Source organism: Thermoactinomyces daqus (assembly GCF_000763315.1).
Classification (GTDB): domain Bacteria; phylum Bacillota; class Bacilli; order Thermoactinomycetales; family Thermoactinomycetaceae; genus Thermoactinomyces_A; species Thermoactinomyces_A daqus.
Map to the genome: position 1 here is coordinate 1 of NZ_JPST01000001.1, position 55,869 is coordinate 55,869.

Here is a 55,869-nt window from a genome sequence, read left to right on the forward strand (position 1 = left end):
ATTCCTTTTCCGAAGAAAAGGGGGGGGTTTGTCATCAATCTCAAAGACTCCCACAAGGAGTCTACGATCGTAATCTTTATTTGATTTCAGGAATCATGGAAGAATTTTTGCATATAAATCCGCAAGTTTTCGTTCAAGATCATGAATAATCTGCTGACCTTGCTCACGTGTGATCAATCCGGCACGAACAGCAAAGTCGATTTCCCGGGATAAACCAAACATCTGTGTATCTAAAACTTCCTCATATAAAGGACATTTCGGCAAAGTTAAATTATCCAATTGAACCGAAATCAATTGAGCAATTTTTTCTGCATCTTCATTTAAGAGTTGCACCGCGCGCAGATTTAAATCGGTCTGTGTCGGTGTGGTCAACGCAAACCCCCCCATCGACCGTTCTACTCGGGATTGCGGAAAACGGCCCTAATACCTGTACACTAATACTAATCATAGTGTATCACGATCCTCCTGCTTTTGCAAAACACTTGCATCCTGTCACGGCTGCGTCCCCCCGTCCCGGCAACGCTGTTCTCTCCGTCACCGTCTCTTCTTCTGTTTTTTGCAACGCCAAACTTCGCTATAATGAATAGGGCATGATCAAATATTTTATGAAACAGGTGATCGCTATGAGTTCCGTTATTCTCATAACCGGAAAAGTTCAGTTCAAGATCAATCTCGATCCGACGATCTGGATCATCGATGACCGCCGTTTTTCTTTAAGCGATCGCATCCCCGGAACGGAGGGGCTGGCCATGGAACTCGCGCCTTTTCTGAATAACGCCGGGCCCGCTCCAGACGCAACCCACGTGATTCTTCACCGTTCGGTGGGAGAAAAAGTGATCCTGACAATGGAACAAGCGCAAACTTCCTTTTTGTGTTTTGCCAAGGAAAATAAACCGATTCGCGAAGGCGGCCCGGCCCTTTTGTATCTGGCAGACGGCAGCAACAAAGAGAACCCAGTTTCCCATCTGACCGAACTGGAAGTAACCAGTATGTGAGAAAGAGAAAAAGCAGGCAACCGGCTCGCTCCAGCTTGTTGACAAAGTCCCTTCTTGGTACTTCCTCTGCTCCCGGCCCCCTTCGCCGCAAAGGTCGCACAAAAAAGCACCAATCCCCTTCCGCCTGAACTTGTCGACAGCCTCAGCGGGCAACCAGCTTGCTATTTTTTATATTCCTTTCATATCAAAAAACGATTGGATCATATAGGCAGGTCAGACTTGCCTTTCACCAAGATGCCGTCCGCCATAAAAGGCGAATATCACTTTCCCTTTGGCAACAGATAAAAAGTCGCTGTCGCATAGCAGATTCGCTTCCCTTTCTCGTTGGTAATTTCACAATTGAGAACAGCCAGCGTCCGGCCAAGGTGGAGCAGTTCCGCGCGTGAAATGAGCATTTTGCCCGTCCCCGGTTTTAAATAATTGATCTTCAGTTCAGCTGTTACTGCTCCCGAACCTTCGGGAAGCAGACGGTTGATGCAGGAGCCCATCGTGGAATCAGCGAGCGTCGCCGCGATCCCTCCGTGCACAATGCCGCGGCGATTCAACATAAACGGGGTAATCGGCACGCGAAATTCGTATACTTTCTCTTCGATAAACCGGCCGGACAAACCGAGAAAGCCGGAGAGATAGGCGCTGTTCCGTTCCCGTTTCTGCCGGATCGCCTGTAAGGCCAATGCCAGCACCTCTTTTTCTTCTTCCGTCCCGTTTTCCAACACTTCCCGCAGCTCATCCGCCAACGTCATCCCTGATCCCCCTCTTTCTTTACAATGAAGGCGACAACAAATAGTGATATAAGAGCAAATAGGTATTTTTCAAAGCTTCGAGGTGTGTGCGTTCATAGGCGTGAGAACCGTCGACGCCCGGCCCGATCAAGGCATGCATCATGTCATAGCCAGCCCGAACCGCCGCACTGGCATCGGAAGCATAAAAGGGGTACAAATCAACCTGATGGTAGATTCCTTCTCTTTCGGCTATTTCGATCAGTTTGGTCGTAAGTCCGTAATGATAGGGACCACTTCCGTCTTTGGCACAGATGGAAACGCAGTACTCATCCGTCGTTTGTCCTTCACCGATCGCGCCCATATCCACTGCCAAATATTCACGGACCTGCGGCGGAATGCTGGAGTTTGCACCAAATCCGACTTCTTCAAAATTGCTGAAGAAGAAATGGGTTGTGTGCGGCAACCGGACGGATGACTCATGCAAGTAAAGCAACAGTTCAAGCAGAATGGCCGCACTCGCTTTGTCATCCAAATGACGCGCTTTGATAAATCCCGCCTCTGTCGTCACCACCTGCGGATCAAAAGATACAAAATCGCCGACGCGAATTCCCAGTGCCTTTACATCCTGCGCCGATTTCACCCGCTCATCCAACCGGACTTCCATGTGCTCATCCGATCTTTTTTGCTCTTCCGCATCAGCATAAACGTGGACCGATGTATGGGAAGCAAGGATCGTCCCCGAAAACATCCGGCCTTTCCTCGTTTCCACCCGGCAATAAGCCCCGTCGACGGAAAACCAGCCGAATCCCCCGATTTTACTTAACCGCAAGCGGCCGTTCTCCTTGATTTCCTTCACCATGGCTCCCAACGTATCCACATGGACGGTAACCAGTCGATGAACCTGGTCGTTTTCTCCCGGAACCGTGACGATTAATCCGCCTTTGGCTGTAAGCATCGCATTTAGACCGGATTGCTTCAACCGGGAATGAATGTAATCGACCGCTTTTTCCGCCCTGCCTGTCGGACTGTGGATTTCCAATAATTGAATCAGGGTTTGAAGCACAGTCTCCTCAGGAAATGAAATCATCACCAAAACCTCGCTTCCCTTTTAATGTCGAAAGAAGACGGCTTCCTTCTATATTGTCTGAGAAGGAAGCCGTAGAACATCCATCACTCCGCCAGCACAAATCCGGCCGGGATTTGCATCCGCATCATTTGATTAAATCAGGAGCGGTTCTCATTTCTGTTCCACTCTGGCGACGACGGTTTCTCCTGCCTGAAGAGAACCGGTTGCACAGAGTTCCAGTGACCATGCCGCCGATTCCGGAAAAATAACGGGCGTGATCAGAGGTTTCCCGCTGTTTTTAATCTTCTCCATATCAAAATCGAGCAATTTCTGGCCGGCCGAAACCCGATCTCCTTCCGATACATATGCCGTAAATCCGTCTCCCTCTAATTCCACCGTATCGATGCCGACATGAATCAGGATTTCCAAGCCGTTTTTCGTCTTGATTCCAATCGCGTGTTTGGTCGGAAACAGATTGGTGATTTCACCGTCTGCCGGAGCATATACTTCGCCCTTTTCCGGTTCGATCGCAAATCCGTCGCCCATCATCTTCTGCGAAAAAACCTGATCGGGCACCTCTTCGAGCGGAACGTAACGCCCTGTTAGCGGGGCGGCAATTTCAACCGACTTTTTGCGTCTCCAGAACAAACCCGATTCCTCCTTAAAAAGATTCGCTTGCCTTTAAATTTTCCGGGTTGAGCGGAATTAAGTCATCGACCACAAACAGCCCGTCTTTGCGGATCAGTTCCCCGTCAAAATAGATTTCGCCTCCGCCGTAATCCGCGCGCTGGATCAAGACGAGATCCCAGTGGATGGACGACCGGTTGCCGTTGTCTGCCTCCTCGTAGGCCTGACCCGGAGTGAAATGGAAACTTCCGTTAATTTTTTCATCAAACAGGGTATCTTTCATCGGATGGTTGATGTGCGGGTTGACGCCCAGGCTGAATTCACCGATGTAGCGCGCACCCTCGTCAGCATCCAAAATCTGATTCAGCCGTTCGGTATTATTCGCGGTGGCATTGATGATTTTTCCGTTCTTCAATTCAAAGCGGATGTTTTCAAAGGTGACCCCTTGATAGACCGATGGCGTATTAAAGGTGATCACGCCATTGACCGAATCCCTCACCGGTGCGGTATAAACTTCACCATCAGGGATATTGCACTCCCCGGCGCATTTGATAACCGGAATATCCTTGATCGAGAAGGTGAGATCCGTACCCGGTCCGACAATGCGAACCTGATCTGTCCGCTCCATCCGTTTCACCAAAGGCTCCATCGCTTTGGCCATCCGTTCATAATCGACATTGCAGACGCGGAAGTAGAAGTCTTCAAATGCTTCCGTACTCATGTTGGCCAGCTGTGCCATGGCGGAGTTGGGGTAACGAAGCACAACCCACTTCGTATGTTTCACCCGTTGTTCGCTATGTACGGGATGATTGAACATCCGGGCATAGAGGTTCATTTTGTCTTCCGGCACGTCAGACAGCTCGCTCACATTGTCGCTTCCGCGCACCCCGATATAGCAATCCATCGATTTCATCTGGTTCAGGGCATGTTTCGCCATGGTTTCCATGTGTTCTTCCGATGTTCCCAGCAAGAGTGCACGGGTGACAACATGGTCATTCAGCTGCACATACGGGTACCCTCCCGCCTCATATACCGCTGCGATCAAAGCCCGGACCAGCTCTCTTTCCTTTCCAAAAATATCAATTAAAACACGTTCTCCCGGTTGAACCCGGCAAGAATGTTCAACCAATATTTTAGCTAATTTGGAAATACGAGGATCACGCATTGGAAAACATCTCCTTCTAATATGTATTCCCTTTGCAAAAAACAACGAACGTTTAAACGACGCTACTATTTTATCACGAGATGACTATAATTTAAAATGCTTCCATTTTAATCAATAGATAGAGTGGCACTCATTATCCAATTAATGCCACAGAAAGGCATTTATGACGAATCGCCACCTTTCCCAAAATTCTTTCTAGTCCGTAAATTCACAAGTTATGCACACCGCATACCCTCTTTTCAGATTGAATCCGCAGGTGTACAATAGCACGAGAAAGCTTTACTGCAGTCGTGTGAACGATTTTATTTTAACATTTACGGAAAGGATCGGGAAATATATCATGTTTGCTTTTGAACGTGTTGAAGGAGATAAAAAAACCAGCTATGAGCTGATCTTGAAACAATTGAAGCATCTGATCGAGGGTGAAAAAGACTGGATGGCCAATCTGGCCAATTGCGCTTCCCATCTGTATCACACTCTGAGCGATGTGAACTGGGCAGGCTTTTATCTGTTGAAAGGGAATGAACTTGTTCTCGGCCCCTTTAACGGAAAACCCGCCTGCGTCCGCATTCCGGTCGGACGGGGTGTTTGCGGCACGGCAGTAAAAGAAGAGAAAACGCAGCTGGTCGAAGATGTATTTGCATTTCCGGGCCATATCGCCTGCGATGCGGCCTCCCGCTCGGAGATTGTCATCCCGCTGAAGGCAGACGGAGTCCTGATCGGCGTTCTCGATATCGACAGTCCGGTAACGGCCCGTTTTACCCCGGAAGATCAAACGTATTTGGAGCAATATGCCCGCATCCTGGTCGAAGGAACCGACTGGTCCCCGCTGACCAGAGCTTGATCAGGTCGGAAGAGAAAATCTTGCAAACCCGAAAAAAAACCCTCTGGCCAAAAACCAGAGGGAAACATGCCTATTGCTGAATTCCCCGAAAATCGGCATAGATCCGGTAAGCACGGCGGATTTCTTCTTTCATCCACTCCGGAAATTCCGCTTCGTTCAAGCGATGGAGCTCAACCCAGAAATAGTGATCATGCTCCGAGCTTAACTTTAACTCGCCCAAAGGCTTGTCACAGGCAAATTTCACGATAATCAGGTGTTTATCTTCCTGAATTTCATCATAGATGTAGGCCGGTGCCACCACTTTCACTTGCAGCCCGGTCTCTTCCATCACCTCTCGCGCCAGCGCATCCATCAACGGTTCACTGGGCTCAAGCCCGCCTCCCGGAAAATCCCAGCCGTGCGTATCATTGGCCAGCCTTTCTTCCAGAGATTTGCGCAGGATGAGCACTCGGTCCTGATGATCAAAAATGATCGCTTTCGCAACAATTTTATATGGTTTGTTCATCGGATTTTCCACCTACTGTAATCGAAAAAAGGTTGAAGAAGCTGTGGCAATCAACTTTTTCCGTTCATCGGTCACTTTCGTCTCCAACAGGATAATCGTTTTCCCTTTTTTGATGACAGCTGTCTCTGCGGTCAGCCATCCGCTTTCTCCGGGTGCCAGAAAATTCACGTTAAGATCCAGCGTCACAGCTTTGGTTCCTTCATCCATATGGAAAATGGTGGAACCCATAGCCGTGTCGATAAATGTGGCTGTAATGCCGCCATGCAGGATTTTGTAGCGATTTTTCAGTTCATCGGTAATCAGCATCCGATGCACGTAAACGCCTTTTTCCTGGTCATAGCCGACCGCTTGAAAGTTCATTAGCTCTTCGACAAAAGCAAGAGGGCTGACCCGGGTTCGTTTCAGGGCTTGGACGAGTTTGTGAATGGTCCGAACTTCATTGGGATTCAGGTCTTGCAATTCTTGGTACAATGTTTCCAGTGTCATATGTACTTTTCCCCTTCTTCCATTCTCCATCTATCTTATCGAATCGGGAATAAAATGGCAACTCGCTTCCATTTCGTCCAAAAGCCGAACGCCCGGCGGTTTCGCCTTTTATCCGTCGATAAATCTCTCTTTGCCTTGTTGCAGGTGAGGTGTAACGTTGTAGGCTTTCACCGTCCAACCCGCATTTTCCCGGGAAACGAGCCGGGTGATGCTGGTATTTTGCAATATTCCTTTCCCGTAACCATATTCTCCTTCCGTCAGGAACGAGATGGCCAGATTGAGGCACAAGCCGTGGGCCACGATCAAAATCCGCTTCCCCCGGTGCTTGTCAACCAGTTCATTGAATTTCCGAACGAAGCGTGCCTGCACTTCTTCGATCGGTTCAATTCCAAACATTCCCCCGTGCATGCGGTACTTCTCCCAATCGGGATATTTTCTTTTCACTTCTTCCAGCAGCATCCCTTCCCATTCTCCGACTCTTTGCTCACGAAACTCAGACAGGCATGTCACCGGAAGCCCCCATTGACCGGCAATCCGCTCGGCAGTCCGGCGCGCCCTGACCAAGTCGCTGGCATAAACCGCCTGGAAGGAATGTTGCCTCAGATATTGCGCCAATAGTTCGACCTGCTTCTCCCCCGTTTTGCTTAAAGGGACATCCCGGTGCCCCTGAATTCGCTTCTCCGTATTCCATTCCGTTTCCCCATGACGCACCAAGTAAACCTCTGTTTCCATTATGATCCCCCTGTTACGCGTTGAAAGCGGCCTTTCTTCCATTCCCATTCCAATGTCCGGAACAGATTTCCTTCCCGATTGTAAACATCAACGGTCAGTCTGTTCGCCTCTTCCGCATCGCCCTCAGCGGAGAGCACCAGTTGATAGTAGGAAACCGGCTGCGTCGGCGATTCGTGACGCTTTCCCTCGATGATCCCCTCTTTGCTCCCGATCACCAGCCGTTTGCCGGACAAATCGCCTGCGGTAAATTGCCATGCTTCCCCGGCATAACCCGTTTGGCCATCCCCTTCTGTTTTCTTCTTTTCAATTCCCGCCAAAAACCAGTCATTCTCGCCGGTTCCGCGCATGAGCAACCGGCATGGCTTCGATGATTGCAGGACGGACTGGCAAATTCCCGCCAATTGCTGATCCGACGGTGACAGGTACACTTGGCGGGGGACAACGGCGGAAACCGCCACAATCTTTACATCCCCCCGGTTCCGGGCAAAGATGATCACTCCCCACGTCTGCCGATCGGGCGTCAGCGGAATCGTGTAGGCGGACGCTTCATCTTTTTCCGCCGTTTCCCCTTTGGCCACCGTCCACTGCTCGCCGGCAGGTGTGGTGAGGGAAACGCGCAAGTCATCTTCCTCAAAAATCAGCGAGCCATGCCCCGCGAGTTCCTGATGATAACCGGGAATGAGAATGGCAGGCCGGACCCCGCGGCTGATTTGGTATTCCGTTTTCACCGTATTTTGCACCAGCTTTATATATTCGTCTCCATTCGGCTCCTTTGATGCTGACCCCAGGGGTAAATTAAACGACTGGATGATGGAAGAGTACCGTAAATCAAACACATCAAGGCGACAAGTTTCCCTGCTCCGTTCGGGTACAATCAACGCCAGATAACGCCCGTTCCCGCTGATTCCCAAAAGATAAGGCCGGGTTTTCAGATACACCGCAAATGCCGGCTCTGCCACAAGCTCTTTTAAAGCGGGTGCTTCATTTCGGGCATAAGGCTGAAAGGAAAAGGGATAGATGCTCCCCCGCTGCCAAGGGGACATGGCGGAAAAAGATTGGCAACCTGCACAGACTGCCGACAAGAGGCAAAGCAGGACAAAAGAATGAAATGCTGATCTGGTTGTCACAATCACACCCCAAACTGGCAGTTGTTGATTGACCAACATACCCAAACCGTTAACAAAACCAACTGCTTCTTTTTATTTTAACGCAAGAACATACAGGGCAAGGGAACGTTCTTCGTTGTTCACAATGGTTCCAAAAAACCCTTAGCCGGAACGAGGCTAAGGGCGCAAAACCCGCTTTCCTCTATTCTTTTACTGCGCCGGCCGTGATCCCGGCGATAATACGCCGCTGGAAAATGAGAACCATCACCACCAGCGGAATGGTCACCATCACGGATGCAGCTGCAATTTCCCCCCAGGGAATCGTGTACTGACCTTGAAACAGGGCGATGCCGACCGGAACGGTTTTCATGTTTTCATCCGTATTGATGGTCAGAGCAAACAAAAACTCGTTCCAGGCGGCGATGAAGGTAAGAATCGCCGTGGTGAAGGTGCCCGGAACCGCCAGCGGAAACACCACTCTCCAAAACGTTTGCATAATGTTGGCCCCGTCCATTTTGGCCGCCTCTTCCAAGTCGGCGGGTATTTTCCGGTAAAAAGAGGTCAGATTCCAAACGGAAAGCGGCAGGGCGAAAGTGGTATAAGGAATGATGAGCCCCAGATAACTGTTAGTCAGATTCATCTCCTGCATAAACAGGAAAATCGGCGCAATTGTAGCGATCTGCGGAAACATCGACACCGCCAGAATCAGTCCGAGGATCACGGTTTTTCCTTTAAATTGAAGACGGGCAATCGCATAGGAGGCAAAAGAAGCGATCAGAATGCAATACAGGGTGGTGAAAATGGACACAACCAGGCTGTTCCAGAGATAAATCGCAAAAGGCCGTTCCGTAAAAACCCGCACATAGTTATCAAAGGTAGGGTGCTGTGGAATGAAATTGAAGGCCCGGTCGCCAAACAGCTCGAGCGGCGGTTTGACCGAAGCGATAAACTGCCAGAAAAACGGAAACAAGATCACGATCAGCATGGCGGTGATAAAAAGGTAAAACAGGAAGCCAGTTCGTTTTTTCTTCATCTTCGTCCCCCCTTATTTGCCCTGTCCGTCACTGATCAAGTCACTGCCAAGCAGTTTGACGAATATCATGCTGATGATCGCCACGCAGATGAAAACAATCACCGATAAAGCGGAACCCCGGCCAAAGTCCATCTGAGCAAACATCGTTTTGTAGGCATAAATGGAAATGGTCTCCGTGGAGTTGGCCGGCCCCCCACCCGTCAGCACATATACGAGGTCAAAGACGCGGAAGGCATCGAGGGTGCGGAACAGAAGCGACACGAGGATGGTCGATTTCAACTGGGGCAGCGTGATCCGGAAAAATTGCTGTACCTTGGAAGCGCCATCGACAGCCGCCGCCTCATAAAGGGACTCCGGAATCATCTGCAATCCGGCGAGCAGCAACAGGGACATAAACGGCGTCGTCTTCCACACATCGGCAAAAATCACCGCAAACATCGAACCCCACTTGGTGGTGAGCAGCAAACCCATATCCGATACCAGACCGATCTGGGCAAAAAATTTGGCCATGATGCCATTTTGACCGTCAAACATGAACTTCCACATCAGCGCCGAAATCACGGTGGGAATCGCCCACGGAATGAGAACGGCAGCCCGGACCAGTCCTCTTCCGCGAAAGGAGCGGTTGACCACCAGTGCAATCATCAACCCCAACACCAGTTCCAAGCCGACGGAGACGACCGTAAAAATCATCGTGTTGGTAAGCGAAGCCCACAAGCGTCCGCCCGTCAACAACTTTTCGTAATACTTCAACCCGACAAAATTGGGTTGGATCAGTGATTCGGTCAAGCCGTTGGACAAGCCGGCCAGCGTATTGTCCGTTAACTGGTGAGCTTCCGTCATCTCCGCCAGCTGCTGGCGGATCACTTTCATCTCCCCGGTCACCTTATCTGCCTGTGCTTTGTCCAGTTTGAAGATTTTCAGATCATCAGGCACAGATTGACCGTCAAAAAGAATATCATCCACTTGTTTGTACTGCCGGGAAAATTGCGGATTTCCATCCAGTACTGCCTTTAATTGCTCCGCCTTCCTTTTGATTTCCTCCAGTTGTTGTTTCGTCTGCGGATCGGCCTTTGCGCTGGACTCATCCAGGTTTTTGGTCAAAAGGGGGAATATGTTGACAAACTTCTCCATATCGATTCCGTAACTGTGATGAATCTCCGTCTTGGCCGGGTTGTTCAGTTCCACATCGTACAGGCTGATCCAGAAGGATCGGAGAACGGGCCAAATGGCGATCACCAAAATCGTGATCAGGGTTGGCAGAATGAGAATCAAGCCCATCCTCTTCTCTGACTGCGTCCATGTTCTCCACATTACCTTCACCTCTTCTGTGAAAGTGCCATCGCATGTCGATTCGATGTTGATTGGACTATCAAACTCGGGTTGAGCCAAAAAGACCTGATAAACCAAGAGCCATAAGCACTCGGCCTATGACTCTCGGCTCTTGGGTATCTCCTCTTACCGCAAGCGCTATGCGGACGGCGGTCCGGTTTTGACCAAGGGACGGGCCGAATCAGACATCGATGTTATTGGTGCAAAAGCTGTTTCAGCTGTGTATCCATGTTCTTGACAGCCTGTTCTGCTGTTTCTTTGCCCGTAACCGCTTTGGAAACCTCGATTTGGATCACGTCAGAGATTTTCGGATAATCCGGTGAAATGGGCCGCGGAATAGCAGCGCTCACTCCCTGGACGTAGTTCTTGTCTCCAAAGAGCGGATAAGCCTTTTGTACTTCAGGATCGTCAAAGGTCGGGAGATAAGTCGGCGTTTTCCCTCCATAAATGGCCGAAATCTTTTGCCCTTCCGGGCCGGACATGAATTTGACGAATTCCCAGGCCTCTTTTTTATGCTTGGAAAACTTGTTGATCCCCATCATCCATCCGCCCAGCGCAGCGACCGATCCGTGGTCTCCGGCCGGCAACGGGGCGACCCCCACTTTGTCAACCACTTTCGACTGGGATTTGTCCTGCACAAGGTTATACATATAAGGCCAGTTTCGCGCCAACGGGGCTTGTCCCTGAGTAAAGGAAGTATGGGTTTCCACTTCGGTAAAGGTGGAAATGTTTTTCGGCACGAAGTCGGACTGCGTAATTTCGATCAATTTCTCCAAGCCCTTGATCGTGCCCGGGCTGTTGATCACCACATTGCCTTTGTCATCCAGAATGCGGCCGCCATAAGCGCCGGCAAATTCGATAAAGTTACAGACCAGCCCCTCATATTGCTTGGCCTGCATCAGATAACCAAACTGAGTACCGCCTTTGCCTTTGGTTTCCTTGGCCAGTTTGATCAAGTCATCCCACGTTTTCGGAGGGGACGGAATCAAATCCTTGCGATAAAACAAAAGGCCCGCATCGATATACTTGGGGAGTGCATACTGTTGACCATCAACTTTCCCTGCTTGAACAGCACCGGGGATATATTTGCCAAGGTCAATCTGGTCATGATCAATATAGCGGTCGAGCGGCTCCAGATAACCGGCTTTGGCAAATTCGGCCGGCCAGATCACATCCGCGTTAAAAACATCGATTTCACTCGAGCTTGCGCTGAGCATCGTCACCATTTGATCATGGTACTGTCCGGTGTCCGTCGGCATGTCCTTTATGTTGATTTTGATGTTGGGATGCGCCTTTTCAAAAGCTTCCACCAATTTTTTCGATTCTTGTGTTTCGTCTTTGCCCCGGGCCCAGGTGATGGTGACCACATCACCTTTTCCTTGCCCTCCGCCCGCCTCATCCTGCGAGCAGGCAGTCAATGAAAAAGCCATCAGGAAAGGCAGTCCGGCCGCGATCCACTTTTTCCAGTTCTTCATCGACATAACCTCCCGTGAGGAAAAATTGGGAACACTTATGCGAAACGAACCAATTCACCCGTTTGCGCCGACTGGTAAATCGCATCCAAAATTCTTTGAATCATGATGCTCTCTTCCGGTTTGCAGATCGGATTTGCCTTTCCGGTGACCGCATCAACGAAATTTTTCAGCAATGCCAGGCGTTCATCCTGATAATCTAAATGAGTGACCTGGTCGACCGGCTTGCCATCCACATCCTGATACAATGTCACTGTTTGCTCCATAAGGTCGAGGGAGGCTCCGCCCCGATCTCCGTACAATTCAAGGTAAACGCTCTCTTTTCGGATGTGGCTTGCCCAGCTGGCATCAAGTACGAGGGAAGATCCATCGGCGAATTGGATCATCGCAACCGCCAGATCTTCCACATTGAATGATCCCTGGTCGACAATCCGGCCATAACCCATCAGTTTCTCTTTGCGTGAACCGAACATATCATACGTCCGGCCAAGGACAGATACAGGCTGAGGATAACCCATAATCCACAAAGTCAGGTCAAGCACGTGCACCCCGACGTCGATCAGCGGCCCTCCTCCCGCTTTTTCCCTTTGCGTAAACCAACTGCCCCAGCCGGGAATTCCGTTGCGCCGTACCCAGCCGGTCTTGGCATGATAGATTTTTCCGAATTTTTTATCGTCCGCCCATTTTTTTGCCAGTTGCGTTTCCGCCCGGAACCGGTTGTTCTGTGCCACCATCAAAATTTTGCCGGCCCGGTCGGCCGTTTCTTTCATTTTTTCGGCTAATTCAACGTTTAAAGCCATCGGTTTTTCGCACAGTACATGGCTTCCCGCTTCCAGTGCAGCCTGCGCCACCGGAGCATGCAGGAAGTTGGGGACACAGACGATGACTGCGTCCAGTGACTCCTGCTCGAGCATTTTCTCATAATCCGTATAAACCTGATCGATGGCAAACTTGGCAGCCGTTGTGCGGGCAAACTCCTCGGCAACATCGGCAATCGCCACCGCCTTGACCCGCGGCTCTTTTTCGATGGCCCGGAGATGGGCCTGGGCAATCCCGCCGGCCCCGATCAGCCCGATCTTCAATTGTGCACTCATCCACTCCACCCCATCTTCTTTTTACTCGGTCAGACCCACCACATCTCGGACAGTGACTCGCTCGGCATGACCTGTTTCAGATTGGCAACCGCTTTCCGGAACCCTTCATCAATCGACATCAGGGCATCTTCATGCTCAATACTGACTACGTAATCATAGCCGGACAAGCGTAAAGCACTCAAAATATCGGCCCACTCCTTCAGGCTGTGCCCGAATCCGACCGTCCGGAACTGCCATGCCCGCGATTGCAAATTTTCATAAGACTGCATATCCGTCAGTCCATACATATTCACATTGTCTTGGTCAATCACGGTATCTTTCGCGTGGAAGTGGTGAATCGCCCCTTCCTTGCCCAATATCTTGATCGCGCCCACCGGCTCAATGCCCTGCCACCACATATGGCTGGGGTCAAGATTGGCTCCGATCACTTCACCTACCGCTTCACGCAATTTCAACAGCGTGGCCGGCGTGTGGACAGAGAAACCGCCATGAAGTTCCAGGCCGATTTTCACATGATGCTCTTCGGCAAATTTCCCGGCTTCTTTCCAATAGGGGATGATTTTTTCTTCCCATTGCCATTTAAGCACTTCCCGGTATTCAGGCGGCCAGGGTGCGACAGGCCAGTTCGGGTACCTGGCTCCCTCGTGATCACCGGGCGTTCCCGAGAAGGTATTGACGACGGGAACCTCCAACTTTTCAGCCAGGCGAACCGTTTTCATAAGGATGTCATGAGAAGCTTTGGCGTGCTCCTTATTCGGATTGAGCGGATTCCCGTGACAGCTGAGAGCGCTGATCACCAAGCCCCGATCGGCCACAGCTTTTTTGAACGCCTTCAGCTTGCCCGCATCCTCCAATAATTCATCCGGATTGCAGTGAGCGGAGCCAGGATATCCGCCGGTTCCGATCTCCACTGCTTCAACACCTGCATCCTTGACGTAATCCAGCATCTCTTCAAATGGCTTCTGGGAAAATAAAACAGTAAAAACCCCTAGCTTCATTTCCTTCTCCTCCTTGCGATGAGTTGAGCGGAAAGACATTTCCCGGGAGCGTGATCCCTCCCGGAGATGATCTGTAAACCGGCGACTTTCGCCGCGGGGAACCAACACCTCCCGTAAACGGCACCCTTTTTTTCAAATTGAATAAAAAAACTCACAAATTTGATGAAAACGTTTTCTCAAGAATAGAATAATGTAGATCCAAAATTCCCGCAAGTATAAATTTATATTGTTTTTACCGGTTAAGGCGACGGGGAATTTTCAAGTTTGTTTTTGGGCGAAACCCCGATATAATAAGAAACGAAAAAAAATGTAGGAATGGTTGAGAAAAATGCGTCTACGAAGAAAACCCGAAGCGAAGAAGATTTTAAGTGAACACCCGCTCGTCTTCACGGCGACGGAAGAAAATAAAAGCGAATTTCAGGGAAGGTGGCGCGAGCTGTTCCCCGAACCGGCGCAACCGCTCCATGTGGAACTGGGCACCGGAAAAGGACAGTTCCTGGCCAAAACCTCCGGTCTTCATCCCGAAATCAACTGGATCGGGGTTGAGCGGATTGAAGAACCGCTGCTCATGGCTGTCCGGAAAGGTGAAGCGACGAAAAACCCCAACCTTCGTTATATCTGGGCCGATGTCCAATGGCTGGATGAGATTTTTGCACCCGGGGAAGTCGACCGCTTCTATCTCCACTTCAGCGATCCGTGGCCCAAAAAACGCCACACCAAACGCCGCCTCACTTACCGCACATTTCTCGAGCGCTATGAGAAATTACTGGCTCCGGGCGGTGACCTGATCCTGAAAACCGACAGCGTTTCCCTTTTCGATTTTTCGCTGGAAGAATTTCAGGAAGCCGGTTGGGAGACGATCGAACTCTCCCGTGATCTGCACCACAGCCCTTATGCTTCGGCCAATATCACAACCGAGTATGAAGACAAATTCGTTTCCCGTGGAATGCCGATCCACTATGTCCGGGTAAGACCGGGCCGGAAAGGTTCCGCTGATCCGGGCGAATAGGCCCGTTCCATCGGCTGCTGCGGCAAGGCCCGGCCGCTTTCTTCCCTTTATTGACATTTCGCCCAAATCGGCTATAATTGTTGTTTGTATGGCTCAAAACTGCCTCCAAAGGGGATTTGAGGATAGCAGCAAAGGATAGGTGAAGGGATCACCCTCACTAATTCGCCCCGTGATTTTATCATGGGTATCCGGTCTTTCGCCGCTATCCGGAAGGCCTGGATAAAGCAAAGCGAATTAGCACCCTGTCATTTGCGTCAATTTCAAAGCAAATGATGAAAGGAGCAACAAAAATGGCACGTTATACCGGACCGCGTTGGAAATTGAGCCGTCGTCTTGGTATTTCTCTTTCCGGCACCGGAAAAGAGCTGGCTAAACGCCCTTATGCGCCAGGACAACACGGACCCGGCCAACGCAAAAAACTTTCTGAATACGGATTGCAGCTTCAGGAGAAGCAAAAACTGCGCCTCATGTACGGCGTAAGCGAAAAACAATTCCGCAACTTGTTCGTGCGCTCGGGTAAAATGAAAGGGGTTCATGGTGAAAACTTCATGAAGCTCTTGGAATCCCGTCTCGATAACCTCGTTTATCGTCTCGGTTTTGCCCGTACCCGCGCACAAGCCCGCCAATTGGTGGTACACCGTCACATTACCGTTAACGGTAAAACCGTTGACCGTCCTTCCTATCAGGTACAACCTGGCGATGTGATCGGTCTGCGCGAAAAAAGCCGCAATTTGACGGTTGTAAAAGAGGCTCTGGAAGAACGTCAATATCTGCCGGAGTATCTCTCTTTTGATGAGAACAAACTGGAAGGCACTTACACCCGTCTTCCGGAGCGGTCCGAATTGCCGTCTGAAATCAACGAGACGATGATCGTAGAGTTCTACTCTCGTTAATCTCATCATATACCGTGAAAAGCCGCACTCCTGTCCGGGGTGTGGCTTTTTTCTCTGTCAAAACAAATCCGGCAATGGTCATCCCCGTGAAAAAGGAAGACAAAATCGGGAGGAAAGCGGTGCTGCCCTGACCATCACAAATCCAATTGCATAGATTAACAGAAACAGAACACAACTCCGGCCAATTCCAATAATATTCCCCTCTTATCCTGCTCCTGCACTTTTTTGCTCTATACTTTTTCCAGCCGGTTTTTGCTAAAATGGTAGTAACCAAACGTTTTCTTCTCGCTTTCGAGCTCCACGTATGCCCCATGAGACGAAAGGTCAGGTGATCCCCATGGCTTCACCCAAACATGTTTTGGCTGCCTATGCCGTCGTTCTCAACTATGATGCCGAGATTTTGCTGGTGAAACATCCGAAACGGGGCTGGGAGCTTCCCGGCGGACTTGTGGAAGAAAAAGAATCGATCCGCCTGTCCGTGATCCGTCAAGTGAAAGAAGAAACGGGAATTCACATTAAGCTGGTCAAATATTGCGGAATTTTCCAAAATCCGCGTTCCGGCATCTGCAACTTTCTTTTCCGCGGGAAGCCCATTGGTGGACGCATTACGATTGATGAAAACAATGAAATCGAAGATGCTGATTATTTTCCGATTGAAACGGCGATGCGCCTGGTATCCTGGCGCAACATGAAACAACGGATCTTCTACTGCCTCGACGAAAAAAAACACCCGTTTTTCGTAGAATTTTAACTTACCCTCCGTCCCAGTCATCAGCGGCTTCAAAAAACTTTGGCTGTTCTGCGGGCCAAAGTTTTTTGTGTAAGAAACGTCAGGAGATTCAGGGGGAACTCCGGAACCCGCGATCGGACAATTTCAATGAAAAAAAGGACGGCTTGCCCACTGACAAACCATCCCCTCACGATCATGATTCGAGCTTGACCCGGGCAAATTTGCGCCGGCCCACCTGCACGACCATTCCGTCCTCAACCGGAACTTGTGCTGACTGGTCTGAGACTTTTTCCTGATTGATGCGCACGCCTCCTTGCTGAATCATGCGGCGTCCTTCTCCATTGCTGGCAACCAGCCCCAGTTTGGACAAGAGCGCGACGATCCACATCCGGCCATCTTCCAGCTCATTTTCCCCGATTGCCACTTCCGGCATATCCTGTGGCAGTTCCCGCTGCTGGAACACGACCTTAAAGCGTTTTTCCGCTTCTTCTGCCGCTTCCTCACCATGGTACATCCGCACCAGAGTGCGCGCCAATTTCATTTTTGTGTCACGGGGATGAAGCTGTCCGCTTTCCAGCCCTTTCTTGATGTTTTCCAACTCCTCGAGCGATACATCGGTCGCCAGTTCAAAGTACTTAGCCATCAGCTCATCCGGAATCGACATCGCTTTCCCGTACATATCATCCGGCTGATCATCGACGCCAATGTAATTGCCGAGGCTTTTGCTCATTTTCTTGACGCCATCCAACCCCTCGAGGAGCGGCATGGTTAAAATCACTTGTTCTTCCTGGCCAAACTCTTTTTGTAACTGGCGTCCCATCAACAGGTTGAAGGTTTGATCGGTTCCACCAAGTTCCACATCGGTTTTCAGAGCGACGGAATCATAGCCCTGCATCAGCGGGTAGAAAAACTCATGGATGCTGATCGCCTGCCCGCTATGGTAGCGTTTGGAAAAATCATCCCGTTCCAACATCCGGGCCACTGTGCATTTGGAAGCCAGCCGGGTGACGTCGGCAAATGTGAGCGGGCTCAGCCAATGACTGTTGAAGTGGATCTCCGTCTTTTCCGGATCAAGTACTTTAAAAAGCTGTTCCGTATAGGTTTTGGCGTTTTCCTTCACTTCTTCCTCCGTCAGCTGTTTACGGGTTTCCGACTTGCCCGTCGGGTCACCGATCTGCGCAGTAAAATCGCCGATCACCAGTTGCACGATATGGCCCAGCCGTTGAAAATCACGAAGCTTATTAAAGACCACTGTGTGGCCGAGATGCAGGTCGGGTGCAGTGGGATCGAGTCCCAGTTTTACTTTCAGCGGGGTTTTCGTGGCAATGGAGCGGCGCAATTTGGAAACGAGCTCTTCCAAAGGAAGAATTTCCGCTACCCCCCGTTTGATGATTTTTAACTGTCGGTTTACTTCCGCTTCGATTTCAGGCGATAAAACTTCTTCTTTTACTTTCATGCAAAGACACCCTCCTTTTGTTCAACAATAAAAGCCCCGCCCAAAGAAGGGACGGAGCTTGATTTCCGCGGTACCACCCTAATTGAAAGCAGAGCTTCTGCTTCCCGCTCATTCTGATAACGGAACCGGTCCGTACACTGATCCAAACATAACCAGTGTCAGCTCACAAAGTGTAATTCACCGGATAGCGGCCTGCTGGTTTGCACCGGCCACCAGCTCTCTGAAAGGTCCTCTCTATCGGCTACTGGGCTTGTTCACAGCTTTTTTGATATTTAAGTTTATTCGTGGTGAAAGAATGTTTCATCCAGATTATGTTATAATATTACCCTAGAACGAGGAGGGTATCAAGTGAATGAAAAAACATGAATCCAGGCGCCAGCGACACAGGAAAAAAAGGCGCTATCTCAAATGGACGCTAAAGACCGTCTGGTGGGCCCTGGCGCTGCTTTTTATCCTGTCTGCCTGCGGAGCCGGAATCGGGGTGGGAATCGTTTCCGCCATGGTCAAAGATGAGCCGGTGCGCAGCAAAGCAGATTTCCAACGCGATCTCGACAGTTTATTTCAAAACAGTTATGCCTATTTTCAAAATACGGACAAAAATAATAACCCTGTACGTATTGGCGCTTTTCGCAATGACGGTGAATATCGCAAATTGATCAGATCCGTCAACGATGTGAGTCCTTACCTCGTCGATGCTTTTATCGCCACGGAGGATCGCGATTTTTACACTCATCACGGAATCGTGCCGCGCTCGATTCTTCGCGCTGCCTACCAGCAGTTGGTTCATGCGGACGTCACGACCGGCGGAAGCACGATCACCCAGCAATTGGTCAAAAATGTGATCCTCAAAAACCGCGAACAGGACCTTGAGCGCAAATCCAAGGAAATCGTTCTGGCCGTTCGCCTCGACGCAATGTTTAGCAAAAACCAGATACTTGTCTACTATATGAACAGCGTTTTCTTCGGAAAAGGGACAAACCGGCAAAATTTATACGGTGTCCAGGCAGCTGCCAAAGGTTTGTTCAACGTCGATGCCAAGGAATTGAATCTGCCACAAGCCGCCTATATCGCCGGTATGGTTCAGCGGCCGAACGATTATAACCCCTTCCGCGGTGAAAAAAATCTGCAACACGGTATCAAGCGAATGCAACTGGTTCTGCGCAATATGCTGGAAACTGGCAAGATTACGCCGCAACAGTATCACGAAGCACTGAAATTCAACATTAAGGCATCGCTGGCCAAACCTGATCCGTCTGCCAACGGCTATAGCAGTTATCCATTTATCATGTATGCCCTGGAAACGGAAACAGCGGAAATTCTCATGCAGCATGACGGCCTGAATATCGAAGAACTCAGCAAACAGGGCAAATACCGCTCCACACTCGAACAGTATGTCAAGCAGGTACAGACGCGCGGTTACCACGTTTACAGCACAATCGACCAAAAAATGTATGACGCCGTAAACAAAGCCGCAACCAAAAATTTGACTTTTCATAACCGCACCTACAAAGGGATCAAGGGGCACGAACAGCTGGGAGCAGTGATCATCGACAACCGCAGCGGTGCCATTCTCGCATTTGTCCCGGGCACTTCGAGTTATAACCAGAATGCGAAAAACCATGCGCTGGATGCCTCGAGACAGTCGGGTTCCACAATCAAACCGCTTCTGGTTTACGGGCCGGCCATCGAGGAAAAAGTGATCTCTCCCGACACACTGGTTCTGGACGAGAAAATTCCCCGCGCCGACGGCTCCGGTTACTATGAGAATTCGGGCAAAACATACCACGGGCCGGTTACTGTGAAGGAGGCACTAAAATGGTCGTACAATATCCCAGCCATCAAAGTATTCAACCGGTTGGGCCACGACACAGGCTTTAGCTACCTCCGCAAACTGGGAATACCGCCTGATCCGATCGACGGGGAAGCAGCGGCGATCGGCGGGCAGACCCGGGGCTACACCGTGGCTAAAATGACCGCCGCTTTCGCTACCTTTGCCAATCAGGGAAACTACAACAGCCCTTATCTCATATCCAAAGTGACAGATGCAAACGGCCATGTGATCTGGGAACACAAACAGGCTCCAACCCGCATTTTTTCACCGCAAACCTCTTATCAGATAACAGACATGCTCCGGGATGTGGTGAAAAGCGGAACCGGTGTCTTCATCGGCAGCCGGATTCACGGCTACGACCTGGCCGGCAAAACGGGTACCTCGACCGATGACCGCGATCTCTGGTTTATCGGCTATACACCACAGGTTACCATTGGAGCCTGGAGCGGTTATGATTACGGATTCAGCATGTCTCATAATGACCATTTTACCAAACGGGCCTGGGTGAATATCTTTAACGCCGCAGCAAAATCAAGCCCTTCTTACTTCGACAAAGGAGCCCGTTTTGAAAACCCCGGGCATCTGTTTGACGGTGTAAAATGCCTGGAATGCGATAAAATCAAAAAATATCAAGACAAGAAGAAAAAAGAACAAAAGAATAACCGGGATCAGCATAACAACCAGCCGCCTGATCTTCCACCGGCGCTTCCTCCATCGGTACCCCCGCCCCCGAACAACGGCGACAACCCACCTCCGACGGAACCTTCGGAACCTCCGACAAAACCCTGGTATCCGCCTCCGCCGGATGAAGGAAAAAAGAAACCGCATCATGATCCTTTTCCTTTTTGACCGCCCCCATCTCCCCCGATGGGGGTCTTTTGTCTTAAAAAAATGAATAAGATATTGTCAAAAATTCTCTATCACCAAGCGGTTTGGCGGATGTGATATAATTAATTTCGCATGACAAAGGGGGGAGAAATGAGGGAATGAAGGACTCTCAAAGCAGCCCCAGCGAGAAAGAGACAAAATGGGGAAAAAGTAAAATCGTTCCGGTGATAAAACGCGTTGCGCTCATCCTGCTCGCGTCAGTTTCCATCATCGCCGTCGCGGTGATCGGCGTCGGAACCGGCGTCTTTTCCGCATTCGCTAAAAACGCGCCGGTCATGACCAAAAAGGATTATGACAAATACCTGACAGGCTGGTCGCAAACAAGCTACGCCTATTTCCGGGACAACAAACCAATCGGGTACATGGTTACCAAAACCAACAGCAAATTGATCAAAAATCTCAATCAAGTGAGCCCGAATCTCATCGACGCTTTAATTTCAACGGAAGACCGGGAATTTTGGACCCACAACGGGATTGTTCCCAAATCGATCGCTCGGGCTGCAATCCAACAAGTGATCGGCAGCGACGTGCAGACCGGGGGCAGTACGCTGACGCAACAATTGGTGAAAAACAAGATTCTCGACGACCGTTCCAAGAACTATGAACGCAAGACGATGGAAATCATCGACGCCATCCGCCTGGAGAAGTATTACAGCAAAGATGAAATCCTGGTCAAATACTTAAACAGCGTCGAGTTTGGTCCGGATGCGGATGGAAAGCGGATGACCGGATTTGCCGTCGCGGCAAAAGGCTTGTTTAATACGGACATCAAAGACCTCGACATTCCGCAGGCAGCTTACCTTGCGGGAATGGTGCAGAGTCCTTATGCCTATAACCCGTTTTACGCACCCAAGGACGGCGACGAGGAAGCGCATTTGAAAGCCGGTACGGCGCGCATGAAATACGTGCTCGGCAAAATGCTGGAAAACAAGGTAATCACCAAAGAGCAATACGATGAAGCAATCCATTACGATGTTGCCAAACATCTGGCGAAAAAATCGTCGTTCCATAACGGATTTGCCGATTATCCTTACATCATCAACGCTGTCACCAAAGAAGCTGCACAAATCCTGCAAGAGAAGGACAAAAAAGCAGGGATTGACAAACCGCTGGAAGCTTATAACCAGCAAGTGACCAATGGCGGTTACAAAATATACACCACGATCGATCAAAAGATGTACGATGCCGTCAACGACGCGGTTGCCAAAATGCATATGCCGTCGAAAAAGATCAATGGCAAGCGGGTCAAGGAGCAGGTGGGTGCAACCCTGATCGACAACAAAACGGGCGGAATCCTCGCCTTTGTCGGCGGAACGCATTATGACTGGCTCAACCGTTCCCTCGACACGCAACGGCAACCCGGTTCGTCGATCAAACCGCTCCTGGTCTATGGACCGGCCTTAAATGAAGGCATCATCTCACCGACATCGCAGATTGTGGATGAGAAGATTTACAAGCCGGACGGTTCACCATACCGCAATGCCAATGGCAAATACCATAACGCTCCGGTTACAGCAACATACGCCTTGCAATGGTCGCTCAATATTCCGGCCATCAAGATCATTCGCAAACTGGGAGTGGAGCACGGGTTTGAGTACCTGCGCAAAATGGATATCAACCCAAATGAAAAATATGACGGGGAAGCATCGGCACTTGGCGGTTTTCACGATGGTTTTTCCGTCACACAAATGACGGGCGGCTATGCGATGATCGCCAACAACGGGGTTTTCAACAAACCGCATCTGATCGATAAGATCATCGATTCCGAAGGACACGTCGTATACGATTACGCCAGGGACAACAAGCCGGTCAAAGTTTTCAGCCCGGCAGCTGTATCTGACCTGCGCGGCATGATGCGACAGGTTGTGGCCGCCGGTACGGCACAAATGGTTGGAAATGCAACCAGCGGCTATGAAGTGATCGGGAAAACGGGTACCACTTCCTCGGAAAAGGACGTCTGGTTTATCGGGGCGACACCCGAAATCTCGCTCGGCGTCTGGACCGGTTTTGACCAACCGGCAACAGTCGTGGTTCACGATCTTTCCATGATGGCCTGGAATCGCATTTTCAAAGCGGCGGCCCAAGCGCAGCCTTCCATGATTCCGAAGGGAAGCAAGTTTAAAAGCGAAGGCTCTGTTCCCTTTCAATGCTTTGAGTGCAACCGCCAACCTGCCCAGCCGCAACAAGGCGGACAGCAATCCGGCGGTCAACAGGGCGGAGGAGCACAACCGCCGGCCAATAATCCGGCCGTACCCAACCCCGGGCAAAATAACCCGGCTCAGCCGCCCAGTCAAAACCCGGGCACACAGCAACCGCCCTCTTCGTCCCAGCCACCGACTGACAATAATAACGGCGGACAAGGCCCGTCAGACGGAGGAGGGGAGCAACCGGGAGGCATTATACAGTAGTAACGAACCAAACCCCTTTAGGAACTGAACGCCTAAAGGGGTTTTTTATGTCGCTCAATCTTCCATCGTGGATAAATCGCCAACCGGCAAATCCAATTCCCAAGCTTTCAGGACACGGCGCATGATTTTGCCGCTTCTCGTTTTCGGCAATTTATCTTTGAATTCAATTTCTCGCGGCGCCGCATGAGCAGCCAGGCGCGTTTTCACAAACTGGCGAATCTCTTCCTTCAACTCTTCGGATGGCTTATAACCGGCACGCAAGGAAATAAAGGCCTTGATAATCTCACCGCGCAAGGGGTCGGGTTTTCCGATCACACCGGCTTCAGCCACTGCCGGGTGTTCCACGAGTTTACTTTCCACTTCAAAGGGACCGACTCTCTCGCCGGAGGTATTGATCACATCATCCAAACGCCCCTGGAACCAGAAATAGCCGTCTTCATCCTTATAAGCGGAATCACCCGATACATACCAGCCGGGGATGCGGAAATACTCTTGGTATTTCTCCGGATTTTTCCAAATCTTGCGCATGATCGAGGGCCAAGGTGTTTTTATCGCCAGGTTGCCCATTTCATACGGCGGCAACTCATTGCCCTGATCATCAAGGATCGCGGCATAAATGCCCGGGAACGGTTTCCCCATCGAACCCGGCTTGATCTCCATCTGCGGATAGTTGGAGATGAGAATCCCCCCGGTTTCGGTCATCCACCAGTTGTCATGAATCCGTTTGCCGTACACTTGGAGTCCCCAGCGCACCACTTCGGGGTTCAGCGGTTCACCGACGCTCAGGACGTGGCGCACCGAAGAAATGTCGTATTTTTTCACCAAATCTTCACCGGCGGCCATCAACATGCGAAATGCGGTCGGAGCGCTGTACCAGACCGTCACTTTATATTTTTCCAGTGTTTGGTACCAATCGTCAGGGCTGAACCGTCCCCCGCGCACGACATTGGTGACACCGTTGAGCCACGGGGCAAAAATCCCGTAAGATGTTCCCGTCACCCAGCCGGGATCGACCGTACACCAGTAGATATCCCCTTCCTGCAGATCCAGCACCCATTTTCCCGTTTGATAGTGTTGGATCATCGCGTTATGGGCGTGAACCACCCCTTTCGGTTTACCTGTTGATCCGGACGTATAATGGATCAGCATCGGATCTTCGCGATCCACCCACACCGGTTCCAGTTCGGTCGGGGATTTGGCCAGTTCTTTTTCAAAGCTGTAATAGCCGTCCGTCAATTCCCCTTTGGCCCCGACGAGAATAATATGTTTCAAATGAGGCAAATCGTCTACAGGAACCCGTTCCAGCAGGGTTGGCGTAGTCACCAGGGCAACTGCTTCACTGTTTTCCAGGCGGTCTCGTACGGCTGCTTCCATAAAGGCTTCAAAAAGCGGTCCGACAATGGCCCCGATTTTAATCGTCCCTAAAAAGCTAACATATAAATCCGGTGTCCGGGGCATAAAGATGAAAACGCGGTCCCCTTTATGTATGCCAATCCGCTTCAACAAATGGGCAAATTGGTTGGATTTCTCCTTTAATTGCCTGAACGTATACGTTTCTTCACGATCGGGGGCGCTGTAGATGAGCGCAGTCTTCTCCCCTTTTCCCTGCTCCACATGACGGTCGATCGCTTCATAGGCGGCGTTTACTTTTCCGGTTTTGTACCAGGAAAATTCCTGTTCAACCTGTTTCCAGTCAAAAGATGCATAGGTTTCTTCATAATTTTGCAAATTATTCCCATTGGTTTGAACGGGTATACGTTCCGTGTTTTTCATGATGAAGACGCCTCCCCTGTAAACGATTTCATTTTTCATTATTATATCATACATTATAATATTGGCAATTTGACATCAAAAAAGCAGCCCGGCTGCCTGCATAACGAAAGCAGCCGGATGCGGAAATTCGGTTAGTGCTTGGGTTTGAAGGTCTTGCAATCAGTTTCTTTGGTATCCTTGGCCTGTTCAGTATGGGTCACGACATAAATTTCATCTGCTTTGCACAGATTTCCCTGTCCCCAATAGGTGCAGGTATTCACTTCGCACAGTACGTCTTTCGGCATTATGCTTCCCCCCTTTGGCGTATCCTTATTATGTGCACCGGCAGGAGGAGGTACACTGGCAACATGATGAAAAAAACACCAAGGGCCAAAAGCCCAAGGTGCTTTGGTTTTAACTCCGTTCTTTTTCCCGTTTGCGCTGTTCGAGAATTTCGCAGACAAGAACCGAGGAACGCTCCGCCGCCAGCTTAGTAAACTCGGTGAAATTCACATCTGCCGAATGGTCGGCCCGATCCGACATGGAGCGAATCACGACAAAAGGCGTTCCGCTCAAGTGGCACACATGAGCCACTGCCGCGCCTTCCATCTCCACGCAGTCCCCGCCCAACTGTTCACGCAGTTCGGTTACTTTCCCGCTGTCGGAAATAAACTGATCTCCCGACAAAACCTTGCCCAGGCGCACCTGAACTCCTTCGAGCTTTTCGCCCGCTCGCGCCGCCCATTCGATCAATTTCGGATCAGCGGGAAACACGGATGTTTCCTGAAACGGAATGGTTCCTTTGGGAAAGCCGAGCGCGCTGGCATCGAGATCATGCTGCTGGCATTCGGTCGAAATAACCAGATCCCCGATATCGAGATCCGGATGCAGCGCTCCGGCGACTCCGGTAAAAATGATCGATTCAACATGAAACCGCTCGATGAGAACCTGTGTGCAAATCGCACCGTTTACCTTCCCGACGCCTGATTTGCAAACCACAACCGGGGTCCCGTTGAGCGTTCCCGTATAATAGGTAGTCTGATACACTTTCTGCGTTACTGCCTGATCCATTTTTTCCAGCAGCAATGCGATTTCTTCATCCATTGCGCCGATCAGGCCGACTCTCCGATTTTCCTGCATTCGCTTCAACCTCTCCCTTTTGCTTCCCTTTCATCCCGTGCTGCAGTTTGACCAGACAGGATGTTTTCTGTTACAAGCGTTCTTCTTCCCACTCCCGCAATCTGGTCGAATTTCGCAATTCAATGCGGTATTGCAGGATCACCTGGCCTGACTCGACCGGTTCGTCGTTCATGTATTTGGTCAAAAGGCGCATCGCCACCGCACCGATATCATACATCGGAACCGCCACCGTGCTCAACAAAGGTCGAACCTGCGAGGAAAGAGGAATATTTTCAAAGCCGATAACCGACAGTTCTTCGGGAACCTTCCGCCCCATGTCCTGCGCGGCATGCAGAGCCCCCACCGCCATTTCATCGCTGGTAGCGAAGACGGAAGTGATATCCGGTTTGGACTTCAACAGATCGGTCATCGCCTCATAACCGGAGCGGTAACGGTAATCACCGATCCGGATCAATTCATCGTCAAACGGGAGATCATTTTCTTCCAATGCCCCTTTATAGCCAAGATAACGCGGATACCCGTTGACCGAGTCTGTCAGCGGCCCCCCGATTAAAGCGATGCGCCGGCCTCCTTCATGGATCAGAACGCTGGTCGCTTCTTTTGCCGCCTGAATCTGATCGATCGTCACATAGGGCAACTCTTTTTTCTCATCTCTCGTCGCCGCCAGTACGATCGGGACGGAAGTGGCAGCGAAAACCTCCCGGTGCGCCTCTGTCACTTCCCCGCCGAGAAAGAGCAATCCATCCACCTGTTTTTCCAATAAAGTTTCGATCAGGCTGATTTCTTTTTCCTTTTTCAGATCGGAATTGCTCAAGATAATATTATAGTGATACATGGCCGCGATATCTTCGATTCCCCGTGTCAGTTCGGCGTAAAAATGATTGGAAATGTCCGGAATCACCACGCCGACAGTGGTCGTTTTTTTACTTGCCAGCCCCCGGGCCACGGCATTCGGCCGATAACCCAACTGGCGGATAACATTCAATACTTTTTTTCGGGTAGCCGGCTTTACGTTGGGGTTTCCATTTACGACCCGCGATACGGTCGCCATCGAAACCCCTGCTTCTCTTGCCACATCATAAATCGTAATCGTTTCCTTCTGTTTTGCCATTCTATCTCCACATCCATTTATCAAAATCAATACAAGTTCAGACTAAGTTACTCTTTAGCTTTTCCATCCATGAAAAAAGAATGAGCTGCCCCGGTTAAACCGACTCTCCCTGCAATTGCCCCATCAATTGCAGAACATAGGGCAAAGTGTCTCCCATAATGCTGGTCCACGCCTCGGGAGATCCGCGGTTAATCCACACGATCGGCTTGCGCGGGGCCAAAGCACGATACAACTTCTTCGTGGAAATGAGGCGGGGCGTCATCGCAGGCAGATTGGGGTTTTTTTGCCTGGCCTCGGCGATCAGACGGTTGGCATGAACTTCCGATGTGAAAAAGTCGACGATCGGGCTTTGATCTTGTCCAGCCAATATCACCATATTGCCCTCCGGATCCACAACGACCCAGATCCGCCGCAGTTCAGCCATCGCCCGGCAAACTTCCCAGCCATTTCCCATCCCCTGTCCTTCAATGGTCGCTTTCTCCAATTTCTTAAGCCCTGCGGCCACATCCGGATCGATCGGTCGTTGCTGGGGTGTGATATTCTCCGTTTTCGACGGTGTCTCCGTGACTTGCTTGGGCTGGACGCTGGCGAAGAGTCGCGTTGCCTGCTCTTTTGTGAAAGGAATTTGTTCCGGCAATCCGTAGTGAAAATAGGGAGCATCGGCACCGAGTTGCCGGCAACGCTCCAAAACCTCGCTCCAGGTACGCTGAACAGGCTTCCCGCCTGATTTTTGCGTCACGGCCCCGGCATCTTCCTCACGCAAGTAGACAGCCACCGTATATTGCCCTTTTTCATATTCGACCAACAACACATTTTGCTCCATCGTCGGCACCCACGGCCCGGGCATTTTCGCAAGTTGCTCTGCAGCGTACTCGCGAATCAATTCCTTCAAATAACCTTTATTTAAAAACAACCGCGACGGAAGACCCGGGTTCAAAACAATCCCTTCCGCATCGGAACGAAAAGCTTTCAAAAGAAAGGGCAGGGCCGCTTCCTCTTCCCGTTTCATATATTCAGGGTAATCCACCTTGACCACCGCCGATGCCTCCGCATCCGAGAAAGCGACAACATATCGGCGATCCGGCGCATTACCCTTGGCCAAAAACGGCTTTTTACTTCCCTCTGTCACCTGGTACAAAACCGCTAACTCCGGAACTTGTGTAGCCATAAAACGATAAAGTTCATCCGGGCTTACCTGCTTGGTACTGGCTAATTCTAGATATTCCCTCGTGTTCAACAAACCGTTCCTCCCTCTAGACAACAACTGAAACCTGTTTCCAAAAACGGGACTTTTATCTGTATATCATCATACCAAATTTCCAGCCAAAAAAAGCGGACAGACTGTGACGTCTGTTCGCTTTTTCGTTAAAGTTTTTTTCTCTTTATCCCTTTTAAACACCGGTTGGAGCGGTTTTCGACTGTTCGAATAAGCCCGATGCACGAAGCTCTCCCATAAAATGATCAAACGAGGGAATATCGATTTGTTGTTTTGCATCGGACAAGGCGACAGCAGGATTGGGATGAACCTCCAGCATAATGCCGTCTGCTCCCGCTGCGAGAGCCGCTTTCGCACAGGGCAGCAAAATATCCCGTCTGCCTGTTGAGTGAGTGATATCCACAAACACCGGCAAGTGCGATTCGTTCTTCAAAATGGGAACGGCTGAGATATCGAGTGTATTACGGGTCCACTTCTCATAGGTTCGGATCCCGCGCTCACAGAGCATGACCTGATCATTTCCACGCGACATGATGTATTCCGCGGCAAACAAAAATTCTTCCAGTGTAGCGGAAAGTCCCCGTTTCAGCAGAACCGGCGTATTGACGGAACCGGCGGCTTTCAGCAATTCAAAGTTCTGCATATTGCGCGCCCCGATTTGAATGACATCAATATATTCGCCTGCCACTTCAATATCGGCCGGGTTCACGATTTCACTGATCACCTTCAGGCCGAATTCATCGGCAGCCTTGCGCAAAATTTTCAATCCCTCAAGGCCCAATCCTTGGAAATCATAAGGCGACGTTCTCGGTTTAAAGGCTCCGCCGCGCATGATTTCGATCCCCTGTGCCTTGAGTGCCCGCGCAACGGCAAACACCTGCTCTTCCGACTCGACCGCGCACGGTCCTGCGATCACATGCGGGCGTCCTGTGCCAACCCGGGTTCCTCCGAGGTCAATTACCGTATCGGAATTCTTCTTTTTGCGACTGACCAACAGCGCTTCTTTCTGATCACTCTGTTGCAAATCGAGCGAAGCCTTGAAAATCTGTTTGAACAGATAGCTTATGGTCTCGTCGGAAAAAGGCCCCTTATTTTCCTTGGTGAGCACTTCCAACATCTTTTGTTCGCGCTCAGGGTCGAACTTGTTAATTCCCTGTTTTTTCTTGACTTCCCCAATTTCTTTTGCAATGCTCGCACGCTCGTTTAACAGAGCCAATAATTTCAGGTTGATCTCATCCAATTTCTCGCGCAAATCAGATAACTGATGCTCACTCACTCGTCTTTCTCCTCTCTACTCATTTAAAAACTGCCCCGCCAGCTTTTATGGTGGCTTCACTTACATTGAGCCTGCTGGCGTTCTCTCTGCGATGGCATATCCCATGCCCTCACCATGTTGTAGTTTAACGAGGTTCCGCTCGATGAAAAGCGTAAAATGGATTGGATGCCAGAAGCGATCCTAAAAATAATTTTGTACATTATATCCGAATTCTTTTTTCTTGTCACCCCCTGATTTCAGGGAGTGATCAGAGTTTGACTGGTCAACCGGCTGAACCAGCCCGGGTTTTCGGGGGCGACTTCGGAATCATCGATCAGTTCAATGCTGGGCCTCTCTCCGGTTGTGATCACAAAAGAAGCGGGGAAATGAACCGATCCCTCTCCAAGCCATTCCGTTTGGGCCGGAATGCCCGCCTCCTTCAGCAGGTAATAAAAGGTGCGCGAATCTCTCACCCTGACAAAAATAAACCGGTTCACTTTTCGCATCCAGGCCGTGCTTGTCCGGACAAAGATTGGAGATTTGCCCGGATTAATTGCAGCGGATTCGGAGGCCATGGAGTACGGCACATATTCCGGACTGCCAATAAAGGGAGTCCCCTCGGGAAGAGCCTGTCTGTCCCTTGTCGCAAATACCAACAAGCCGGAAACTGCTTCCATTTCCGGATCGTCTTCTGCCGAAAGGATCTGCGGGGATTTTGATTTGGCATGAAAGGAGGAAATGAAGGCGAAAAGAGCTACCACTACGATGACTGTCGTCCATTTCAGCGGCTGGAACAGGATGCGCCGCTGTTTTGTCCGTGCTTCCCGCCCCAGTTTTTCCAGTGACGTGACCAAATCGACCATCTCGAAAAAAAGCTGCCGACAATGCGGACAAACCTTCACGTGCGCCTGTAGCACCATCATCTCTTGATCCTGGATCTCACCGTCCGCATAGAGTTGGATCAGCGTCTCTACTTCCCTACAGGTTCGGCTCATACGCCCCTCTCCCTTACCCCTTCCTGGATAACCGTTCTTTCAACAGTTTGCGGGAACGGAACAATTGAGTTTTCACCGTTCCTTCCGGAATGCCCAATTCCTTGCTGATCTCCGCGTAAGAATACCCGTAATAATGGCGCAAGACAATGACGCGCCGGTATATTTCCGGCAAGGAACCGATTTCTTCCTTCATCCGTTCCAATAACAGCTTGCGCTCCACCTGTTCTTCGACTGAAGCATTTGCATTCACGGCTGCTTCGGCCTGGGGCATCGCTTCATCCAGGGTAACCACGGGCAGGCTCTTTTTCCGCTTCTGGTCGCGAAAACGATTCGTCATCATCGTCCTGAGCCAGGCTTTCAGCGATTTTTCATATGTATATTTGCCTGATTTCTGATGAGCCTGCCACAGCGTTTCCTGCGTCAAATCTTTTGCATCTTCCGGGTTTCCGGTCAAGCGGTAGGCGATGCGGAACAAGTACCGCTGGTGTTTGTGCAGCCGCTCCATAAATTCATCCGCAACGCTTTTCCACGCTCTTTCCCCCATCCCATTGCTGTTCATGGCTTCCTGTTGCACGGCGATTTTTGCACAACAGGGGTTTCACCTCTCTTTCTCTATTGTTCAACTGCTTTTTGCAGGGATTCGACCGTGATATTCCAATGCGAATCGTGCCAGAGAACTTTTCCGTCCGAAAGCAAAATGGCTTGCGGCGATTCATGCTTCACTTGAAGTTGGTCGGCGATGTGATTGGACACCGCCCGATCTTCCCTCACATGCACCACGGCTATTTTGACGCCGGCCGCGGCAGGGGTTTCGCTGAATCTCTTCAGTTCCGCAAAGGCATTGGCGCTGATCGGACAGGTTGTGCTATGTTTAAACACCAGTACCGGAATTTGTTTTGACTGGCTATACACTTCATCCCATTGGTTTAATTCGCTCAGTTGTGTAAAGGTGCTCATCTTTTTCACCCTTTGTGTCGGTTTTTCTTATTTTAACACATCCGTTTCCGGAGTGTTGACTTGTGCGATGTTGGCAGAATACGGAAATCCGTTTGAGAAGAAAAACGGGCTTTGGAACGTGTTCCCCCCTTGCGGAAGGCCATGCTCCAAAGCCCGTTTCATTTATTCTTTTTCCGCTGCAGACGTCTCTTTTGGCTTCAGCGGCAATTCCAGCCATTTGCCGGAAAACTCTATTCCTGCATCACTCGCTTTATCCATCAGGTCTTCCGCCTGATTTTTCACGGTCACATACAGGTCTTTCCCTTTCGCTTTCACTGTTTCAAGATTTTTCCCCAATTCTTCGCGCAGTTCTTTGCCCGTACGCGGCGCGGTTAACAGGGCAACCGCCGCACCGACCAAACCGCCCAGAATGGCCCCCGCCACAAAATATCTACCGTTTTTCGCCATCCAGCTTTCCTCCTCGTTCTCCCTTTTCATACTGATGGTCCTGCCTCCACTTTTTGGCCAGCTCGATTCCGACACCGAGGAGCGCAATCGCATTTCCCCAACGGTTGCGGTTCACCTCTACGCTTTTTAATACACTTGTGGAAGCCTCCTGTAAACTTTTCCCCATTTCCCCCAGTGAATCAAACAGGTGCTCCACCTTTTGCGATTTTTGCCGCACGTCTTCCACCAAAAACCGGACTTCTTTCAGTGTGCGGGACGATTCCTCAACAGTATTTTCCACTTTCCCCTTGAGGTCGGCAAGTGTCTGGTTTACAGACAGCAATGTTTGGGTCAAAGCATTTAATGAACGAATGAGAAAAATAACGAGAATCACGAGCGCTGCCGCGATCACTGCCACACTCACTTCAATAATCACGCGAGAACCTCCTTGCCATTTCTCAGCAATCATTCCTGCCCCCGTTTCGCCCAGGACCGGGGATGAAGGCGGAGGCGAATCCGAAAAATCGAATGACAAATATTCCCTTCGCATCCGCTTGCTTCTTTTTTCATTGTACCGAATAGTCTCCTGCAAGCTCCACCAAAAATGAGGCAAAACTCCAAATCCTCGGGTTAAGTTATTAGTCCGAATCTTCAGCGCTAGTACGATCAATTTGGAAACTGTATAATAGACGGGGAATGTTAAAATGCTTGAGGTGAAAGAATATGGATACGAAATCCGTCGTAGTCATGAAAGGTGACCAAACAGGACAAGAGTTGTTGGACGAAGCATTGCGCGTCCTTGATCCCAATGTGATCGGCTTTGAGATCGATTTTCAAACTTTTGACTTAAGTTTAGAAAATCGCCGAAACACGAAAAATCAAGTTGTTTATGATGCGGCTCAAGCCATGAAACGGGCCGGATTCGGTTTGAAAGCGGCAACAATCACACCGGAGGAAAAAGGGGATGTCGGCAGCCCCAACGCAATTTTGCGCAAGGAAATCGACGGCAAGGTGATTATTCGTACCGGCCGCCGCATTCCAGGAGTTCGCCCTGTGGCCGGAACATTTGCCCCGATTTCCGTCATCCGCATGGCAGTCGGTGATGCCTACGGTGCCAAAGAATGGCGGGAAGGGGAAGGTCTGGATGAAATCGCCTATCGCACCGAAAAAATCGACCGCAAAACCTGCCGCGCCGTGGCCGAATTTGCTTTCCGCCACGCAAAAAAAACCAATGCAAAAGTGTTTGGCGGCCCCAAATATACCGTCAGCCCCGTCTATGAAGGAATGCTCAAGGAAGAAATGGATGAGGCAGCCAAACGTTATCCTGAAGTTCGTTACGAGCCGCAACTGATTGATGCCACCTATGCGCTTCTCATCAACAATTCCGGTGAATCCCTGGTAATTCCTGCACTCAATCGCGATGGTGACTGCCTCAGCGACCTCGTTCTGCAAATGTTTGGAACGATCGCCGGCTCAGAATCGATTTTGATGAGTTTTAATGAAGATTTCAATTCTCAAGTCGTTATGGCTGAAGCTCCCCATGGCACCGCCCCGTCCTTGTTTGGCAAAAATGTCGCCAACCCGATGGCGATGATCCTGGCCGCTGCTTCCCTGCTCACTTATTTCAATGATCCCAAAGCAACCGCCGCTTCCCGCGCCATCTACGAATCCGTGATCGAAAGCGTGCGAGAAGGCGTCCGCACTGCCGATCTGGGCGGAAGCTCCACCACAACCGAATTTACCAACGAAGTGATCAGCAAAGTGCAGACCAAACTGGAAGTATGGACTACCTTGCAAGGATTTTAAGCCGTCAAAAGATAACGCCCGGAGGTACAGCAGGTTGTACCTTTGGGCGTTATTTCATGAAAGTGCACAGTGATACGAATGTTCATGTCTTTTCACGCCGGGTTCTTTTCCCATTGCTGCCGCCACTGTTTGATCTCTTTGCGGAAAACGGACTTCAGTTTTTTATATTCCGCCTTCAGCTTGGCCTGATCGATCTGCAGAACTTGTTCAACCTCTTTCCATGACTTTTTTTCTTCTTTCAATTTCAGCACTTCTTCATAAGATTTTCCACTTGCTTTGGACAAAACGGCAGCTTTGACAGCCCCGGGCAAACCGAGCCGGGAATGGTAGAGTGCCTGTTGAATCTCCGCCGGGGTGCGGCCCAGATAATCGGCCAGAATCTCAAAAGCGACAGCCGGATGGTTTTTCAGCCATTTCGCTGCGTGTGCGCGCGGAAACCACTTATGCAGCTCCTGCACCACCGCTCTCCGGTCCAAATGATAAACGGACAGCACCTCTTTCCAATTCTGCTTCTGTTTCATCGTTTGCAGCACTTGATCGAGCGGTTGGCGGCTCAGTTTTGCAATTACACCGGCAATGGCCAGCTTTCCGGGCTTCACCTGGTAGGTGGCCATCAATTGTTTTACCTGTGCAACATCCATTCCCAACTGTTTCGCGACGATTTCCTCCGCTTTTTCCCGGTGAGTTCCCTGCAGTTGCTGTGTCTGACCGCTCTCGCCAAGGATTTGCTTTTTCACCTGCGCAAAACTGACTTGATGGACGCCAAAAGCGATGCCCCCGATCAGCCCCAGAACGGCAGCCGTTCCGATCAGCTTTTTCAATGAAAGCATCGATGCTCTCCTCCTTTTTCCTAATTCGGCGATATGCTACTAGCATAACCGAAAACGATGACAAAAATTGGACAGCATCGTGACCGGATGAAGAAACGGGAAAGGCCGGCGCGAAACAAGTGTCTTTTCCACACTCGCCGGCGACGGAAATTTTTTCGCCGTGCAATTGGGCGGCTGTTTGCCGATGGAAAAGACGGACCCCGTTTCTCAAAAGCCCGCCTACTTCTAATCCGCTCTAACGAAAATCGAGGAGAAGAGGGGCAGGCGTCCCCGGAATGGTAACTGACTCACAGGAAAAGGCCCTGTCCCGGATCGGGAGGGCCTCGCTTGCTTCAAGCCTGCTATTTTTTCTTGCGCGGAACTTTCTTTTTCCCCTGCAGAATGTCCATCCCCAGCGAAGGATCAGCCCTGATGGAATCTGCAAATTGTTTTAATTCCTTAAAATCAACATCGGCTCGGGTCACTTTCATCAGATATTCCAATACCGCGTTCATTCCGCCGCGGTCATGAGCTCTCTTTGCTCCGGCCAAAATCTGTTCCATTTGCTGTTCAGTCAATACACGCTGTCCCATGACAGAATTGATCATCTGCACCAAATCTTTTACCGTGATTTCATTTCCGGCCAATCAGATCCCCTCCTATTAAGGCAACTCTGTACACCTTATGTAAAGAGAGGCGGTGCAGTCCGGGGCAAAAGCCCTGCCAACAAGCCCAAAAGAGGAGAAACGGGTACCAACCCAACACTTTTTTTGCGGGAAAGGTATAGGATTTTACTAACCAGTCGGCAGAAAGGGTTGAAGCAGAATGGGTTACAAACCCGTGCAAGTAAAGGCCGCCGTTTTCCGTCCGCCCGTCATTTCCCCATGGCTGAATCTGCTGCTGTTTTTGCTGGTCATTCCCACGATTTTTGTCTTTGTCGCCAATCTTTGAAACGCAGGCAGGGGAGGCCTTTGTACCCTTGGCATAGTCATAAACCGCGATTCCCGGTTGAAGGTGCATTGAAAGGAGCGGCTTTTACTGTTGCGGTTTCGGCCGAAGCTTCTCAATCAACGCAACCGGAAGAAACGCGCGGCATTGGTGACGAAGGCGACGGAAACAAAGAGCACCCTGACCCGTCGGACTTCCGATTCAGGAATTTGCCAACAAGCTGAGTGCCCCCGCTCCGGAGGGCACTTTCTTAATACCAAAAAAACATGAGCCTTACCCGTTTCAGGCTCATTTTTCTTCATTCGGTTTGGAACCGGCGCCGATGGACTGAATCAAAAGATGGTCTTGCTCCTTGCTGAGCAAATGAACCAATAACTGGTATTCCTCCAATAGCATGAGTTCAAAAAACTTGAAGTCTTGCTTTATTTTCCGGTTTTCCTTAATCAATTGTTCCAGCTGGCTTTGCACCTTTTCCATCTGTTCTTCGAGGCGAGACAACCGAGAGTCCAAGCATTCTGTCAGCCGGTCAGGCAAAACCCGCACCTCTTTCTGCCTTAGAACTTAATAAGCACTTTATCTTATGTTGTGATTCCTTCTTCGTTATCGGCTTTCACCTGAAGGCGTTTGTCATTTTTCAGTTCAAACGGGATCTCTGCCTGTTCTTTCACGGAAGAGATCAAACGGATGAGATGCTGGTATTTATCTTTCACTTCCTGCTGATACCATTGATAAGAGTTCATTTCCTCCCGCAGTTTTTTATTTTCTTCCCTCAATTCTTTCTCCTGTTTCCGCTTGCTCTCCACTTTTTCAGACAGCGATTTCACTTCTGCTTTCAGTCTGCTGCCCTCTTTTTCCATCTGCTTTATAAGGGGAATCAACTGCGATATGCTTTGGGGGGAATTGGCGCGTTTTTGTTGCAATTGGCGGTAGACACGCTTCTTTTTTGCCTCTGTATAGGAAAGCGGATCTTTTTGCCGCAGGACGGCGTTCCAACGAAACCCGCAGGCTCCGGGCGTGCGGCCCAATTTTTTTCCAATTTTTTCAAACGCCTCAACCTGCGTGCCTCCATTGATAATTGTCTGGAGTACACATTCTTTTAACAGTTGATCTTCTTCAGCTGTCCAGCCCCGCCCTTTCATCCATCCTCCTCCTCTCCGCTGATGATGCTCCTACACATTTTCTATATTCATTATTTAGTCGGAGAAGGAGGTTTTTATGATAACACATCATAAAAAATATTCATTTTGGATAGACCTGCATCGGTGAAAGTTTGTTGCTGACTGATCGCTGAGTCATCCTTTCCTCAGGCGCTTCACTCCGCTTCGGGCTTTGTTCCAACTCTTCCTCACAGGGTTCGCTAATTGGAATTTACCTCCCGAACATCAGGCAGCGGACAAACCGGTATTTCTTTCAACAGCGCATCATCGGGCGGCAGTTTTTCCACTCCATCCGGAAGCACCTCCAGACAGAGGTTCAACCAATCCAGAACCCGATCGACCAAAACACCATCTTTTTCGGGAGCAAACGGCGAAAGGTATTTGATGGCACTGGTCGCCAGTTTTCTGGCTCCGCGCACTTTTCCTCTGTTGAGTTGATGCATGATGGCCGCAATTTGGATCAAACCGTGATAAAAGTCATTGTGACGCTGTGATTGCCACAATTCTTCCAAAACTTCGTGCGCTTCCCAATATTCCCCCCGGTGATAATAAATAAAAAATAATTGATAGAGATTGTGAGCCATCGCTTTTATTCAAACCTCCGTTCACATTCCATTTTTAATCAGCATAACAGAAACCCGGGAAAAAGAAAAAAGACCAGGTTTACCTGGTCACATGAAAGAGGGTCAAGATTAAGGAGTTAAAAAGAAGCGTGGTAGCGTAAGCAAGAAGGTCAACCTTACTTACACGAACATTTTAACACGCTCCCCGAAATTTGTCGATATCATGTCGATGATCGTTTTCAAACTTTTTCAAGTTTGGCGGTCTAATCCAACAGTTTTAAATTACCCAACGCTTCCAAAACAGGAAAATCCGGGGTGTGTTCGTCGCTTTAAGCACCTCGGTGAATTCTGAGCGTATCACTTTGTTTTTCGGGTCCATCCTCAGCGCCAATTTCAATTGCCGCGCCGCTTCCTCGTACTTTTTCATCTCGATGAACACTTTTGCTTTGCGTTGATGGTACAAGGGGTTGGCCCGATAGTAGTGAGCTGCCAGTTCCAAGTGCAAAAGAGCTTGTCCGGTTTTTCCGCGTAAAAGGTAAATTTCCGCCATCAGCGTGTGAGCAATTGAGTCTTTGGGGTCCAGTTCCAGACAGCGAAACAACAAATTTTGCGCCAGGGTGATCGTATCCGTATGGCTCATCAAGTAGCGCGCATACTCACGGTAAGCCTTGGCAAAGCGGGTATGTACCCGCACACACGCCTGATAAAGCGATGCAGCTTCTTTCAGGTCGTTTTGCGCCTCACAAATTTGCGCCAACAGGAGCATGGCATCAGCATGCTGAGGCTCCAGCTTGAGCGCTTCCTCAACGGCTGCTTGCGCCCGGTGCCAATATCCTTTGCGCGCCTCCAAAATGGACAGCACCAGATAATATTCGACTCTCGGGTCATTTTTGAGCAATCGCTCTATGCGGGCGCGATTCCGCCGATAGCTGCCTGACGCAAGTCTTTTCCCTTGAGGTTCAGCAATAAAATCCGCCTCAATGATCGGCCCCGCCACCATACAGTTCCCCCTTTTTCCCATCTCTCTCTATCCTTTTTCTGTAAAATTTTGCTGCTTGCCGGGTCGTGGTGTCCCCCCAGACCTCCCCATGTTCACTGAGGGGGGCACCACTCCAATCCATTGCTTAAGCCTATCCTGGGGTTTTGTCGTCAAGTCATTGCTTGTTCATGAATAATTATTCATTCATTGACGAAAAACACCCCCCGGAAACAGAGGACGAAACAGGGTTTGTTTGCCAAACAAACACAACCTTATCGGGATTGCAAACGGATGCGCGTGATATAATCCGTTTCATAATAGTCCAACTCATCTCTCAAAGCTTCGAAGATCTTGGACAGGGAAACCGTGATTTTCCGCAAAGCTTCGGGAGGAGTTTGTCGGAATTTGATCGCATCCATCTGAGTATATGTGTAACGGCCGTCTTCCTCATATACCTCGTGCTTCGGATAATAAAAGGCATAAATGCATGAATGGACGATTTCACTCAGCACTTTTTCCGCAAACTCGTGATTGAACTTGGCTCGCCGCAAAACGAGGCTCACCTTCTCATACCCGAGTTCGCAAGCGACACTCAAATGCCTTAAACCCTGCAGGTATTCACAGATATAGGCCTCTTGTGCGGAATCATTTTCTTTTTCCCCCAGCAGCATGGGCACATGGGTATAATTAAGAAAATGATTCAGCTCTTCTTTCGCTTCTTTTAATTTGTCTTTTACGAAAACACATAATTGTCTCGTCTGCTCTGCCGGCATCAAAAAGACCCCCCTTGGACCAGGACTAGCCCCCTTCATTTCCACTTTTAGTATATCATATGAAGTATTTAATTTCTGCATTTAATTTCGACGTTTTTCTCATAAAATTACAGGAATAAAATCATATTTATAAATGAATTTATTTATATAATAATATTGTTTGTACCAACATTTTCTTTAACGACATGTTAATGGAGGTTCAGATCCATGATTCCTGCATGGCTACCAGAAGACCCAAATCAATGGGTTGATTCTTTTCGCTTTTTCACCCCGGTTCAAGTCCGGTTCTCCGATACCGATATGCTCGGACACATCAACAACGTCAGTTATTTCAGCTATTTTGAGCATGGGCGGATCGCCTATTTCGAGGAGTTGAATCTAACCGATAGGATGTTCGATCTCCATTCGGAACACAGCGGAATCATTGTGGCTGCAAGTTTGGAGTGCCAGTATCTGCGGCAGGTACACTTTGGGCAAAAGGTGAACCTCGGGGTTCGCATCAGTCGCATCGGCAACAGCAGCATGGATTTTGAATATGCCCTGCTGGCCGATGACCAACTGGCAGCTGCCGGTCGCGGAACGGTCGTTTATATTAACCCGAAAACCGGAAAAAGCCAGCCTCTCCCGGAAGAGATCAAACAGGCGATTCGCGAATTCGAAAACTCGGCCACCAACGTACATTAATAAGGAAGACCCGGGCTCTCCGGGCCTTCCCTGTTAATGGTACCATTTATCTCCGTGATGATAAGCGATCGTCTGTGCGACAATGCGGCTGATATCGTCCCTGTTTATATTGGAAAGCTCACCGTGAACCAAAACGCTGGCATCCAGTTCAGCTTCTGTCAACAATTCATACAACTCGGGGGAAACTGCCAATACCAATTGAGATAACCTCAATGTTTGCATTTTGACTCACCTCAATCAGCTGAATTTGCCACACCTGTAAGGGGAAAAACCCGCTGTTTGCTTTTTCATTATGCCACATCTTTCGCTAAAAATCTATTTTTTTCGACAAATCGAAACACAATCTCCTATATAAAAATCTGGCGGATATTATTTTTGTTCGGCGCAACCCCTGCGCAGTCAAAGAAAAAAGTCCGGCTATTCCACCGGACTCGGGGGCTGATCACCAAACCAAGTTTTCAAAATACAGGAAATATCAAAAATGAGTGCAGGACGGCTTACAGACTCAGCCTTCCCGGGCGGACCGTTTCCCCAGCAGAATGGCATGATCCACTTTAATACAACGGTCCATGATCACGATCAGTCCATTTTCAGCGGCCAGCTCCGCCGCTTCTTCATTCCAGACTCCGATCTGCATCCAGATCGCTTTTGCCCGGACTTTGACGGCTTCCTCCGCGATCGGAAACACCTCTTCACTTCGGCGAAACACATTGACAATATCGATCGGCTCGTTGATCTCGCTCAGTGAGCGATAGGGCTTTTCTCCCAAAACCGGACCGGTCAGATAAGGATTGACCGGAAAAATGCGATATCCCGCATCCTGCAATGCCGCAGCGATCAGATAGCTCGTTCGTTCAGGTTTATCCGAGCATCCCACCACAGCGATATTTTTCGCCTCTTTCAGCAATTTTGCCCTCTCTGCATCAGTCGGATTCTGAAACATTTTCCTGCTCCTCTCCATTCTTCTCTTGTGTCAGCCAGTCGATCCCCATTCGCTGCTTCATATTCTGCACAAAAGAAGGCAGGGAAAACGCATTTCCCCCCTGATTGAAATAAGCTCTTTTTACTCTTTCCATCAGCCATTTGGGAATCTTTCGCCCACGGATATAGGGATAACAGACATAATAAGCCTCCACCAGATGTTCCCAGCGCCGGTCCCGACCCGGTTCCATATACTCGGACACATCGATCAGCTTGGCGCGCCCCTTTTGCAACAACACATTTTTCAAATGAATATCGCGGGGATTGAGACCCTGGCAGCGCGCGCAATCAACTGCCTCTTCGACGTCGCGGATCACCTGCTCCGGAATCACGATCCCCAGTTCCAAGCATTCATACAAGGTCGGGCCGCTTTCATGGCTGAGGATGAGATAATGATCCCCGTATCCGTAACAGCGGGCATAAAAGGGGCAATTCCCCAGTTTTTGATAAACCGTCCACTCTTTTTCTTTTTTATGAATCCGGTCCTTTGCATACACTTTAAACACAATACCCGGAAATTCCGGATGGGATACGACAATCGCATCCGTTCCCCGTCCGATCTCGTGAAAAACAGGCGGAACGCTTTTAACCGCCACCAATTCATTTTCAGGTGAAGCAACAATCTGAATGCGCTTCAGCTCCTGTTCCACGTCGCCGCGGAGCAATGTTCCTCCTGTTTGAAAAATAGCGGATCCACTCCTTTGAGGGCTTTCCCTTCCTATTTGCATTCTTGCTTGTATTTACCCCTAAAAAGGCGGGATCATGCATGACTGAAAAAACATTTTTTTCCAAACAAGGACAATTTCGCAACAACCGGCGATGAAAAGCACCGTCGTCCACCACATCATGCGCACTGCCAACTTCAGATGCACCCGTTTTTTCGGTTGCCGGGGGTCACCAAGCCGGGCGCGAACTGAAACCTTCCCCTGATAGGTATTGGTTCCCCCGAGTTGAATATTCAACGCCCCTGCCATCAAGGATTCAGGAATGCCGCTGTTGGGGCTGGGGTGCAGATGAGCATCGCGCCGGACCACGCGCCAACCGGAACGGAAATCGAGGCGCAAACAAAAAGCAGCTGCCAGCATGGGGATAACGGTCAGGCGGGCGGGCAGCCAGTTGGCCAGATCGTCAAGCCGGGCCGAAGCCCAGCCCAGATCGATGTACTTTTCATTTCGATAGCCCACCATCGCGTCCAGGGTGTTGACTGCCCGGTAGGCAAAGGCGAGCGGGGCTCCGCCGATCAGCGCATAAAACAAAGGTGAAATCACTGCATCGACAATATTTTCCGCCACCGTTTCCACCCCTCCGCGGACGATTTCATCACAGTCGAGATGCTCCGTATCCCGTCCGACCACCATCGCCAGTTCCCGGCGGGCCTTTTCCACATCTCCCTCCGCCAGCGCCCGGAAGATTTGATTCCCCGCGTCAGCCAGCCCTTTCGGCGCGATCGTCAGCCAAACCAAGACGATTTCACTCACCAGTCCGGCCAGCGGGCTCCAACCATCACACAGTTTTGTGATCCCCCATGCCAGTCCGTAGGTTCCTCCGGCAATCACCAGCGGAAACAGCAACCCGAGCAGGCGGACTTTCCGGCCGGTAACGGCAAGGCGGGAAATCAGGCGGAGAAGCCCTTTTTCCAGCCATGTGATACAGCGGCCGATCCCGGCGACGGGGTGGGGAAGCCAGCGGGGGTCCCCGAACATCAGTTCAAGCAGAAAAGCTCCGCAAATGATCCATATTTTCTCCATCCCGATCCTCTTTCTCCCCTTATCCTCCCGAACCGGCCACCGCCTGGCGAACGGATGCGGACACAGCCTGTCCAATCGCATTGCCGAGCGGTGTAGTCACTCCCGCATACACATGAGTATAACCGGCCAGTTCCATTTGCGTGGCGGCAATGATGACCGCATCAGTCGTTGTTCCTGTCGCCTGTTTTCCATGTGCATCCTTTACATGCAAATCCTGCAGGGCGGCCGCTTTCGCTTCCGTCGCCGTCATCACGGCATTGATCATGGCGGCTGCCGTCATCTTTCCATCGATCACGATCATCAAATTAATCGTTCCGGGTCTTAAGTCAGAATGATGCCAAAAAACGGGATACGCCTCTCCCGCCCGTGCGGCATTGCTCACACCCGCAGTAGCAAAAACAGCGAGGCGAAACGTTTTTTCTTCGATTACCCGCAGGCAGCCGCGATCAATATCGGCTGCGGTAAGCAACACAACCGACTCTTCGGGATCCAAGTTGCTGCGCAAAAGCCACCCGGCGATTTCCCCTTCCGGATCAGAAGCGGCATAGCTCAGCGGCACATGGCGGTTAATCAGGCGAAGCGCCGTTTTTTTCTCCCCTCCGTACACCGCGCTCGACAGTACGGTCAGCGGCCTTTCGGAGGCAACCATCACCCGCTCCGGCGTTTGCTCCCATGTCAATAACCAGCTTCCGTTTTGAAACAACTTTTGCATTATGACTCCTCCGCCCCGTTTCCGGCAAAAATCCGCTCGATTTCCCATCGCTCCTCTTTCACGGCAACCCATGCACCGGCATGAGGAATCTCCAGCCGCCAAAACTGATCCCAATCGCGAAAGACATGTTTCGCCAAAAACCAGCGGATCGGGCCACCATGGGAAAAGACGGCCGCCGTTTTCCCGACTGTTTTTTGTTCCGCTTCCTCCAGCCATGAAGTTAAACGCCGATCCAAATCCCTCAGGCTCTCCCCCTGCGGCGGAGCATGCCGGAACGGATCCCCCAGCCATTTTTGCAAGAGCTCCGACTCCCGTTCGGCGATCTCCCGGTAGGTCCATCCTTCCCACCGCCCAAATGAGCACTCCCGCAAGTCCGGCGTGATTTCCATCGGGGCATCAGGCCAATGTTTGGCACAAAACCGGGCTGTTTCCCGACAGCGCCGCAAATCGCTCACATACATGATCTCCACGTCGAGATGGGCAAGGGAACGGGCCAGTCGCCCTGCCTGCTCAATGCCGCTGCCGTTTAAAGGCTCATCCAGATGCCCGATATATCTTTTCGCCCGGTTGGCCTCCGTTTCACCATGCCGAATCCAGATCAGACGAACCATTTTTCCACCCCCCTGAGCGACAGAATCAACAGCAGGCAAACTTCCGTGAGCTCAATCATGGCGCCATACAGATCTCCGGTGCAGCCGCCGATCCGCCGCTTGGCGACCAGACCGATGCCCCCGCTGACCAACAGTGCGACGACAGATAAAACGACACCCGGCCAGCCGAGCAAAATCACAGCCGGCAGCAAACAGCAAATCCAGGCGAAAAGCATCCTGATCCAGGTTAAATGTTCTTTCATTCCGACTCCGATCCCGTCCTCGCGAATGTAGGGAAAAAAGAAAATCCCCCAGACCGCTCCCATTCGCCCCAGGGCACAGGCAACAACCAGGACGGATCGAAACAGTGAGGCCGGTCCCTGGGCCAGCGTCCAAACCGCTGCCGCTTTGAACAGGATCAAAAGAACGCCGGCAATCATCCCCATCGCACCAATGCGGGAATCTTTCATAATCGCCAGCATCCGTTCGCGATCCCGGTGGGAGCCAAAGCCGTCAGCGGTATCCATCAATCCGTCGAGATGCAATCCCCCCGTCATAAAAATCCAGACAGCCGTATCGATGAGGGCCCGGGGCGGCGGCGAAAACCAGCGAGCAACCAAAAAATCGATCACGGCCAGGAAAGCGCCCAATCCCACTCCGACCACCGGATACCACATCGTGCTTTTTTCCCAGCCCTCCGATTTCAATCGAACAGGAACCGGAAACCGGGTCAAAAAAGCGACGGCATGCCAAAAAGCGTTCATCCTTTCACCTTCCACGGAATTCCCGAAATAACCATCCAGACTTCATCTGCCTGCTCCGCCACCATTTGATTCACGGTTCCCAACGCGTCCTGAAATTGCCGGGTGACCGGGTGCATCGCCACGCCGCCCAGCCCCACTTCATCCGTGACCACAATCGCGTTTCGCGTTTTGAGCAAAGCGAGCCACTCTCCCGCCTCTTCGATGATCCGTCCGATGGCGTTTTTTTGTCCCGATTCGCCACCATGCCGTTCCAGGCGATTGCTCACCCAAGCGGTGATGCTGTCGAGCAGGATCATTTTTTCAGCCGGAATTCCGGCCAGCGCCCCGGCCAAATGATGGGGTTCCTCCAGCACTTCCCAATCCGCGGGCCTTCTCAGCTGATGGTTTGCGATGCGCGCCTTCATTTCCGCATCTGCCGGCTCACAGGTGGCCAAATAAATCACTTCCTCCCCTCTCTGCCTGCAAAGCGTCTCGGCAAAGGCGCTTTTCCCCGAGCGCACGCCCCCGGTTACCAGAACTAGTCTCATGTTCTCACCCCTCTTGCAAAAGCTCTCCCAACGCCTGAACCAACACCTGATTATCTTCTCTTTTTTTCACGGCGATCCGGAAATACCGCTCATCCAGTCCCGGATACATCGAACAATCCCGAATTAAAATCCCCCGTTTTCCCAGTTGCTGCTGAAGCTGTTCCGACGTCCTCCCGCGGATCGTCCGGATGAGCAAATAATTGGCCTCTCCCGGATAAACCTCGAGTGAAGCGAAACGGCGCAAGGCTTGGCAGAGAAACTTCCGTTCCGCCACGAGCCGGCGCCGCACCTCATCGACGTAGCCATGATAAAAATCCGGATCAGCCACCGCACAGCCGATACGATCCGCCAAACCGCTGACACTCCAGCATACTTGCATCCGTTTCATCCGGCGAATCAGATTCTCACCGGCAACTGCATACCCCAGTCGCAATCCGGGAAGAGCAAACATTTTCGTCAACGATCGCAGGACAGCAACATGCGGGAAACGGGAGAGGCGGGAGATGAACGAACGCGTTTCGCCCTGATCAACGAAATCGATGAACGCTTCATCAATCGCCAGTATCGTGCCAAAGCGCTCTGCCAGCAGGGCCAACTCTTCCAATTGCCCTTCCGTGATGAAATGCCCGGAAGGATTGTTGGGCCTCCCGAGAAAGAGCAGTTCCACATCCCGGATCAATGTTTCCATCTCTTCTGTTTTTGGGAGAAAGTCCTGCTCCCAGCCGGTAATCACACTTTGGACGGGGATCTCTCTTTTCTGCGCTGCCAGGCGATATTCGGAAAAAGCCGGTTCCACCACGCCGACGCGCTTTGGCTTTAACGCCGCAACCAAAAGATCAATCAGTTCGGCTGCTCCGTTTCCGGGCAAGACCATCTCTTCGCTTACCCGGTGCAAACGGGCCAGCTTTTTCCTAAGCAGGCGCAGATCCGGATCGGGATAAACGGCGATCGCCGGCAAACCCGGTTCCCGAAGCACCTTCTCCATCGTCTCCATCACGACGGACGGAGGGCCGAACGGGTTGATATTGGAACTGAAATCAACAAAATCTCTCTGACAGCCAAACATCTCTGCGGCGGTGAGCAGATCGCCGCCATGGCCAAAACGCTCCAGTTTAGCCAAATGACACACTCCCTCTTTTTCCGATGCGATCGATATTGTGTCATGAATCCACCCTTTGCCTCTTGACCAATCACCTCAATCAGGTTCAGGAAGCCCGAGATCGGCAAAGGTGGCCATCCGCTCGGCGAGAGCCACGGCCGCATCGAACAGCGGGAAGGCCAGTGATGCGCCGCTCGCCTCCCCAAGCCTCATCTCTGCGGTGATCAACGGTGTCAGCTGCAAACGATTCAGCAGGATGCGGTGGGCGGGTTCAGCCGAGAGGTGGGATGCGAACAGATAAGACTTCACCTCCGGTTCCATTTCAACGGCGATCGCCGCAGCCACTGTGGAAATCAGGCCATCCATGACAGCAGCCATCCTCATTTGTGCCGCTCCGAGGTATAAACCGACCATGCCGGCAATCTCCAGCCCTCCTACACAAATCAGCGCTTCCATCGCATTCCCGGGTTGATGCAGAGCCAATGCCTGCCGGATCACCTCTTGTTTGCGCACCAGATTTTCATCGGTAATCCCTGTTCCCCGTCCGGTCAACGCCCCGACATCCTTTCCGGTAAGGGCAGCCGCCAGCGCTGAAGCCGAAGTTGTATTGCCGATGCCCATCTCACCGGGGGCGATGAGGCGAACTCCCTGCCCGCCCAGTTGATGCGCCAGCCGCACTCCGACCTCAACCGCTTGGATCACTTCAGAGACGGTCATCGCCGGCTCTTCCAGAAAATTGCGGGTTCCTTTGCGAACTTTACAATCGATCACCCCTTCCGGCACCGGTTCCAGCAAACTGCCGAGGTCGGCCACAATCACAGTGGCCCTGGCCAGCTCTGCAAGCACATTGACCGCCGCTTTGCCGCGAAGGAAATTTTCCATCATCAATCCGGTCACTTCTTGTGGATAGGCGCTCACTCCAGCCTGAGCAACTCCATGATCCCCGCACATCACAACGACGGCCTTTTTTCTGATATCCGGAATCGTCTCACCCGTGATTCCCGCCAGGCGAATAAAAATCTCTTCCAACATCCCGAGGCTCCCCACGGGCTTGGTTAACGAGCGCACCCGTTTGCGGGCCGCTTCTTCCATTTCCACATCCAAATCGGGTATCTCCCGCAAGCGCCACCACTTTTTCTCTCCCACAGCGATTCCTCTTTTCCTGTAAATATTCTTAGTTTTAAATAGCATGATTCTTCCTTTTATTATGTAGGCCAATCTGCCTGCTCCTCAACCTGTTTTTTCTCCCCTGACGAAAATTTACTATTGAAACAGGATGCAATTTTGTTAAAATAGTCTTCAATTATAACTTTTTCGCCAATCTAAATGGTTGATTCTGCTGAGCTGAGAAAAAAGTTGAGGTGAGCCTGATGAAACCACGGACGATGTTTGAAAAGATTTGGGAACGTCATGTGATTGAACAGCAGGAAGGAAAGCCTGCCATTCTGTACATCGATCTTCATCTCATCCATGAGGTCACGTCTCCCCAGGCATTTGAAGGTTTGCGCATGGCCGGGCGAAAAGTGCGCCGCCCCGATTTGACCATCGCCACGATGGATCACAATGTCCCCACAACCGACCGCCGTCTGCCGATCACCGATCCCATCGCCAAAAAGCAAATGGAAACATTGGCGAAAAACTGCGAGGAATTTGGAATCCCGTTGTTTGATCTGCACCATGAGCGCCAAGGGATCGTTCATGTGATCGGCCCCGAACTCGGACTTACCGTTCCCGGAAAAACGATTGTCTGCGGTGACAGCCATACCTCCACCCACGGAGCATTTGGCGCGCTCGCCTTCGGGATCGGCACGAGTGAGGTGGAGCATGTATTGGCAACGCAATGCCTCCAGCAATTGAAACCCAAAACGATGCGGGTTCACTTCCGGGGAAATCTCCCGCCGGGAGTGACGGCCAAGGATGCCATTCTCGCCTTGATCGCGGAAATCGGCACGGACGGAGCGACCGGCCACGTGATCGAATATACGGGAGAAACGATCCGGAACATGTCGATGGAGGAAAGAATGACCGTCTGCAACATGTCGATCGAGGCAGGCGCCCGAGCCGGCATGATCGCTCCGGATGAGACGACGTTCTCCTACTTGCGCGGACGCCCCTTTGCTCCGTCAGGTGAAGCATTTGAGCGGGCGGTGGAAGAGTGGAAGCAACTGTGTACCGATGAAGGTGCCGTTTTTGACAGTTATGTCGAAATCGATGCCGGAAAAATCGCTCCGCAAGTTACGTGGGGAACCAGTCCGGGAATGGGAACCGATATTACCCAATGCGTCCCCGATCCCGCCTCGTTTGCGACGGAAACGGAACAGAAAGCGGCCCGATTGGCCCTTGAGTATATGGGGCTTACCCCGGGGGTTCCGATCAGCGAAATCAAAATCGATCGTGTTTTCATCGGTTCCTGCACCAACTCGCGCATTGAAGACCTGCGCGCCGCAGCCCGGGTAGTCAAAGGTTATAAGGTGGCCCCACACGTCCATGCAATGGTTGTGCCCGGCTCGCAGCTGGTCAAACAGCAAGCCGAAGCAGAAGGATTGGACAAAATATTTACGCAGGCGGGATTTGAATGGCGCGAAGCGGGTTGCAGCATGTGTCTGGCGATGAACCCCGATACCCTGAAGCCGGGAGAACGCTGTGCTTCCACCTCCAACCGGAACTTTGAAGGACGGCAAGGGCGCGGGGGGAGAACACACCTCGTCTCGCCAACTATGGCCGCTGCAGCTGCGATCGCCGGACATTTTGTCGATGTGCGGGAATGGAAATACCGGGATCAGGAGGATGGGATTTATGCAACCACTTAAACAACACCGCGGAATTGTCGCCCCGTTGGACCGGGCGAATGTCGATACGGATGCGATTATCCCCAAGCAATTTCTGAAACGGATCGAACGGAGCGGATTTGGCCGGTTTCTCTTTTACGACTGGCGGTTTGACGAAAATGGAAACCCAGACCCCTCATTTGTTCTCAATCAACCGGAATACCAAAACAGCAGCATCTTGCTCACCCGCAAGAACTTCGGTTGCGGTTCTTCCCGCGAACATGCCCCCTGGGCTCTCAATGACTTCGGAATCCGCGTCGTCATCGCTCCTTCCTTCGCCGACATCTTCTATAACAACTGCTTTAAAAACGGGATGCTCCCGGTCAAACTCAGCGAAGAACAGGTGGAAACGTTGTTTGAACGCGCCAGGAAACAGACAGGTTACCAGCTGACGGTCGATTTGGAAGAACAGCGCGTTTACGACGACAGCGGACTTTCTTATTCGTTTGCCATCGATTCCTATCGTCGCTATTGTCTGCTTGAGGGATTGGATGATATCGGCATCACTTTGCAATCGGAAGCGAAAATCGCCGCTTATGAGCGGAACCTGCCGGCCTTCTATTCGGCAAAACTTTAGCAGAAACCGTAAAAAAGCCCCGGGCTCCAAGTGATTTCACTTATCTGCCCAGGGCTTTGATTTCAGAGTCGGAAACATTACGGCTGATGTTCTTTTGCCAACTTACTGTTTCTCTTTCCATAGCCAAAGTAAATAATCAAACCGATCACCAGCCAGATCACAAACCGCTCCCAGGTAACGGCCGGGAGTTTGATGATCAGCCAGATGGAGAATAAAATGCCGACGATGGGGGTAAATGGAACCCAGGGAGTACGGAAAGTGCGTTCCAGGTTCGGCTGTCTCTTCCTCAGCACAATGATCGAGCTGCAAATCAGAATAAAGGCTGACAGCGTTCCGATATTGACCAATTCCGCCACCTCTGCAATCGGAGTAAGCCCGGCCACAAACGCCGTCAACACACCCAAAATCAGGGTCGGGCGATAAGGTGTCTGGAAGCGCGGATGGATTTTGGCAAACCATCCAGGCAACAATCCATCGCGGCTCATCGCAAACCAGATGCGCGCCGCAGCCAGCATGAAGGAGAAGAGCACACTCAAAATCCCGGCCACCGCAGCAACGGAGATGATGACCGTCACCCACTTAAGTCCGAGTGCGGCAAATGCGTGGGCCACCGGAGCCGCGTTGTTAAGCGTCGAATATTTGGCGATTCCCGTCAAAACCAATGACATTCCCGCATACAAAATCAGTGCGACCACCAGAGACAGCACAACTGCACGCGGCAAATCGCGCTGCGGGTTTTTCGCTTCTTCGGCTGCTGTTGTCAACGTGTCGTACCCGAACACGGCGAAAAAGACCAGCGACGCTCCGCTGACGACTCCTCCAAATCCAAACGGCATAAAAGGATGCCACAGCTCCGGTTTCACATAAAAGGCACCGATGCCGATGATCACGACGATAATCGCCAGCTTGATCGCCACCATGATGTTGTTGAAGCGCGCTCCTTCCTTTACTCCGAGCGTCAGAAGACCCGCAATCCCCAAGCTGATGATAAAAGCAAATAAGTCAAAATGATGCCCTGCGCCGGTTCCGGGTGCTCCTTGCGCCCATACAGGCAAATGAAGGCCAAACTGCTCCAGTATCGAATTAAAATAGCCCGACCAGCCAATCGCCACCACGGAAACGACCAAAGCATACTCCAACAGCAGATCCCAACCGATCATCCACGCGGCAAATTCACCGAGCACTGCATAACTATACGTATAGGCACTTCCGGCAACGGGAATCAATCCGGAAAATTCTGCATAACAGAGCGCAGCTGCCGCACTGGCCAGTCCGGCGATGATAAATGACACAATAACCGCGGGGCCCGCATGTTTCGCCGCTGCAACACCGGTCAGAACAAATATTCCGACACCGATAATTCCACCCAACCCGATCGCTGTCAGGGTGGGCAACGATAATACCCTTTTTAAACCGGTTGATTTCAATCCTTCCTGTTGCAGCTGTTTCAGCGATTTCCTTCTTGTAAGCGCATTCAAAAATATTTACCTCCTTTATCCCTTGCCCGACTGAAGCCGCCTTTGCAAGATTAAGGCCGCCTTGAGATAGGTCTCGGAATCGATGGCCCCGATCTCCTTCAATTCTCTGATCTCGTCCTGCATCAACTCGAGATCTCCCTGGCGATCGCCGGTGTAAATCACCGTCCCAAACCTTTTCAATAACTTCTGAATATCAGTTACAGTTTCCATAAATGTCCTTAAATTTTAGCATAAATAAAATGAAAGGTGCATATTCTTATGTTTCATTCCGATTTTATTCCCATCAAAGGCCTGGCCGGCCATTTGCTTTTTTCGCAGACAAAAAAAAATTGGAAAGCGACGCTGACCACGAGAGAAATGGTTTTTCAAAAACCGCATCTCTCTTACTATATTCTGTTGAGTGATATTATCGGCCTTATGCCTTATTCTCTTCCACAAATGAACCAAATGCACAAGCCGGAATGGCCAATTGAAATCGAAAGACATGGAAAGCAATATTACAAGCTTTCCGTAGCCCGGTTAAACATCATCAACCGGCACGGGGTACATTCCATCGGAGCAACTGATCTGGTCGTTCCCATGAATGACCGCTTTTTACAGTTTATCCAAAGTCATACCGATCTCATCCCGCTTGCGGTCGATAAAAAATAAGCGCCCCGGATGCAGGGCGCTGCCGCACTCATAATACAGATTGTCCCCGTCCGGGCCTTAACGCGGGCAATGCCCGGTAAACCGCGGATGCCACGGGAGAGGCCACCACAGCTTTTACCAGATCGCCCGGCAGGAAAATAAACAGGGAAGTGATGAAGGTTTTCATGTTTAATGGCAGATGCAGATAAGAGACAACCCACGTGAATCCTACCAAATGAATGAAGGCAACCCCTCCGACAACGTGTGCCACCATTAATTTCCAAACACTGTCTCCCCATCGTTCAATGATCCAGCCGATCAAAAACGCAGCAAACGGCCAACTGATAATATATCCGCCGGTCGGGCCGAGCAAGTGGGCGATTCCTCCCCCGCCTCCGCTCAAGACCGGTGCCCCGACAGCTGCGAGTAAAATAAAAACAACCATGCTGATAAACCCTCGTCTGGCTCCCAACACGGACCCGGCCAGCATCACCACCAGCGTTTGCAACGTGATCGGCACAGGCCCGACCGGAATGGAAAACATTCCGCTGATGGCGAGCAGTGCGACAAACATGGCCATCCATGTCATGTCACGTACGCGTAAAACCGATTTTGTCATGATTCCTATCCCCTTATTGATTCATGATGTCCAACTAAAGTGTAAAATCTTGGCTGTTTAATGTCAACTTAAAATAAAAATTAGGTTTACAAACCCCAGGTTCCTCCACGCCCGCCCGGTCTTCTCCTGTCTCTCCGGCATAAGATATAGCGCCCTTGATCTGTCAGGGCGGGGGAGTGATGAAGATGTCCCGAGGAAAACTGCGCGTTTATCGAGGTGGAACCCAGATTGCCTCCATGCATCCGGCCAACGTCTTTGTCTCCGTCTTCCGGCGCATAAAAAAGAGCATCGTTTCCATTGAAGCCGACCGCAGCCTGACAACCGGATCACTGCAAAGGAACCTGTTCGACTTTCTGTTTCCCGAAACCCATGACTTCCAAGCGAATCGGGAAGGACAGTTCGGTTCCGGATTTGTCATCCATCCGAAAGGATATATTTTAACCAATGAACATGTGATCCACCAGGCATCCCGCATCCGAGTCAAAGTGGAAGGAATCAAACACCCGTTGCCGGCCACACCGATTTGGGCTGATGAAAGAAAGGATTTGGCAGTGATCCGCATTCCCTTGCCCCATCCGCTGAAACCGCTGCCGCTCGGCACATCGGCAAATACCCAGGTGGGGGAATGGGTGCTGGCAGTGGGCAATCCATACGGTTTGGAACAGACCGTCACCGTCGGCGTAATCAGTGGAAAAAACAGACCTCTGCGCGTGGGCAACCGTTCATATGAAAATGTCGTGCAGACGGATGCAGCCATCAACCCCGGCAACAGCGGCGGGCCACTGGTCAACATATTGGGAGAAGTGATCGGAATCAATACATTGATCATTTATCCCTCACAATGCATCGGATTTGCCATTCCAATCGAGGATGTCCGTCCCCACATCCAGCGTTTTCTGGCACGGCCCTGAAAAAAACGAAGGCGAGAAAGGAGTTATCCTTCCTCGCCGTCAGCATGTTGACAAAATCCCTAAACGTAAGTTCGCCGGGCCGGGTGCTTTTTCTTTGCTCCCGGTTCCTTCGTCACAAAGGTCGCTGCAGAAAAAACACCCATCCCCTCCTATTGAATTTTGTCATCATCCTTCTCGCCTTTTTCATGTCCCCTTACAAGCTCGTTTTCGCTTTTTCCCTCATTCCTTCGATTAACACCTTCACCACTTCCGGACGGGAGAATTCCGGAGGCGGATAAATGCCTTCGCTCAACATTTGGCGCACTTTTGTCCCGGACAGAATGACCCGGTCTTCATCGCTGTGGGGGCAGGTTTTGTAGGAAGCCATTCCCGCACATTTTTTGCAATAGAAGCTGTGTTCAAAAAAGAGAGGGGTAATCCCCAGTTCCGTTTCGGTAAATTGGGTGAAAATTTTTTGGGAATCATAAGTTCCGTAATAATTCCCCACTCCGGCGTGATCCCGTCCGACAATAAAATGGGTACACCCGTAATTTTTGCGGGCGAGCGCATGAAAGATCGCCTCACGCGGTCCGGCATAGCGCATGGCCGCCGGATAGACGCCAAACAGAACCCGATCCTGCGGATAGTAATGCTTTAAAATCACTTCATAGCTTTTGACACGGACATCCGCAGGAATATCATCTGCCTTCGTCTCCCCGACCAACGGATGCAAAAACAAAGCATCAACCGTTTCCAGGGCGCATTTTTGCAGATATTCATGGGCGCGGTGCACCGGATTGCGGGTTTGGAATCCGACCACTTTGCGCCAGCCGCGTTCGATAAACATCTGTCTCGTCTCCGCGGGATCATACGTATATCGGGCAAATCGGCCGCGGTCCGGGCGATTGACAAGCCAGATGTCACCGCCAAGGTAATACGGAGACTGTCGCAATAACCGGGCCACCCCCGGATGTTTCTCATCATCCGTGCGATATACCTTGCGCGCCTCTTCCCGTTGGTCCACCCGGTAAAGGCTGTGGACTTCCTGTACGGCAATCACCGTTCCTTCCGAATCAGTCAACGTCACATAATCCGCTTTTTTGATTTCTTCGACCTTTTCTTCCGGCACCGGTAGGGTGATCGGGATGCTCCAAACCGTTCCATCACTTAAACGCATCGAATCCCGGACCGATTTGTAATCCTCTTCGGACAAAAAGCCCGTGAGAGGCGAAAAGACCCCTGTCGCGATGCATACCAAGTCTGACAGTGTCACTTTTGATACGGTGATTTGCGGAAAAGAAGCCGCCCGCTCCAGCCATTCCTGCTTCTTTTCTCCTTCCAGGATGCGATTGATTAAACGTCCGCCGTGAGGGGCGATTGTATATTCCATGACGCTTCTCCTTTCATATCATTTTAATGCCGGTGATGAACAGGACGAGAATAATCAAAAAACGCAGCCATAGATCAGGAACCTTTAAGGTAAGACGTCCCCCGATGAGAATGCCCGGAATCGACCCGAGCAGCAGCCACAGCACAAATGAAACATCCACATGCCCAAACGAAGCATGCACCAGACCCGCGCTCAATGTCAGAAAAAAAGCATGAACGACATCCGTTCCAACCAATTTCGAGGCCGTCAGGCCCGTGCTGGATAGCAGGACGACCATAAACATGGAACCGCTTCCCACCGAGGTAAGACCCACCAGGAGTCCGCCGGCCAGCCCCACCAGGGTGAGCGGGGCGTTAAAGCGGATTTTCGGGCCATTTTTCCGGTTCAGCAAAAGTTGCGCAAACATCAGAATCGCCACAAAAACAAAGGTAAAACCGATCACTCTTCCCAAAACATCTTCAACCGGAAATGGTGTGAGCCGCTTGAGCAATTGGATCAGCCACACACCGATGATTCCGCCCGGAATACTGCCGATCGCCAGCTTTCGGACAATCTGCCAATCCAGTGTTTTTTGCTGGATATGTTGCCAGCTTCCAACCGCTTTTGTCACCGCTGCATAAATCAAATCCGTTCCAACGGCCATGGTGGGCGAAAAACCATAAAAGAGAATGAGGAGCGGAGTCATTAACAATCCGCCGCCCATCCCGGTCAACCCTACCAGCAAACCGACGACAAAACCGGTGAAAACGATGGAAATCATCAGCGTACCGGGCTGTTATGAAGCCCGCATTCCGTTTTGTCTAAACCTGCCCAGCGTCCGGCACGCGGATCTTCTCCCGGTTTGACGGGACGCGTGCAAGGCTGGCAGCCAATGCTGGGATACGATTGATCATGCAGTTTATTGTACGGAATGTCATTGCTGTAAATATATTCCCAAACTTGCGCATTGGTCCAATAAGCAAGCGGATTGATCTTAACCAGGCCAAACGCCCGATCCCACTCGACCACTTCGGTATGGGCCCTGGTTGGGGACTGCTCACGCCGGATCCCCGTGATCCAGCCTTGATATCCGC

Annotated in this window: 63 protein-coding genes and 1 other annotated feature (1 of these 64 only partly in view); of the genes, 14 read left to right on the plus strand and 49 right to left on the minus strand. The window is 50.8% G+C overall.

Annotated features, from left to right (window positions below; translation table 11 throughout):
- Positions 1–93: 93 nt before the first annotated feature.
- Positions 94–372, minus strand: a complete 279-nt coding sequence (locus tag JG50_RS0100005; protein WP_033099067.1) for a YlaN family protein — start codon at positions 370–372, stop codon at positions 94–96.
- 251 nt (positions 373–623) lie between these two features.
- Here JG50_RS0100005 and JG50_RS0100010 point away from each other — a divergent pair, with 251 nt between their 5' ends.
- Complete coding sequence (locus JG50_RS0100010) at positions 624–995, plus strand: hypothetical protein (protein ID WP_033099068.1); 372 nt, start codon at positions 624–626, stop codon at positions 993–995.
- 260 nt (positions 996–1,255) lie between these two features.
- On the opposite strand, the gene JG50_RS0100015 is transcribed toward JG50_RS0100010, so the two are convergent.
- From JG50_RS0100015 to JG50_RS0100030, 4 genes are all read right to left on the minus strand, one after another.
- A complete protein-coding gene (locus tag JG50_RS0100015; protein ID WP_309485181.1) occupies positions 1,256–1,738 on the minus strand; it encodes a PaaI family thioesterase in 483 nt (160 codons plus the stop codon).
- A 19-nt stretch (positions 1,739–1,757) separates the two neighbouring features.
- The gene (locus tag JG50_RS0100020; RefSeq protein ID WP_033099120.1) at positions 1,758–2,804 is read right to left on the minus strand and encodes a M42 family metallopeptidase; all 1,047 of its coding nucleotides are present in this window, start codon (positions 2,802–2,804) and stop codon (positions 1,758–1,760) included.
- A 150-nt stretch (positions 2,805–2,954) separates the two neighbouring features.
- Entirely contained in the window at positions 2,955–3,431 is a 477-nt protein-coding gene (locus JG50_RS0100025) for a PTS sugar transporter subunit IIA (RefSeq protein WP_033099069.1), read from the minus strand.
- A 13-nt stretch (positions 3,432–3,444) separates the two neighbouring features.
- Positions 3,445–4,575: an aminopeptidase gene (locus tag JG50_RS0100030; protein WP_033099070.1), complete on the minus strand. Its 1,131-nt coding sequence runs from the start codon at positions 4,573–4,575 to the stop codon at positions 3,445–3,447.
- 340 nt (positions 4,576–4,915) lie between these two features.
- Here JG50_RS0100030 and JG50_RS0100035 point away from each other — a divergent pair, with 340 nt between their 5' ends.
- The gene (locus JG50_RS0100035) at positions 4,916–5,419 is read left to right on the plus strand and encodes a GAF domain-containing protein (RefSeq protein WP_033099121.1); all 504 of its coding nucleotides are present in this window, start codon (positions 4,916–4,918) and stop codon (positions 5,417–5,419) included.
- 70 nt (positions 5,420–5,489) lie between these two features.
- Here JG50_RS0100035 and JG50_RS0100040 read toward each other — a convergent pair whose 3' ends face one another.
- From JG50_RS0100040 to JG50_RS0100085, 9 genes are all read right to left on the minus strand, one after another.
- Complete coding sequence (locus JG50_RS0100040) at positions 5,490–5,924, minus strand: NUDIX hydrolase (protein WP_052153828.1); 435 nt, start codon at positions 5,922–5,924, stop codon at positions 5,490–5,492.
- Between the two features lie 12 nt (positions 5,925–5,936).
- Positions 5,937–6,410 carry a PaaI family thioesterase gene (locus JG50_RS18500; protein ID WP_052153829.1) on the minus strand — a complete coding sequence of 158 codons (474 nt, stop codon included), beginning with the start codon at positions 6,408–6,410 and terminating at the stop codon, positions 5,937–5,939.
- 108 nt (positions 6,411–6,518) lie between these two features.
- Positions 6,519–7,142: a histidine phosphatase family protein gene (locus JG50_RS0100050; protein WP_033099071.1), complete on the minus strand. Its 624-nt coding sequence runs from the start codon at positions 7,140–7,142 to the stop codon at positions 6,519–6,521.
- Complete coding sequence (locus JG50_RS18505) at positions 7,142–8,269, minus strand: hypothetical protein (RefSeq protein WP_152568439.1); 1,128 nt, start codon at positions 8,267–8,269, stop codon at positions 7,142–7,144. Before JG50_RS18505 ends, JG50_RS0100050 begins: the two co-directional genes overlap by 1 nt.
- Positions 8,270–8,450: 181 nt before the next feature.
- The gene (locus JG50_RS0100065; RefSeq protein WP_033099074.1) at positions 8,451–9,281 is read right to left on the minus strand and encodes a carbohydrate ABC transporter permease; all 831 of its coding nucleotides are present in this window, start codon (positions 9,279–9,281) and stop codon (positions 8,451–8,453) included.
- Between the two features lie 12 nt (positions 9,282–9,293).
- Complete coding sequence (locus JG50_RS0100070) at positions 9,294–10,595, minus strand: carbohydrate ABC transporter permease (protein ID WP_033099075.1); 1,302 nt, start codon at positions 10,593–10,595, stop codon at positions 9,294–9,296.
- A 212-nt stretch (positions 10,596–10,807) separates the two neighbouring features.
- The gene (locus JG50_RS0100075; RefSeq protein ID WP_033099076.1) at positions 10,808–12,088 is read right to left on the minus strand and encodes an ABC transporter substrate-binding protein; all 1,281 of its coding nucleotides are present in this window, start codon (positions 12,086–12,088) and stop codon (positions 10,808–10,810) included.
- Positions 12,089–12,123: 35 nt separating this feature from the next.
- A complete protein-coding gene (locus JG50_RS0100080) occupies positions 12,124–13,179 on the minus strand; it encodes a Gfo/Idh/MocA family protein (protein ID WP_033099077.1) in 1,056 nt (351 codons plus the stop codon).
- Between the two features lie 29 nt (positions 13,180–13,208).
- A complete protein-coding gene (locus tag JG50_RS0100085) occupies positions 13,209–14,177 on the minus strand; it encodes a sugar phosphate isomerase/epimerase family protein (protein ID WP_033099078.1) in 969 nt (322 codons plus the stop codon).
- A 328-nt stretch (positions 14,178–14,505) separates the two neighbouring features.
- On the opposite strand from JG50_RS0100085, the gene trmB reads away from it, so the two are divergent.
- The 3 genes from trmB to JG50_RS0100100 all read left to right on the plus strand — a co-directional run bounded on the left by trmB (position 14,506) and on the right by JG50_RS0100100 (position 16,830).
- Positions 14,506–15,186 (plus strand): tRNA (guanosine(46)-N7)-methyltransferase TrmB, encoded by a 681-nt coding sequence (trmB, locus tag JG50_RS0100090; RefSeq protein ID WP_033099079.1) that lies wholly within the window; start codon positions 14,506–14,508, stop codon positions 15,184–15,186.
- A gap of 290 nt (positions 15,187–15,476) precedes the next feature.
- Positions 15,477–16,079 carry a 30S ribosomal protein S4 gene (gene rpsD, locus JG50_RS0100095; protein ID WP_033099080.1) on the plus strand — a complete coding sequence of 201 codons (603 nt, stop codon included), beginning with the start codon at positions 15,477–15,479 and terminating at the stop codon, positions 16,077–16,079.
- 337 nt (positions 16,080–16,416) lie between these two features.
- Entirely contained in the window at positions 16,417–16,830 is a 414-nt protein-coding gene (locus JG50_RS0100100; RefSeq protein WP_033099081.1) for an NUDIX hydrolase, read from the plus strand.
- A gap of 172 nt (positions 16,831–17,002) precedes the next feature.
- Here JG50_RS0100100 and tyrS read toward each other — a convergent pair whose 3' ends face one another.
- Positions 17,003–18,265, minus strand: a complete 1,263-nt coding sequence (tyrS, locus tag JG50_RS0100105; protein WP_033099082.1) for a tyrosine--tRNA ligase — start codon at positions 18,263–18,265, stop codon at positions 17,003–17,005.
- Positions 18,266–18,309: 44 nt separating this feature from the next.
- Positions 18,310–18,532, minus strand: a binding site (T-box leader).
- Between the two features lie 85 nt (positions 18,533–18,617).
- On the opposite strand from tyrS, the gene JG50_RS0100110 reads away from it, so the two are divergent.
- Positions 18,618–20,945 (plus strand): transglycosylase domain-containing protein, encoded by a 2,328-nt coding sequence (locus JG50_RS0100110; RefSeq protein WP_052153831.1) that lies wholly within the window; start codon positions 18,618–18,620, stop codon positions 20,943–20,945.
- Between the two features lie 137 nt (positions 20,946–21,082).
- Positions 21,083–23,392, plus strand: coding sequence for a transglycosylase domain-containing protein (locus tag JG50_RS0100115; RefSeq protein ID WP_052153832.1), 2,310 nt, complete (start codon positions 21,083–21,085; stop codon positions 23,390–23,392).
- Positions 23,393–23,446: 54 nt separating this feature from the next.
- Here the strand turns inward: JG50_RS0100115 and acsA are convergent, their stop codons facing one another.
- From acsA to JG50_RS0100165, 11 genes are all read right to left on the minus strand, one after another.
- The gene (acsA, locus tag JG50_RS0100120) at positions 23,447–25,165 is read right to left on the minus strand and encodes an acetate--CoA ligase (protein ID WP_033099083.1); all 1,719 of its coding nucleotides are present in this window, start codon (positions 25,163–25,165) and stop codon (positions 23,447–23,449) included.
- A 131-nt stretch (positions 25,166–25,296) separates the two neighbouring features.
- Positions 25,297–25,449: a DUF1540 domain-containing protein gene (locus tag JG50_RS19170; RefSeq protein WP_081943620.1), complete on the minus strand. Its 153-nt coding sequence runs from the start codon at positions 25,447–25,449 to the stop codon at positions 25,297–25,299.
- A gap of 109 nt (positions 25,450–25,558) precedes the next feature.
- The gene (locus JG50_RS0100125) at positions 25,559–26,284 is read right to left on the minus strand and encodes a 5'-methylthioadenosine/adenosylhomocysteine nucleosidase (protein ID WP_033099084.1); all 726 of its coding nucleotides are present in this window, start codon (positions 26,282–26,284) and stop codon (positions 25,559–25,561) included.
- A 70-nt stretch (positions 26,285–26,354) separates the two neighbouring features.
- Positions 26,355–27,395, minus strand: a complete 1,041-nt coding sequence (gene ccpA / locus JG50_RS0100130; RefSeq protein WP_033099085.1) for a catabolite control protein A — start codon at positions 27,393–27,395, stop codon at positions 26,355–26,357.
- Between the two features lie 94 nt (positions 27,396–27,489).
- Positions 27,490–28,632, minus strand: coding sequence for a hypothetical protein (locus tag JG50_RS0100135; protein WP_152568440.1), 1,143 nt, complete (start codon positions 28,630–28,632; stop codon positions 27,490–27,492).
- A gap of 154 nt (positions 28,633–28,786) precedes the next feature.
- Positions 28,787–29,887: a bifunctional 3-deoxy-7-phosphoheptulonate synthase/chorismate mutase gene (locus tag JG50_RS0100140; protein WP_033099087.1), complete on the minus strand. Its 1,101-nt coding sequence runs from the start codon at positions 29,885–29,887 to the stop codon at positions 28,787–28,789.
- A 236-nt stretch (positions 29,888–30,123) separates the two neighbouring features.
- Positions 30,124–30,861 (minus strand): zf-HC2 domain-containing protein, encoded by a 738-nt coding sequence (locus tag JG50_RS0100145; protein ID WP_033099088.1) that lies wholly within the window; start codon positions 30,859–30,861, stop codon positions 30,124–30,126.
- Positions 30,862–30,874: 13 nt separating this feature from the next.
- Entirely contained in the window at positions 30,875–31,420 is a 546-nt protein-coding gene (locus tag JG50_RS0100150) for an RNA polymerase sigma factor (RefSeq protein ID WP_152568441.1), read from the minus strand.
- Between the two features lie 53 nt (positions 31,421–31,473).
- Positions 31,474–31,818: a bacillithiol system redox-active protein YtxJ gene (gene ytxJ, locus JG50_RS0100155; RefSeq protein WP_033099090.1), complete on the minus strand. Its 345-nt coding sequence runs from the start codon at positions 31,816–31,818 to the stop codon at positions 31,474–31,476.
- 162 nt (positions 31,819–31,980) lie between these two features.
- Positions 31,981–32,265, minus strand: coding sequence for a YtxH domain-containing protein (locus JG50_RS0100160; RefSeq protein WP_052153833.1), 285 nt, complete (start codon positions 32,263–32,265; stop codon positions 31,981–31,983).
- Positions 32,249–32,680 (minus strand): DUF948 domain-containing protein, encoded by a 432-nt coding sequence (locus tag JG50_RS0100165; protein WP_160173771.1) that lies wholly within the window; start codon positions 32,678–32,680, stop codon positions 32,249–32,251. Before JG50_RS0100165 ends, JG50_RS0100160 begins: the two co-directional genes overlap by 17 nt.
- A 287-nt stretch (positions 32,681–32,967) precedes the next feature.
- Here JG50_RS0100165 and JG50_RS0100170 point away from each other — a divergent pair, with 287 nt between their 5' ends.
- A complete protein-coding gene (locus tag JG50_RS0100170) occupies positions 32,968–34,050 on the plus strand; it encodes an isocitrate/isopropylmalate family dehydrogenase (protein ID WP_033099092.1) in 1,083 nt (360 codons plus the stop codon).
- Between the two features lie 92 nt (positions 34,051–34,142).
- On the opposite strand, the gene JG50_RS0100175 is transcribed toward JG50_RS0100170, so the two are convergent.
- Both JG50_RS0100175 and JG50_RS0100180 read right to left on the minus strand, forming a co-directional pair.
- Positions 34,143–34,880: a hypothetical protein gene (locus JG50_RS0100175; RefSeq protein WP_033099093.1), complete on the minus strand. Its 738-nt coding sequence runs from the start codon at positions 34,878–34,880 to the stop codon at positions 34,143–34,145.
- Between the two features lie 341 nt (positions 34,881–35,221).
- Complete coding sequence (locus tag JG50_RS0100180) at positions 35,222–35,506, minus strand: hypothetical protein (RefSeq protein WP_033099094.1); 285 nt, start codon at positions 35,504–35,506, stop codon at positions 35,222–35,224.
- A gap of 178 nt (positions 35,507–35,684) precedes the next feature.
- On the opposite strand from JG50_RS0100180, the gene JG50_RS20830 reads away from it, so the two are divergent.
- Entirely contained in the window at positions 35,685–35,810 is a 126-nt protein-coding gene (locus tag JG50_RS20830) for a hypothetical protein (RefSeq protein ID WP_255517802.1), read from the plus strand.
- 285 nt (positions 35,811–36,095) lie between these two features.
- Here JG50_RS20830 and JG50_RS0100185 read toward each other — a convergent pair whose 3' ends face one another.
- The 5 genes from JG50_RS0100185 to JG50_RS0100205 all read right to left on the minus strand — a co-directional run bounded on the left by JG50_RS0100185 (position 36,096) and on the right by JG50_RS0100205 (position 39,279).
- Positions 36,096–36,341 (minus strand): hypothetical protein, encoded by a 246-nt coding sequence (locus tag JG50_RS0100185; protein ID WP_033099095.1) that lies wholly within the window; start codon positions 36,339–36,341, stop codon positions 36,096–36,098.
- A gap of 44 nt (positions 36,342–36,385) precedes the next feature.
- A complete protein-coding gene (locus JG50_RS18510; RefSeq protein ID WP_052153834.1) occupies positions 36,386–36,946 on the minus strand; it encodes a Myb-like DNA-binding domain-containing protein in 561 nt (186 codons plus the stop codon).
- Between the two features lie 218 nt (positions 36,947–37,164).
- The gene (locus JG50_RS0100195; protein WP_033099096.1) at positions 37,165–37,548 is read right to left on the minus strand and encodes a DUF309 domain-containing protein; all 384 of its coding nucleotides are present in this window, start codon (positions 37,546–37,548) and stop codon (positions 37,165–37,167) included.
- A gap of 256 nt (positions 37,549–37,804) precedes the next feature.
- Positions 37,805–38,524, minus strand: a complete 720-nt coding sequence (locus JG50_RS0100200; protein WP_160173772.1) for a tetratricopeptide repeat protein — start codon at positions 38,522–38,524, stop codon at positions 37,805–37,807.
- 254 nt (positions 38,525–38,778) lie between these two features.
- Entirely contained in the window at positions 38,779–39,279 is a 501-nt protein-coding gene (locus JG50_RS0100205; protein WP_033099098.1) for a DUF3907 family protein, read from the minus strand.
- A gap of 207 nt (positions 39,280–39,486) precedes the next feature.
- Between JG50_RS0100205 and JG50_RS0100210 the strand changes: the two genes are divergently transcribed.
- Positions 39,487–39,963: an acyl-CoA thioesterase gene (locus JG50_RS0100210; protein WP_033099099.1), complete on the plus strand. Its 477-nt coding sequence runs from the start codon at positions 39,487–39,489 to the stop codon at positions 39,961–39,963.
- A 33-nt stretch (positions 39,964–39,996) separates the two neighbouring features.
- Here JG50_RS0100210 and JG50_RS0100215 read toward each other — a convergent pair whose 3' ends face one another.
- From JG50_RS0100215 to cobT, 10 genes are all read right to left on the minus strand, one after another.
- Positions 39,997–40,185, minus strand: coding sequence for a hypothetical protein (locus JG50_RS0100215; RefSeq protein ID WP_033099100.1), 189 nt, complete (start codon positions 40,183–40,185; stop codon positions 39,997–39,999).
- Between the two features lie 283 nt (positions 40,186–40,468).
- On the minus strand, positions 40,469–40,906 hold the full coding sequence (locus JG50_RS0100220) for a CoA-binding protein (RefSeq protein ID WP_033099101.1): 438 nt from the start codon (positions 40,904–40,906) through the stop codon (positions 40,469–40,471).
- A complete protein-coding gene (locus JG50_RS0100225; protein ID WP_052153835.1) occupies positions 40,887–41,609 on the minus strand; it encodes a hypothetical protein in 723 nt (240 codons plus the stop codon). Before JG50_RS0100225 ends, JG50_RS0100220 begins: the two co-directional genes overlap by 20 nt.
- 81 nt (positions 41,610–41,690) lie before the next feature.
- Positions 41,691–42,692, minus strand: coding sequence for an adenosylcobinamide-phosphate synthase CbiB (gene cbiB, locus JG50_RS0100230; RefSeq protein ID WP_052153836.1), 1,002 nt, complete (start codon positions 42,690–42,692; stop codon positions 41,691–41,693).
- A 19-nt stretch (positions 42,693–42,711) separates the two neighbouring features.
- The gene (locus tag JG50_RS0100235; RefSeq protein WP_052153837.1) at positions 42,712–43,404 is read right to left on the minus strand and encodes an adenosylcobinamide amidohydrolase; all 693 of its coding nucleotides are present in this window, start codon (positions 43,402–43,404) and stop codon (positions 42,712–42,714) included.
- Positions 43,404–44,015: a histidine phosphatase family protein gene (locus tag JG50_RS0100240; RefSeq protein ID WP_052153838.1), complete on the minus strand. Its 612-nt coding sequence runs from the start codon at positions 44,013–44,015 to the stop codon at positions 43,404–43,406. Before JG50_RS0100240 ends, JG50_RS0100235 begins: the two co-directional genes overlap by 1 nt.
- The gene (cobS, locus tag JG50_RS0100245; RefSeq protein ID WP_033099102.1) at positions 44,003–44,758 is read right to left on the minus strand and encodes an adenosylcobinamide-GDP ribazoletransferase; all 756 of its coding nucleotides are present in this window, start codon (positions 44,756–44,758) and stop codon (positions 44,003–44,005) included. Before cobS ends, JG50_RS0100240 begins: the two co-directional genes overlap by 13 nt.
- Positions 44,755–45,285, minus strand: coding sequence for a bifunctional adenosylcobinamide kinase/adenosylcobinamide-phosphate guanylyltransferase (cobU, locus tag JG50_RS0100250; protein WP_033099103.1), 531 nt, complete (start codon positions 45,283–45,285; stop codon positions 44,755–44,757). The genes cobS and cobU overlap by 4 nt, the downstream gene beginning before the upstream one ends.
- Positions 45,286–45,289: 4 nt before the next feature.
- Entirely contained in the window at positions 45,290–46,405 is a 1,116-nt protein-coding gene (gene cobD, locus JG50_RS0100255) for a threonine-phosphate decarboxylase CobD (protein WP_033099104.1), read from the minus strand.
- A 75-nt stretch (positions 46,406–46,480) separates the two neighbouring features.
- On the minus strand, positions 46,481–47,530 hold the full coding sequence (gene cobT, locus JG50_RS0100260; RefSeq protein WP_033099105.1) for a nicotinate-nucleotide--dimethylbenzimidazole phosphoribosyltransferase: 1,050 nt from the start codon (positions 47,528–47,530) through the stop codon (positions 46,481–46,483).
- Between the two features lie 224 nt (positions 47,531–47,754).
- Between cobT and leuC the strand changes: the two genes are divergently transcribed.
- Both leuC and leuD read left to right on the plus strand, forming a co-directional pair.
- Positions 47,755–49,194 (plus strand): 3-isopropylmalate dehydratase large subunit, encoded by a 1,440-nt coding sequence (leuC, locus tag JG50_RS0100265; RefSeq protein WP_033099106.1) that lies wholly within the window; start codon positions 47,755–47,757, stop codon positions 49,192–49,194.
- Positions 49,181–49,789: a 3-isopropylmalate dehydratase small subunit gene (leuD, locus tag JG50_RS0100270; RefSeq protein ID WP_033099107.1), complete on the plus strand. Its 609-nt coding sequence runs from the start codon at positions 49,181–49,183 to the stop codon at positions 49,787–49,789. Before leuC ends, leuD begins: the two co-directional genes overlap by 14 nt.
- 77 nt (positions 49,790–49,866) lie before the next feature.
- On the opposite strand, the gene JG50_RS0100275 is transcribed toward leuD, so the two are convergent.
- Together JG50_RS0100275 and JG50_RS0100280 are read right to left on the minus strand one after the other, a co-directional pair.
- Positions 49,867–51,267 carry an amino acid permease gene (locus JG50_RS0100275; RefSeq protein ID WP_033099108.1) on the minus strand — a complete coding sequence of 467 codons (1,401 nt, stop codon included), beginning with the start codon at positions 51,265–51,267 and terminating at the stop codon, positions 49,867–49,869.
- A 15-nt stretch (positions 51,268–51,282) separates the two neighbouring features.
- Positions 51,283–51,477, minus strand: a complete 195-nt coding sequence (locus tag JG50_RS0100280) for a YqgQ family protein (protein ID WP_033099109.1) — start codon at positions 51,475–51,477, stop codon at positions 51,283–51,285.
- 48 nt (positions 51,478–51,525) lie between these two features.
- Between JG50_RS0100280 and JG50_RS0100285 the strand changes: the two genes are divergently transcribed.
- A complete protein-coding gene (locus JG50_RS0100285) occupies positions 51,526–51,918 on the plus strand; it encodes a hypothetical protein (RefSeq protein ID WP_033099110.1) in 393 nt (130 codons plus the stop codon).
- A 28-nt stretch (positions 51,919–51,946) separates the two neighbouring features.
- Here JG50_RS0100285 and JG50_RS0100290 read toward each other — a convergent pair whose 3' ends face one another.
- Entirely contained in the window at positions 51,947–52,516 is a 570-nt protein-coding gene (locus JG50_RS0100290) for a biotin transporter BioY (RefSeq protein ID WP_033099111.1), read from the minus strand.
- A 185-nt stretch (positions 52,517–52,701) separates the two neighbouring features.
- Here JG50_RS0100290 and JG50_RS0100295 point away from each other — a divergent pair, with 185 nt between their 5' ends.
- Positions 52,702–53,427, plus strand: a complete 726-nt coding sequence (locus JG50_RS0100295; RefSeq protein WP_052153840.1) for a S1C family serine protease — start codon at positions 52,702–52,704, stop codon at positions 53,425–53,427.
- 193 nt (positions 53,428–53,620) lie between these two features.
- Here the strand turns inward: JG50_RS0100295 and sat are convergent, their stop codons facing one another.
- The 3 genes in view from sat to JG50_RS0100310 are tightly spaced (at most 13 nt apart) and all read right to left on the minus strand, a layout consistent with a single transcriptional unit that may run on beyond the window.
- Positions 53,621–54,796 carry a sulfate adenylyltransferase gene (sat, locus tag JG50_RS0100300; protein ID WP_033099112.1) on the minus strand — a complete coding sequence of 392 codons (1,176 nt, stop codon included), beginning with the start codon at positions 54,794–54,796 and terminating at the stop codon, positions 53,621–53,623.
- A gap of 13 nt (positions 54,797–54,809) precedes the next feature.
- A complete protein-coding gene (locus tag JG50_RS0100305; RefSeq protein ID WP_052153841.1) occupies positions 54,810–55,556 on the minus strand; it encodes a sulfite exporter TauE/SafE family protein in 747 nt (248 codons plus the stop codon).
- Positions 55,556–55,869, minus strand: partial view of a phosphoadenylyl-sulfate reductase gene (locus JG50_RS0100310; protein ID WP_052153842.1) — the end only. Its footprint extends 433 nt past the window's final position; the window shows 314 of its 747 coding nt (coding positions 434–747); its start codon lies off the right edge, out of view — the gene reads right to left on this strand; its stop codon occupies positions 55,556–55,558. The genes JG50_RS0100305 and JG50_RS0100310 overlap by 1 nt, the downstream gene beginning before the upstream one ends.

What these genes read in the sequence shown, in the direction of transcription:
- JG50_RS0100010 (WP_033099068.1), top strand. Translation starts at nt 624, where the DNA reads ATGAGTTCCGTTATTCTCATAACCGGAAAAGTTCAGTTCAAGATCAAT.
- JG50_RS0100015 (WP_309485181.1), bottom strand. Translation starts at nt 1,738, where the DNA reads ATGACGTTGGCGGATGAGCTGCGGGAAGTGTTGGAAAACGGGACGGAA.
- JG50_RS0100020 (WP_033099120.1), bottom strand. Translation starts at nt 2,804, where the DNA reads ATGATTTCATTTCCTGAGGAGACTGTGCTTCAAACCCTGATTCAATTA.
- JG50_RS0100030 (WP_033099070.1), bottom strand. Translation starts at nt 4,575, where the DNA reads ATGCGTGATCCTCGTATTTCCAAATTAGCTAAAATATTGGTTGAACAT.
- JG50_RS0100035 (WP_033099121.1), top strand. Translation starts at nt 4,916, where the DNA reads ATGTTTGCTTTTGAACGTGTTGAAGGAGATAAAAAAACCAGCTATGAG.
- JG50_RS0100040 (WP_052153828.1), bottom strand. Translation starts at nt 5,924, where the DNA reads ATGAACAAACCATATAAAATTGTTGCGAAAGCGATCATTTTTGATCAT.
- JG50_RS18500 (WP_052153829.1), bottom strand. Translation starts at nt 6,410, where the DNA reads ATGACACTGGAAACATTGTACCAAGAATTGCAAGACCTGAATCCCAAT.
- JG50_RS0100050 (WP_033099071.1), bottom strand. Translation starts at nt 7,142, where the DNA reads ATGGAAACAGAGGTTTACTTGGTGCGTCATGGGGAAACGGAATGGAAT.
- JG50_RS0100065 (WP_033099074.1), bottom strand. Translation starts at nt 9,281, where the DNA reads ATGAAGAAAAAACGAACTGGCTTCCTGTTTTACCTTTTTATCACCGCC.
- JG50_RS0100070 (WP_033099075.1), bottom strand. Translation starts at nt 10,595, where the DNA reads ATGTGGAGAACATGGACGCAGTCAGAGAAGAGGATGGGCTTGATTCTC.
- JG50_RS0100075 (WP_033099076.1), bottom strand. Translation starts at nt 12,088, where the DNA reads ATGAAGAACTGGAAAAAGTGGATCGCGGCCGGACTGCCTTTCCTGATG.
- JG50_RS0100080 (WP_033099077.1), bottom strand. Translation starts at nt 13,179, where the DNA reads ATGAGTGCACAATTGAAGATCGGGCTGATCGGGGCCGGCGGGATTGCC.
- JG50_RS0100085 (WP_033099078.1), bottom strand. Translation starts at nt 14,177, where the DNA reads ATGAAGCTAGGGGTTTTTACTGTTTTATTTTCCCAGAAGCCATTTGAA.
- trmB (WP_033099079.1), top strand. Translation starts at nt 14,506, where the DNA reads ATGCGTCTACGAAGAAAACCCGAAGCGAAGAAGATTTTAAGTGAACAC.
- rpsD (WP_033099080.1), top strand. Translation starts at nt 15,477, where the DNA reads ATGGCACGTTATACCGGACCGCGTTGGAAATTGAGCCGTCGTCTTGGT.
- JG50_RS0100100 (WP_033099081.1), top strand. Translation starts at nt 16,417, where the DNA reads ATGGCTTCACCCAAACATGTTTTGGCTGCCTATGCCGTCGTTCTCAAC.
- tyrS (WP_033099082.1), bottom strand. Translation starts at nt 18,265, where the DNA reads ATGAAAGTAAAAGAAGAAGTTTTATCGCCTGAAATCGAAGCGGAAGTA.
- JG50_RS0100110 (WP_052153831.1), top strand. Translation starts at nt 18,618, where the DNA reads ATGAAAAAACATGAATCCAGGCGCCAGCGACACAGGAAAAAAAGGCGC.
- JG50_RS0100115 (WP_052153832.1), top strand. Translation starts at nt 21,083, where the DNA reads ATGAAGGACTCTCAAAGCAGCCCCAGCGAGAAAGAGACAAAATGGGGA.
- acsA (WP_033099083.1), bottom strand. Translation starts at nt 25,165, where the DNA reads ATGAAAAACACGGAACGTATACCCGTTCAAACCAATGGGAATAATTTG.
- JG50_RS19170 (WP_081943620.1), bottom strand. Translation starts at nt 25,449, where the DNA reads ATGCCGAAAGACGTACTGTGCGAAGTGAATACCTGCACCTATTGGGGA.
- JG50_RS0100125 (WP_033099084.1), bottom strand. Translation starts at nt 26,284, where the DNA reads ATGCAGGAAAATCGGAGAGTCGGCCTGATCGGCGCAATGGATGAAGAA.
- ccpA (WP_033099085.1), bottom strand. Translation starts at nt 27,395, where the DNA reads ATGGCAAAACAGAAGGAAACGATTACGATTTATGATGTGGCAAGAGAA.
- JG50_RS0100145 (WP_033099088.1), bottom strand. Translation starts at nt 30,861, where the DNA reads ATGAGCCGAACCTGTAGGGAAGTAGAGACGCTGATCCAACTCTATGCG.
- JG50_RS0100150 (WP_152568441.1), bottom strand. Translation starts at nt 31,420, where the DNA reads ATGAACAGCAATGGGATGGGGGAAAGAGCGTGGAAAAGCGTTGCGGAT.
- ytxJ (WP_033099090.1), bottom strand. Translation starts at nt 31,818, where the DNA reads ATGAGCACCTTTACACAACTGAGCGAATTAAACCAATGGGATGAAGTG.
- JG50_RS0100160 (WP_052153833.1), bottom strand. Translation starts at nt 32,265, where the DNA reads ATGGCGAAAAACGGTAGATATTTTGTGGCGGGGGCCATTCTGGGCGGT.
- JG50_RS0100170 (WP_033099092.1), top strand. Translation starts at nt 32,968, where the DNA reads ATGGATACGAAATCCGTCGTAGTCATGAAAGGTGACCAAACAGGACAA.
- JG50_RS0100175 (WP_033099093.1), bottom strand. Translation starts at nt 34,880, where the DNA reads ATGCTTTCATTGAAAAAGCTGATCGGAACGGCTGCCGTTCTGGGGCTG.
- JG50_RS20830 (WP_255517802.1), top strand. Translation starts at nt 35,685, where the DNA reads ATGGGTTACAAACCCGTGCAAGTAAAGGCCGCCGTTTTCCGTCCGCCC.
- JG50_RS18510 (WP_052153834.1), bottom strand. Translation starts at nt 36,946, where the DNA reads ATGAAAGGGCGGGGCTGGACAGCTGAAGAAGATCAACTGTTAAAAGAA.
- JG50_RS0100195 (WP_033099096.1), bottom strand. Translation starts at nt 37,548, where the DNA reads ATGGCTCACAATCTCTATCAATTATTTTTTATTTATTATCACCGGGGG.
- JG50_RS0100205 (WP_033099098.1), bottom strand. Translation starts at nt 39,279, where the DNA reads ATGCCGGCAGAGCAGACGAGACAATTATGTGTTTTCGTAAAAGACAAA.
- JG50_RS0100210 (WP_033099099.1), top strand. Translation starts at nt 39,487, where the DNA reads ATGATTCCTGCATGGCTACCAGAAGACCCAAATCAATGGGTTGATTCT.
- JG50_RS0100215 (WP_033099100.1), bottom strand. Translation starts at nt 40,185, where the DNA reads ATGCAAACATTGAGGTTATCTCAATTGGTATTGGCAGTTTCCCCCGAG.
- JG50_RS0100220 (WP_033099101.1), bottom strand. Translation starts at nt 40,906, where the DNA reads ATGTTTCAGAATCCGACTGATGCAGAGAGGGCAAAATTGCTGAAAGAG.
- cbiB (WP_052153836.1), bottom strand. Translation starts at nt 42,692, where the DNA reads ATGGAGAAAATATGGATCATTTGCGGAGCTTTTCTGCTTGAACTGATG.
- JG50_RS0100235 (WP_052153837.1), bottom strand. Translation starts at nt 43,404, where the DNA reads ATGCAAAAGTTGTTTCAAAACGGAAGCTGGTTATTGACATGGGAGCAA.
- JG50_RS0100240 (WP_052153838.1), bottom strand. Translation starts at nt 44,015, where the DNA reads ATGGTTCGTCTGATCTGGATTCGGCATGGTGAAACGGAGGCCAACCGG.
- cobS (WP_033099102.1), bottom strand. Translation starts at nt 44,758, where the DNA reads ATGAACGCTTTTTGGCATGCCGTCGCTTTTTTGACCCGGTTTCCGGTT.
- cobU (WP_033099103.1), bottom strand. Translation starts at nt 45,285, where the DNA reads ATGAGACTAGTTCTGGTAACCGGGGGCGTGCGCTCGGGGAAAAGCGCC.
- leuC (WP_033099106.1), top strand. Translation starts at nt 47,755, where the DNA reads ATGAAACCACGGACGATGTTTGAAAAGATTTGGGAACGTCATGTGATT.
- leuD (WP_033099107.1), top strand. Translation starts at nt 49,181, where the DNA reads ATGCAACCACTTAAACAACACCGCGGAATTGTCGCCCCGTTGGACCGG.
- JG50_RS0100280 (WP_033099109.1), bottom strand. Translation starts at nt 51,477, where the DNA reads ATGGAAACTGTAACTGATATTCAGAAGTTATTGAAAAGGTTTGGGACG.
- JG50_RS0100285 (WP_033099110.1), top strand. Translation starts at nt 51,526, where the DNA reads ATGTTTCATTCCGATTTTATTCCCATCAAAGGCCTGGCCGGCCATTTG.
- JG50_RS0100290 (WP_033099111.1), bottom strand. Translation starts at nt 52,516, where the DNA reads ATGACAAAATCGGTTTTACGCGTACGTGACATGACATGGATGGCCATG.
- JG50_RS0100295 (WP_052153840.1), top strand. Translation starts at nt 52,702, where the DNA reads ATGTCCCGAGGAAAACTGCGCGTTTATCGAGGTGGAACCCAGATTGCC.
- sat (WP_033099112.1), bottom strand. Translation starts at nt 54,796, where the DNA reads ATGGAATATACAATCGCCCCTCACGGCGGACGTTTAATCAATCGCATC.
- JG50_RS0100305 (WP_052153841.1), bottom strand. Translation starts at nt 55,556, where the DNA reads ATGATTTCCATCGTTTTCACCGGTTTTGTCGTCGGTTTGCTGGTAGGG.